Raw genomic sequence first — 56222 nt, forward strand, 5'->3', positions numbered from 1 at the left:
GGTCCGCGGCGAGCGCGAGGCGACCGCCCCGGCGGACGGTTCGGCGCTGCTGCGGCGGATGGCGTTCCACTCGGTGCGCGGCTCGACGCTGGCGCCGATCGCCCGCACCGGCAACCTGCACCGCTTCCTGCCCGGTTCGCCGTACGCGTGGTGCCTGGCACACCGCAGGCCGGTGCTGGTGCCGCGGATGGACGAGGAGGGCATGGCCTGGTTCGCCGACGACCCGGTGCGCACGGCCGCCGCACTGGAGCAGAACGTACGGTCGTTCATGGTGGTCCCGCTGATCGCGCGCGGCACCCCGGTCGGCGTGGCGGGCTTCTACCGCACCGTGGCCGATCGCCCGTACGTGGACGACGACGTGGCGCTGGCCGGGGAGTTGGCGGTGCGGGCGGCCGTCTCGATCGACAACGCGCTGCTGTTCACCCGCGAGCGCGACGCGGCGGCCGCCCGGCAGCGGGCGCTGGACGAGGCCTGGGCGGCCCAGCAGCGACTGTCGCTGCTGAACGAGGCCAGCAACCGGATCGGCACCACGCTCGACCTGTACCGCACCGCCCGGGAGCTGGTGGAGGTGGTGATCCCGCGGTTCGCCGACTTCGTCACCGTGGACCTGCGCGACGCGGTGCTCAGCGGCGAGGAGCCGGGGCCGGTCCCGGCGGAGGGCGCGGTGCTGATGCGGGCGGTGGCGGTCGGCGACTCGGACTCGGAGGGCGGCATGCACGAGGCCTCCGACCAGGTGGGCGAGACCTCGCAGTCGGCCGGCCTGTACGCGCAGAGCCTGCGCACCCGGCGCTCGATCCTGGTCGCCGAGGTGACCGAGAAGGAGCTGCGCCGGATCGTCGCCTCGCCCGACCGGGTGCAGCCGAGCCTGGACGCCGGAGTGCACTCGTACCTGATGGTGCCCCTGGTGGCGCGCGGACAGGTGCTGGGCGGCGCGGAGTTCGTCCGCACCCGCAACCCGGTGCCGTTCGGCCCCGCGGACCGCTCGCTGGCCGAGGAGCTGGCCGCCCGCACCGCGCTGGCGATCGACAACGGCCGGCTCTACCGCCGCGAACGGGACACCGCGCTCACCCTCCAGCGCAGCCTGCTGCCGCAGGAGGTGCACCGCACGCTCGGACTGGACCTCGCCTACCGCTACCTGCCCAGCAGCGTGGTCAGCGAGGTCGGCGGCGACTGGTTCGACGTGGTGCCGCTCTCCGCGGGGCGGGTCGCGCTGATCGTCGGCGACGTGATGGGCCACGGCATCAGGGCCGCCGCGACCATGGGCCAACTCCGCACGGCGGCACGGACGCTGATCACCCTCGACCTGGACCCGGCACGGGTGCTGTACCGGCTGGACGAGGCCACCGCGGCGATCGGCGAGGGCCAGTTCGCGACCTGCGTCTGCGTGGTGTACGACCCGGTGGAGCGCCGCTGCACCGCGGCCTGCGCCGGCCACCTGCCGCCCGTGGTCGCCGACACCGAGGGGCGGGCGCACCTGGTCGAGCTGCCCACCGGCACCCCGCTCGGGGTCGGCGGAGTCGCCTTCGAGAGCGCCGAGTTCACCCTCCCCGAGGAGGGCATCCTGACCCTCTACACGGACGGGCTGGTCGAGCGCAGGGGCCAGGACCTGGACGAGGGGCTCCAGTTGCTCTGCCGCACCGTCGCCGACCGGCGCGGCTCGCTGGAGCAGACCTGCGACGCCGTCCTGAGCCGGCTCACCGAGAGCACCGGCGAGGACGACATCGCCGTCATCATGGCGCAGGTCCGCCCGCGGGGCGCGGACCGGATCGCCATCCTGCCGCTCGGCGGCGACCACGCGATGGTCGCCCACTCCCGCCGCTTCACCCGCGAGACGCTGATCGCCTGGGGCCTCGACGCGCTCGCCGACTGGGCCGAGCTGCTCACCAGCGAGCTGATCACCAACGCCCTGGTGCACGCCGGATCGCCCACCCAACTGCGGCTCTACTGCAACCGGGTGCTCACCGTCGAGGTCGCCGACCGGGACACCGAGGTGCCCCGGATCCGCCGCGCCCACAGCGAGGACGAGGGCGGCCGCGGCATCCACCTGGTCAACGAGCTCGCGCACCGCTGGGGCAGCCGCCGGACCAAGGACGGCAAGGTGGTCTGGTTCGAACTGGAACTGCCCCCGGGAGCCTCACCGACCGCCTGACCAACGGCCGGCGGTCGGCGGCCGTCACGAACAGGCATCGTGACCGAAGGCCTGGACCACAACCGGCAAGGCGCTCGCCGGCCACCGCGGAAGCGACGCGGCCCCCGCGCCGGGATTCCCGGTCCGGCCGGCTAGGCCCCGGTGGCGGCGCCGTCGGCCCAGCCCTGCGGGTCGGTCCAGGCGGCCAGGGTGCGGCGGCTCTCGAAGCGGCGCTCGCGGCCGGTCAGCGGGTCGGTGAACTCGACCGTCGAGGCCAGCAGTTGCAGCGGGCGGCGGAAGTCGTCGGGGGCCGGTTCGGGCAGCACCACCGGGTAGACCGGGTCGCCGAGGATCGGCAGTCCGAGCCCGCACATGTGCAGCCGCAGCTGGTGGGTGCGCCCGCTCAGCGGCCGCAGCCGGTAGCGGGCGAGGCCGTCGCGGCGCTCCAGCAGGTCGACCGTGCTCTCGCTGTTCGGCGGTGCGTCGGTCTCCCGCGCGGCGATCACCCCGCGCTCCTTGACGATGTGGCTGCGCACGGTGCGCGGCAGGCTCAGCTCCGGGTCGTACCCGGCGATCGCCTGGTACTCCTTGCGCACCAGGCGGTCGCGGAACAGCGTCTGGTAGGCGCCGCGCTCCTCGGGGCGGACGACGAACATGGCCAGGCCGGCGGTGAGCCGGTCCAGGCGGTGCGCGGGGCTGAGCGCGGGCAGGCCGAGGGTGTGCCGCAGCCGGGACAGCGCCGTCTCGGTGACGTGCCGGCCGCGCGGGGTGGTGGCCAGGAAGTGCGGCTTGTCGACCACCACCAGGTGCTCGTCGTGGTGCAGCACGACCAGCTCGAAGGGGACGCGCACCTCCTCGGGGAGGTCCCGGTAGAACCACAGGTGCGCGCTGGGGCGAAACGGTTCCGCCGGGGAGATCGGGCCGTGCTCGCCGACGATCTCGCCGTCCCGCAGCGCCGCGTCGATCCGCTCGGCCGGGACGGCTGGCAGCCGGTCCACCAGGTGGTCGCGCACCGTCGGCCAGGGGCCCTCGGGCGGCAGTTTCAGGTGCGCCGGGTCCACGCCGTGGCGCTGCGGGAGGGGGGAGGCCGGGCGGCGACTCTTGCGTCTCATGTCCCGGCCCAGGGTAGTGCGCGCCGGCGTACGGCCCGCGCCGAGGTGCCGACCCGGGGCCGGGCGGGGACAGTGGGTCGGAGGCCCTCGTTCCGCCGGGGGCCTCCGACCGTCCGCCGGGGCTTCCGGCGGACCGGCTTCCGGCCCGCCGACCCACCAGCCCCACCGGCCGGACCGACCGCCGCACCGACCCGCCGAGCTGCCGAGCCGACCCGCCCGGACCACGCTGCCGGCCCCCTGGAGGACGCGTGACCGCCGACGGCCCGGACGGGGTGCCGCCGCTGCACCTGCCGAGGCGGACCCGGCTGCTGCTCTACGGCGCGCTCCTGCTGCTGGTCGCCGCCGTGGTGGCCGCCCTGGCCATCGGCCCGGGGACCACCCTGGCCCCGCTGCTCGCGGTGGCCCCGGTGCTGGCCGGGGCCACCACCCGGCGGGCCCGGGTGCCGCTGCTGGTCGGCGCGGCAGCGTTGCTCTCCGTCGGGCTCCTCGAGTCGGCCAACGCGCAGCTGCCGCTCTCCGTCCGGATCAGCGTGCCGGTCACCGTCCTGACCTCGACCCTGGCCAGCGCCGCCAGCGTCGTCCTGGTCGCGGCCCGCGAGCGGGAGCTGTTCCAGGTCAGGACGGTCGCCGAGGCCGCGCAGCGGGCCCTGCTGCGCCCGCCGCCGGAGCGGATCGGGCCGCTGCGGCTGGCGGTGCGGTACGTGGCGGCGGCCGCCGAGGCCAGGATCGGCGGGGACCTGTACGCCGTGGTGGAGACCCGGTTCGGGGTGCGCATCCTGCTGGGGGACGTCCAGGGGCACGGGCTCCCCGCGGTGGAGACGGCGGCGGACGTCCTCGGGGTGTTCCGGGAGGCCGCCCGGACCGAGCCCGACCCCGGGCGGCTCGCCGAGCGGCTGGACGCGGCGCTCGCCGCCCGGCAGTCCGAGGAGGGGCGGTTCGCCACCGCGCTGCTGCTCGACGTGGCGCCGGACCGGGGGCCGGTGCGGCTGGTGAACTGCGGCCACCCGTCCCCGCTGCTGCGCCGGGCCGGCCGGGTGAGCGAGCTGGAGCCCCCGTTCCCGGCGCCGCCGCTGGGACTGCTCGGGCTCACCGACGACACGTACCCGGCCCGGCGGTTCGACCCGGAGCCGGGCGACCTGCTGCTCCTGCACACCGACGGCGTGTCGGAGGCCAGGGATCCCGGGGGCGGCTTCTACCCGATCGTGGAACGGCTGCCCGGCCTGCACGGCGGCACCCCGGCGGACCTGCTGGACGCCGTGCTGACGGACGTCCGCGGCTGGGTCGGGGACGCCGGGCCGGCCGACGACGCGGCGGTGCTGGCGATCCGCTGGGAGCCCTGACCGGGCCCCCGGCGACGGCCCGGACGGACGGACAGTGTCAGTGGTGTGTGCAAGGCTCGGTTCGCGGTCGGCGGGGAGTCCGCCGCCGGACGGCCGACGATCGACGAGACGAGGGGACAGCGCCATGGGGAGCAGGGCAAGCGGGTCGTTCGAGCTGACGGCGTTCGAGCCGGTGGAGACGGAGGAGCGGGAGGGCGCGGCCTTCGGCCGGGTCCGGATCGCCAAGGTCTTCACGGGCGGGCTGAGCGGGACGGGCGAGGTGCGGATGCTCTCCGTCGCGGGCCCCTCCGACGGTCCGGCCTCCTACGTCGCGGTGGAGCACGTGACGGGTGAACTGGACGGGCACAAGGGCTCGTTCGTGTTCCAGCACACGGCCTGGGACACCACCGGCACGACGATACGCGTGGTGCCGGGCACGGGCGCGGGCGAGCTGGCCGGGATCACCGGGGAGCTCCACCTGACCGTCGACGAGTCCGGCGCCCACACCTACGTCCTGGAGTACGAGCTGGGCTGACGGCCCATCGGCCGGCGCGTCCGGTCTCCTCCACGCCCGGTCGGGTCCGCGTCCGGCCACCTCGGCGTCCGGCCACCCCCACGCCCTCGACCAGCGCGCCGCGGCCGCCGAGCGCTCGGCAACGCTGCCACGATGATGCGATCAGTACACGATCGGCATCGGAGGGTGGCACATGCCCGGCACGGCGGTGGATCGTACGGCGGCAGTGATCGCGCACGCGGAGACCCGCGCGAGGACGACCCCTGCCACGGTCGGGCAGGTGGTCGGCCGGCTGCGGGAGATCGGGGCGGGGCTGCCCCCGGCCGACGGGGTGGCGGTCTTCAACCGGCTCTACCTCACCGTGACGGAGGCGGTCCGCGACCGGCTGGGCCGCCGGTACTTCGCCGACCCGCCGGCGGTGGCCGAGCTGGACGTGGTGTTCGCCGGACGGTACCTGCGGGCGGTGGCCGCGGACGCGGCCGGGCGGCGGCCACCGGTCTGCTGGCGGCCGCTGTTCGCGCTGCGCGCCCACCCGGGGGTGCACCCACTCCAGTTCGCGCTGGCCGGGATGAACGCCCACATCCAGCACGACCTGCCGCTCGCCGTCGTGGCCACCTGCCGGCGCCGGCACTGCGAGCCGGCCGACATCGAGGAGGACTACCACCGGATCAACGGGGTGCTGGCCGAGGTGGAGACGGCCGTCCGGGAACAGCTGATGCCCGGGCCCGACCTGCTGGAGCACGCCGAGCCGCTCACCCACCTGCTCGGCGCCTGGTCGGTCGGGGCCGCCCGCGAGGGTGCCTGGGGCGCCGTCGAGGCGCTGTGGGAGCTGCGGCACCTCCCGGGCGCCGCCCGGGCCTTCGCCACCGCGCTGGACGGCTCGGTCGGGCTGCTCGGCCGCGCCCTGCTGCTCCCGCTCGGCTCCCCGCTCCCGCCCGGGCCGGACGACAAGCACGGCGACCGGCTCGGCGACGGGCATGACACCAGCGGGTACGACGGACGGCGCGACGACGGACGGCGCGACCGGCCGGCCGCCCGGCTCCCCGAAGCGAGGGACCGGACGGCCGACCGGACCGACGGCGCCGCCGCGGCAGCGACAGCGGGCGATCAGGCCCAGCTGGAGTGCAGCGGCTTGCCCTCGGCGTAGCCGGCCGCGCTCTGGACGCCCACGATCGCCTTCTCGTGGAATTCCTCCAGGCTGCCCGCACCCGCGTAGGTGCAGGAGCTGCGGACACCCGCGATGATCGAGTCGACCAGGTCCTCGACGCCCGGGCGGGCCGGGTCGAGGAACATCCGGGAGTGCGAGATGCCCTCCTCGAACAGCGCCTTGCGGGCCCGGTCGTACGAGGAGTCCTGGGCGGTGCGGTTGCTGACCGCACGGGCCGAGGCCATGCCGAAGCTCTCCTTGTACTGGCGGCCGTCGGCCGCGGTCCTGAGGTCGCCCGGGGACTCGTAGGTCCCGGCGAACCAGGAGCCGATCATCACGTTGGAGGCGCCGGCGGCCAGCGCCATCGCGACGTCGCGCGGGTGGCGCACGCCGCCGTCGGCCCAGACGTGCTTGCCGAGCCGGCGCGCCTCGGCGGCGCACTCCAGGACGGCGGAGAACTGCGGCCGGCCGACGCCGGTCATCATCCGGGTGGTGCACATGGCGCCCGGGCCGACCCCGACCTTGAGGATGTCGGCACCGGCCTCGACCAGGTCGCGGACACCGACGGCGGAGACCACGTTGCCGGCCACGATCGGGACCCGCGGGTCCAGCCCGCGCACCGCGCGCAGCGCCTTGATCATGGACTCCTGGTGGCCGTGCGCGGTGTCCACCACCAGCACGTCGGCGCCGGCCTCGATCAGCGCCCCGGCCTTGCCCGCCACGTCGCCGTTGATGCCGACGGTGGCGGCGATCCGCAGCTTGCCGGCCGCGTCCACGGCCGGGGTGTACAGGGTGGCGCGCAGCGCGCCCTTGCGGGTGAGGATGCCGACCAGCCGGCCGTCGCCGTCCACCACCGGGGCGAGCTTGCGGTGCGCCTCGGTGAGCTTCTCGAAGGCGGCCCGCGGGTCGACGTCCTCGTCCAGCACCAGCAGCTCGCGGGACATGACGTCGGCCAGGCTGGTGAAGCGGTCCACGCCCTGGCAGTCGGACTCGGTGACCACGCCGACCGGCCTGCCGTCCTCGACCACCACGAGGGCGCCGTGCGCGCGCTTGGGCAGCAGCGAGAGCGCCTCGGCCACGGTGGCGCCGGGGGCGAGCGTGATCGGGGTGTCGAAGACCAGGTGGCGCTGCTTCACCCAGGAGACGACCTCGGCGATGACCTCGGTGGGGATGTCCTGCGGGATGGCGACCAGGCCGCCGCGGCGGGCGATGGTCTCGGCCATCCGGCGGCCGGCGATGGCGGTCATGTTGGCCACGACCAGCGGGATGGTGGTGCCGGTGCCGTCGTTCGAGGAGAGGTCGACGCCCTGCCGGGAGCCCACGGCGGAACGGCTGGGGACCATGAAGACGTCGTCGTACGTCAAATCGTACGAAGGCTTGAGGTCGTTCAGGAAGCGCATGAAGAAGGGCTCTCTGGCTGGGGGATACACCTCGGGTGCGGTTGCGGCGAAGCCGCCGGGGCGCACTCGGGCGCCCGGCACCCAGCGTTCGATTCTCCGTGAGGTCGGGGGGCAAAAGCCAGTTCGAGGGGCATTGCTGGGGCTGTGCACAAACGGTGATCAATGCTCCGCGCGTAGACATGGAGGATCATCCAAAGACCCCCTCCGACGTCCGGCTTTCGCCTCGGTCCGGACCGCTCCCGTAGCATTCACGCGGTAACGGGCACGGCTTCACGCGGTAACGGGCGTGGCGAACGGGAAAGCGGCAGCAGGCGTGAGCATCGGGCAGACGGACATCCAGCAGGGCCAGGGCGAGGACACCGAGGAGGAGATCGACTACGGTCCCGGCCTCGACCCCGAGCGGCTGAAGCTCTGCCTGGAGGTGATCGCCGAGCTCGACGAGCTGCACGTCGACCACCCGGACGCGATCACCGTCCGCCAGGCCGTCGGCGGCATATTCCGGACCCTCAAGCAGCGCCGCCGCCAGGAGACCCGGGCCCGCAAGACCGCCAACGACCGCGAGGTCACCGCCCGCACCGCCACCGGTGCGCCCACCCGGATCGACGACGAGACGGCCGGGGCCTTCGGCCTGACCACCGTCACCACCACCGAGATCGCCGGCGTCCTGGAGCGTCCGCGCTCCTGCTACACCTGCAAGCAGCGGTACGTCGAGGTCGACGCGTTCTACCACAACCTCTGCCAGAACTGCGCCGTCAAGAACCGCACCCACCGGGACGCCCGCGCCGACCTCACCGGCAAGCGCGCGCTGCTCACCGGCGGCCGGGCCAAGATCGGGATGTACATCGCGCTGATGCTGCTGCGCGACGGCGCCCACACCACCATCACCACCCGTTTCCCCAACGACGCGATCCGCCGCTTCACCGCGATGCCGGACAGCGCCCAGTGGATCCACCGCCTCAAGATCGTCGGCATCGACCTGCGCGACCCGGCCCAGGTGATGGCGCTGGCCGACGAGGTCGCCGCCGACGGCCCGCTGGACATCCTGATCAACAACGCCGCGCAGACCGTGCGCCGCCCGCCGGAGTCCTACCGCGAGCTGGTCAACGCCGAGTCCGCGCCGCTGCCGGCCGGCGAGCTGCCGCAGTCCACCACCATCGGCCGCTTCGGCAGCGGCAGCGTCGACCTGCCCGCCCTCCCCCACCAGTCGGCCGGCGACGAGCAGCGGATCACCGCCGAGGACGTCACCTCGCTCGCCCTGGTCACCGGCTCCGCCACGCCCGCCCGGATCGCGGCCGGCACCGCGATCGACGCCGGCGGCCTGGTGCCCGACCTCGCGGACACCAACAGCTGGGTGCAGACCGTCAGCGAGGTCGGCCCGATGGAGCTGCTGGAGGTCCAGCTCTGCAACTCCACCGCGCCGTTCATCCTGATCAGCCGGCTGCGCCCGGCGATGGCCGCCTCCACGTCCCGCCGCAAGTACGTGGTCAACGTCTCCGCGATGGAGGGCGTGTTCTCGCGCGGCTACAAGGGCGCCGGCCACCCGCACACCAACATGGCCAAGGCCGCGCTCAACATGCTCACCCGCACCAGCGCGCAGGAGATGTTCCAGTCCGACGGCATCCTGATGACCGCCGTCGACACCGGCTGGATCACCGACGAGCGCCCGCACCCGGACAAGATGCGGCTCGCCGACGAGGGCTTCCACGCCCCGCTCGACCTGGTCGACGGCGCGGCCCGGGTGTACGACCCGATCGTGCGCGGCGAGGCGGGCGAGGACCTGTACGGCGTCTTCCTCAAGGACTACGAGCGTTCGAACTGGTAACGGGCTGAAGGAGATGGCGAGTTGAGCACAGCACCGACCGCACCGCTGCTCGGCGCGGGGATCATCGTGCCCACCGGCGACGGCCGGGTCCTGGTCGGCCGCCGGATCACCGCCGGCGAGCCGCCCACCTGGAGCCTGCCCGGCGGCAAGGTCGACCTCGGCGAGTCCTTCGAGCGGACCGCGGCCCGCGAACTCGCCGAGGAGACCGGCATCGTGCTGCCCGCCGAGCTGATGCGGGTGCTCGCCGTCCACCTCGACCACGAGCTCGGCCGGCCCCGGCTGACCGCCGCCGTGCTGGCCCCGCCGAGCCTGGCCGAGGCCGTGGTCACCGAGCCGCACGCCTGCGCCGGCTGGGAGCGCTTCCCGGTGGACGCGCTGCCGGAGCCGATGTTCTACCCGTCCGCGCTGGTGCTCGGCAGCTGGCTGCCGGGGCTGGACGTGCTGCGGACGGACGGGACGCACGGCTACCCCGTCGCCCGCTGACGGCGGACGACGGGGCCGGCTCCCGACGGGCGCTCAGCCGTTGCGGGCCGCCTTCGGCCCGGTGATCCGCCTCAGCAGCGGCAGCGTCGAGACGATGATCCCGAGCGAGGCGGCCGGCCCGAAGGCCGTCCCCGCGCAGGGCGGGGCTCTCGCCGAAGACGGGGCGACGTGGTCGCGCTTGAGAGGGACCTCGGCCCCGCGCGGCACAGGTGGGGGGTGGCCCCACGACCACCCCCCGCCCCGTACCTCGGCCCGGCACCCCCACGGTCGAACCGGGCCACGGCCGCGCCCAGGCACGGGGGCGCCGCCGGTTCCCAGCCTGCCCCCGACGGGCGGTGGCTGCCGAGGGCCGAACGTCCCGGCCGCGGGGCCGAGCGGCCCTGGCGGTCCTCCGACCGCGCACGACTCTTGTGCGGGAGGGGCCGCCGGGTGGACATTGGGGGCGGAACCGCCCTGCGCCTCCGCACCCCTGAGGAGTCCTCACCGTGTCCAGCACACCCCGCCCGGCCCGGCCCGCGTCGCTCCCGCGGCGCACCGGCCGAAGGCTGCGGCGGGCCCTCGGTGCCCGGCACGAACCGCTCGCCCGCCCGGTCGACCGCGCCCGGGCCAGGGCCTGGCTGTCCGCCGTGCTCGGCGCGGTGCTCGCCGTCGCCCTCGCCGCGGGCGGCGCCCTGCTCCTCTACCGCTCCACCGCGCCCCAGGCCGCCACCGACCGGGTACGGCTGCACCGGGTGGACGCGGTGGTCCGCAGCACCCCGGACAGCGCGGCCCTCGCGACCAGCCGCTTCGCCGGCGGCTACAGCACCCGGATCGACGTCGACGCCGCCTGGACCACCCCCGACGGCACCCAGCACCTGGGCACCGTCCAGGCCCCGCGTTCCACCGTCACCGGCAGTCACATCCTCATCTGGGTCGACCCGGACGGTGACGTCTCCGCTCCCCCGGCCGACCGGGCCGCCCTCGCCGTCTCCGCCGCCTGCACCGGCGCCGGCGCCCTCTTCACCGCGCTCGCCCTGCTCGCCCTCGCTCTGCGTCTGCGCCTGCACGCTCTCGACCGCCGCGCCCAGGCCGCCTGGACGGCCGACTGGGCCCGCCTCGAACCCCTCTGGAGCGGCCGCGCCGGCCACCGCCACGAGGACTGAGCCAGGACCTGTCGTCAGACTCCCGGCGACGCTCCCCAGCCTCAGCCGGGGCCCCTGTCTCCGCCTTGCGATGCACCTGCCCCAACGCCCGACACCGCGCCGGCCGCCGCCGCCGCGAGGACTGAGCGGGCCCGGGACACCGGAATCCTGCGGGCACCACGACGGAACCGCGGTGGGGCGCCGCCTCCCGGCCCCGTCAGCGCGGCCGGGTCCAGGCCGGGGCGGGGACGGCGGATCCGGCGGCGCGGTGGGTGAGGGCGGCGACGGCGAGGAGCAGCGCGAGGGTCAGGGCGAGGGCGACGGGGACGTCGGCGTGAAGGACGAGGAGGGCGCCGACGAGGGCTCCGGCGAACATCCAGACCGCGGAGGCGAGGCGACGGGGGCCGGTGCGGTCGGCGGCGAGGGCGGTGATGGTCATGGTGAGCACGGTGGTGGTGAGATCGGGCACCTTCAGCGCCCGGACCACCGCGTTCTGACCGCCCATCGCGAAGCCGAGCAGCCCGATCAGGGTGTAACGGGCCGGGTCGGAGACGTGGCCGGCCACGGCCGCCAGCACGGTGGCCGCCGCGACCAGGGCCGACTGGACGGCGACCGCGGCGGTCAGCAGGTGCCCGCGGTGGCCGGGCAGTCGGCGGGCCAGGTGGCCGCCCGCTAGGGCGCCGAGCAGGAAGGCGGCGAGGGCGGCCAGCGAGGCGGTGGCGGAGAGGTTGGCCGCGCCGGCCAGGGCGAAGCCGAGGAACACCACGTTGCCGGTCATGTTGGCGACGAAGACGTGGCCGAGTTCGAGGTAGCTGACCGCGTCCACCACTCCGGTGACCACGGTCAGCACCAGCAGCATCGGCACCAGCGGCCCGTGCTCGGGATCGGGGGTGGACATCGGCCCTCCAGGCGGCTCGCGGAACGGTTCGGGCGGGGTCTCGGGCGGGGTCTCGGGCGACGGCATCCCGCCGCTCCGCGCCGTCAGGCGAGCGCCGGGCTGCCGCCGTCGTCCTCCGATTCGTCCTCCAGGTGCCAGTGCAGGTCGCGCACGCCCGGCTCCAACGACAGCCTGGTGACGACCTGTTCGAGCGCCGGGGCGACCTGCCCGGTGATCGCGACGGTGGCCCGCAGGCTGGTGGCGTCGCCCTGGTCGGTGCGGCGGGCGCGCAGACCGGTCGGGGCGAGCCCGGAGGCGGCGAGGGCCTGGAGCAGCAGGGCCCGGATGTGGCTCTCGGCCTTGCGGTCGCACTCCAGGTGGACGGTGGCGCGGCTGGTGGAGTCCGGGTCGCTGCCGGACTGCGGGGCCCGGTCGAGCAGCCGGCCGGCCGGGCGCAGCACCAGGTGGACGACGAGCACGGCGAGCGTGCCGAGGACGGCGAACTCCAGCTTGCCGGAGGCGGCCAGCACCCCGACCGCGGCCGAACACCACAGCGTGGCCGCGGTGTTGAGGCCGCGCACCCCGGCGCCGTCGCGCAGGATGACGCCACCGCCGAGGAATCCGATGCCGGAGACGACGTACGAGGCGACCCGGGTGGGGCTGGCCGCGTCGCCGACGGCCTCGCTGTACAGCACGAACAGGGTGGCGCCCGCCGCGACCAGGGCGTTGGTGCGCAGGCCGGCCATCCGGGCCCGCCACTGGCGCTCGACGCCGATCAGCGCGCCGCAGGCCACGCCGGTGGCGAGCCGGACCAGGAAGTCGACGGTGGTCAGGGTGTGCACGACGGCACCTCCTTCACGGGAGGAGGGGTACGGACGGTGACGCGCGGCCGGTGGTCCCACCCGGCCCGGACGACCTCGATGATGGCCACCGCCGTCGCGACCGGCGGGGAGGCGCGCAGGGCGCCGGCCGGCCCGTGCGGCCGCGCGACGACATGACGTGACGCCAGGCGGCCTGGCGGTGCGGGGCCGAGGGTCCGCCCCCGCTCCGCTCCGCGACCCGGCGTGCGCGCGGGGCGCCCACCCGGTTCCGCGAGCCGTCCCGAGCATAGACCGCCCCCGAACGGCCCGGACCGGGTTGGCTCCCTTTCCTCGACAGCTTTGTAGAAGTTTGACCGAACCGGCCACTCCCCCGCCCACCGGCCACTCCCCCGCCCACCGGGAACCATCCCGGCTTGCGTCACGTCCTCCGGCATATATAGTTCACCGACATATGCAGTTGAGCAGCTCACGAGGGGGAAGTGTGTCCCACGCCGATCCGACCCGGCCCGCGCCCGTCCTGCGCCTGGCCAACGTCACCCGGGTGCACGGACGGGGCGCCGCCGAGGTGCACGCCCTGCGCGGCATCGACCTGGCCGTCCACCCGGGCGAGTTCGTCGCCGTCATGGGCCCGTCCGGCTCCGGGAAGTCCACCCTGCTGACCCTGGCCGGCGGACTGGACCAGCCCAGCGACGGCGAGGTCCTGGTGGAGGGCGTCGCACTCGGCGGCCTCGGCCGCGGCAAGCTCGCCGACCTGCGGCGGCGCTCGATCGGGTACGTCTTCCAGGACTACAACCTGATCCCGGCGCTCACCGCCGCCGAGAACATCGCCCTGCCCCGCGAACTCGACGGCGTCCCGGGCCGCCGGGCCCGCCGGGAGGCGGTGGCCGCGCTGGAGGAGCTGGGCATCGGCGAACTCGCCGACCGCTTCCCCGACGACATGTCCGGCGGCCAGCAGCAGCGCGTCGCGATCGCCCGCGCGCTGATCGGCGAGCGCCGGCTGGTGCTCGCCGACGAGCCGACCGGCGCCCTCGACTCGGCCACCGGCGAGGCCGTGCTCGCCGTGCTGCGCGCCCGCTGCGACGCGGGGGCCGCCGCGATGATGGTCACCCACGAGGCGGCGCACGCCAGTTGGGCGGACCGGGTGGTCCACCTGCGGGACGGCGCGGTCGCCTCGGAGAGCCGTGGCCGGCGTTCCTCCGCCTACCCGGCGGGTGCGCAGCTGTCCGGCGTGGCCGGCGAGGTGGCGCAGTGAGGCTCGGAGCCTGGCGGGTCACCCTGCGGATCGCCCGCCGCGACGCACTGCGGGCCAAGGGCCGCAGCGCGCTGATCGCCGCCATGATCGCGCTGCCCGTCCTCGGCGTCACCGGCGCCGACGTGGTCCACCGCAGCGGACAGCTCACCCCGGCCGAACGGGTGGAGCGGGTGGTGGGCGGCGCGGACGCCCTGGTCACCTCGCTCGATCCGGGCCAGCTCGTCGAGCAGGCCCCGATCGCCCAGGACGGCGCCTTCTCCGTCCAGGCCCGCCCGGGCGAGCAGCCGACGGCCGAGCAGCAGAAGGGCGCGAGCACCGACCCGGCCACCCTGATCGGTTCGCTGCTGCCGCCCGGCAGCGTGCTCACCCCCGCCAGGCCCGGCCCGGAGGCCGGCGCGACCTCGCCCGAGGGCCTGGTCCGCACCCTCACCACCGAGGCCGACCTCGGCGACCCGATCTGGCGCGGCCGGCTCGACCTGGTCGAGGGCCGCGCCCCGAGCGCCCCGCACGAAGTGGCCGTCACCCGGGCCTTCCTGGACCGCTCCGGGCTCAGGCCCGGCACCACCACCACCCTCCAGGGCCTGGAACGCACCACCTACACCATCACCGGTGTGGTGGAGCACCCGAGCGAACTCGGCCGGGTCGAACTCGTCGCCAGGCCGGGCGAGTTGCTCGACCCGCTGGCCGCCGCCCTGGCCGCCGGCGGGCCCGCCGCGGAGAAGGGCCCGGCCGGACGGTCCGCCTGGCTGGTCCGGCTGCCGGCCGGGGCCACCCTCGACTGGGCCGCGGTCCAGCGGTTCAACGCCCACGGCTACACCCTCACCGCACGCTCGGTTGCGCTCGCCCCGCCGCCGGAGCAGGCCGTCCCCTACTACCGCGACTCGTACCGATACAGCGACCCGACGGCCGCCAACAACACCAAGATGGTCGTCGCCACCGTCACCGGCATGGCACTGCTGGAGATCGCCCTGCTCGCCGGGCCGGCCTTCGCGGTCGGCGCCCGCCGCTCGCGCCGTCAGCTCGCCCTGCTCGGCGCGGCCGGCGGCAGCCGCACCCACGTCGGTGCGGTGGTGCTCGGCGGCGGCGTGGTCCTCGGCCTGACCGGGGCGTTGGCCGGCGTGGTGCTCGGCACCGCGGTGGTCGTCGCGCTGCGGCCGAGGATCGAGCAGTTCGGCGGCGTGCGCTTCGGGCACCTCGCGATGCCCCCGCTGGAGCTGGCCGCGATCGCCGGGATCGGCGTGTTCACCGCGCTGCTCGCGGCCGCGCTGCCCGCCGTGCAGGCCGCCCGCCGCAGCGTCACCGCCGGGCTCACCGGCCGGGACACCGTCCGCGGGCCCAGCCGCTGGGTCACCGTGGGCGGGGCGGTCCTGGTCGCCGTCGGCGGCGTGCTCGCGATGTACGGAGCGGGCGCGATGCAGCATGACCGGCCCGTCGCCGGCGGCTACGACACCCGGACGCTCACCGTGCTCGGCGGCTCGGTGGTCGCCGAGTTCGGCCTGCTGCTCTGCACCCCGATGCTGATCGCCCTGATCGGCCGGGCCGCCGGCCGGCTGCCGCTCGGGCCCAGGCTCGCGCTGCGCGACTCCGCCCGGCACCGCTCGCGCACCGCTCCCGCGGTGGCCGCGGTGATGGCCGCGGTGGCCGGCGCGGTCGCCATCGGCGTGTACACCACCAGCACCGACGCCGAGAACCGGCGCGACTACCGGCCGCAGGCGCCGTACGGAGCCGTCCAGCTCACCAGCCACGCCGACGGGCCCCGGCTCGCCGAGGAGCGCGCCGAGCTGGAGAAGCAGCTGACCGGGCTCGGCCCGCGCGGCGACCTCGGGCAGGTGATCTACCGCTTCTGCGACAACTGCTCCAGCACCGTCCAGCTCAAGGGCCCGGTGGAGCGGCGCGGCCTCGGCGCCCCGCCGCACCTGGCCTCGGGCGACGCGACCGTGCTGCGCAACCTGTTCGCCATCCACGACCCGGCCGTCGAACAGGCGCTGGCCGCCGGGAAGCTGCTGGTCTTCGACCGGGCCCTGGTGGGGGCCGACGGGAAGGCCGTGATGGTCCTGCGCGGCGGCGGCGGCGCCCCGCTGCAGCCGGGCGAGGTGCCCAAGCCTGACGTCCAGGAGGTCCCGGTCGACGCGGTGCTGGTGGACAACCCGACCGCCGCGGACTTCGCCCAGGGCCTGGTGCTGCCCGCCGCCCTGCCCCGGCTCGGGCTCTCCTCCCAGTCGACCGGCTCGGTCTGGCTGCCCGCCACCCCGCCCGACCGCAAGGCGCAGCAGCGCGCCGCGGCCGCCGCCGTCCAGCTGGACCGCTTCGCCATGCTCGACGTGGAGCGCGGGTACCAGCCGAAGAGCGACGCGCTCACCCTGGCGCTCACCGGCTTCGCCGCGCTGGTGGTGCTCGGCGCGGCCGGGATCGCCACCGGCCTGGCGGCCGCCGACTCCCGGCAGGACCAGGCCACCCTGGCCGCGGTCGGCGCTCCGCCGCGGATCCGGCGGACCATGGCGGGCCTCCAGTGCACGCTGATCGCCCTGCTGGGCGCGCTGCTCGGGGCGGTCAACGGGTTCGTGCCGGCGGTGGGGCTGCTGAAGTCCCGGTCGAGCGGGTTCGGGGCCAAGCCGGCGCTGATCACCGCGCCCTGGGGCGAGCTGCTGCTGATCGTGCTGCTGCTGCCGGTGGTCGCGGGGCTGCTCGCGGCGCTGTTCACCCGGTCCCGCATCCCGCTCGGGCGACGGCTGTCCTGACCGGCGGCGGCCGCCCGCGCCCGGGGCGCCACACGGGCACTCGGAAGGACACCCGTACGAGTGCCCGGTGCCGGCCCCGGACACGGCTTGGACACTCGCCGCCCACCGGATGACACCGCTTGGGCACCACCCGGGCACCATCCGGAACACGCCGGGCGCCCGCCCCCTTCACCCGGGGGCGGGTGCCCGGCGCTCGCCGTACCATGGGCCGCGGTCCGGCGACGAAGGGCGCCGGTGGTCGGTTCGGCGAGGGAGACCAGGGCGGTGCTACGGGGATTCGGCGATCTGGAAGCCGAGATCATGGACCGGTTCTGGGCCTGGGGCCGGCCCGCCACCGTCCGCCAGGTCGTGGACGACCTCCGGCGCGAGCGGGCCGTCGCGTACACCACCGTCACCACGGTCGCCGACATCCTGCACACCAAGGGCTGGCTGCGCCGGGACAAGGTCGGCCGCGCCTGGATGTACGAACCGACCTGCACCCGCGAGGAGTACACCGCACGGCTGATGCACCAGGCACTGGAGACCAGCCAGGACCGGGCGGGCGCGCTGCTCCACTTCGTCGACCGGATCAGCGGGGACGAGGCCTCGGCCCTGCTCGCCGCCCTCGCCCAGCCGAGGTCCACGGAAGCGCGGTGACCCTCACGCCGCTCCCCCGGACACCCCGGCGGGCCCGTCGGCGAACGGTGCCGACGGGCCGACCCTGGAGGGTCCGTGAGATTTGCCGGTACCTTGACCCACGCGGTTGAACCCACGTGGTCGACCCAGGCGGACCCGCGCGACCGGCGTGGCCCCGCTACCGGTGCCGCAGGTACGCCCCCGCCGTCTCGCGCAGGCGGTCGTGCAGCCCGTCGTAGGCGCGGGCCCGGCCGAGCAGGTTCTTCGGCAGCTTGGCGACCATCGTGTAGTTGGTGTCGCAGACGTTCGCCGCCGGGGCCAGCCCGGCCTGGCTGACCAGCTGGTAGGCGTCGAGCTGGTCCAGGCCGAGCAGTTCGCCGGTCCAGCCGACCAGGTCGTGCTGGCTGATCCGGAACGCGTCCTCCAGCGGGCGGGCCGAGCCGGTGCTGATCAGGAAGTCGTCGTTCTCCAGCCGGGGCCAGGCCGGGCCGCCGCCCTTGACCAGGTCGACGATCACGGTGGTGCGCATCGCCGCCTCCACCGCCGTGCCGCACACCTCGCCCTCGCCCTGGCGGGCGTGGCCGTCACCGATGGCGATCAGGCCGCCCTCGACGTTGACCCCGAAGTAGGCGGTGGTGCCCGCCCGCATCTCGGGGGTGTCCAGGTTGCCGCCGTGGGCGCCCGGGGTGATCGAGGCCAGCACCTCGCCGGCCGCCGGGGCGACGCCGACCGTGCCGTGCATCGGGTCGAGCGGCAGGTCCACCGTGAACTCGCTGTTGCGGGCCCGGAACCGGCAGGTGCCGGCCTTGACGTCCAGGTCGTAGAGCCAGACCCGCTCCTCCAGCGGCGCGTGCAGCATCGCGGTGCTGTGGGTCGCGGTCAGCGCGCCGAAGTGCGGGAAGGTGCTGGAGATCCCGTAGTCCCTGGCCGGGGTGATCTCCACGAAGTGCACGGCGACGACGTCCCCCGGCTCGGCGCCCGCCACCGCGATCGGGCCGGTGACCGGGTTGAGGTACGGGAAGACGCACACCTGGCTGGGCAGGTCGCCGGTGCCGCGCACCTTGCCGCCGAAGCAGTCCTCGGTGGTCAGCTCGATGACGGTGCCGGGCTGGACGGTGACCAGCGGGGCGCGGCCGCCGAACGTGTAGGAGTAGTCCTCCGGAGTCGGGGACAGCGTGACGGTCTCGGGCAGGCTCACTTCTTCTCCTGAGCGGTGGTGGTGGCGTTCGTGGCGGCGGCGGTGCCGGTGCCGGTTCCGGTGCCGACGGCGGTGCCGGTGCCGGATTCGGCCCCGATCGCGGACTCGGCCTCGACGACCGCCAGTCGGGGCTTGCGGCCGGTCACCATCAGCCCGGTGAGCACGATCCCGCCGACGAGCAGCCAGACGAAGCCGAGCCGCTGGGCCGCGATGTCGGCGTTGACGACCACGTACCCGAGGATCGCGAAGCCGAGCACCGGGGCGATCAGGTGCCGCCAGTAGTCCTTGCTCCGCTGACGGATCAGGTAGTGGACGACCACCGCGACGTGGAGCACCAGGAAGGTGGTCAGCGCGCCGAAGTTGACCAGGGTGCTGAGCAGCGCGATGCCGTCCTCGCGGGAGGCCATGTAGAGGCCGAGCACCAGCGAGACCCCGGCGACCAGCAGGGTCGCGTTGACCGGCACCCGGCGGGTGGGGTGGATCCGGGCCAGGAAGGAGGGCAGCTGGCGGTCGCGGGCCATCGCGTACAGCAGCCGGGAGGTGGCCGCCTGGGCGACCAGCGAGTTGGCGAACCCCCAGGCCACGGCGGTGGAGGCGGCGGTCAGCGTGGCGAGCCAGGCGCCACCGGCCGTACGGGCCGTGTCGTAGAAGGCGACGCCGTCCGGATCGCCGTCCCTGAGCAGCGCGTCGGGGTCGGCGACCAGCAGCGAGGCGACCCAGGTCTGCACGATGAACAGTGTGCCCGCCAGCAGCAGCGCGGCGACCATGGACCGGCCGATGGCCTTGGTGGAGTCCCGGTTCTCCTCCGAGAGGGTGGAGATGCCGTCGAAACCCAGGAAGCTGAGCACCGCGATCGAGACCGCGCCGAAGGCCAGGCTCCACGAGAAGGTGTCCGGGTTGTACAGCGGCGTGAAGTCGAAGCCGCGGCCCTTGCCGTTGATCAGGGCGACGATGCCGATCGCCACGAACAGGGCCAGCACCACCAGTTCGCCGATCAGCATCGCCTTGTTGACCTTGTTGGTGGTCTCGATGCCGAGGTAGTTGACCACGGTGTTGAGCAGCACGAAGCCGATCAGCCAGAGCCAGACCGGGATGGACGGCACCAGCGAGTGCATCGCGACGCCGGCGATCAGGTAGAGCAGTCCGGGCACCAGCACGTAGTCGAGCAGGATCATCCAGCCGGACAGGAAGCCCACCGGGGGCGCGATGCCGCGGCCCGCGTAGGTGTAGACCGAGCCGGCCATCGGGAAGGCCCTGGACATCTGGGCGTAGGACAGGGCGGTGAACATCATCGCCACCATGCCGAGGACGTAGGCCAGGGCGACCATGCCCCCGGAGCCCTGGAAGACGCCGCCGAAGATGCCGAACGGTGCGATCGGCACCATGAACACCAGCCCGTAGACGAGCAGGTCGGTGAAGCTGAGCGAACGGCGCAGTTCCTGCTGGTAGCCGTAGCTCTCGATGCCCTTGGGCGCGGGTGTGTCGGCCATGGTGCTCTCTCTCCGTGACGACCCTCAGGGGTGTGTGGGGAGACTGTAGAGGCAACTATTTCCAGATGGAAGGGCTTTGTCCCGGCATTCCACCTGGCGAGAAGGCGGTCACGCGGGGTTACCGCGACAGGACGGCGAAGCCGAGGCCCTCGGCCCTGGCCAGGTGGATCGGCGCCCGGACCGCGCCCTCCCGGTGCAGCAGCCGGCCCGCGGCGGCCAGCAGGCCGTCCGGGGCCAGCGACCCGAGGGCCGCCAGGCCGGCGAGCAGGTGGAGGCCCTCGTACAGGCCCACCGCGTAGGCGTCCAGGACCGGCGCCCACGGCCCGCACAGGGCCCGGTGCCGCTCGGCGAGGCTCTGCCGGCGCTCCTCGGCCAGCGTCGCGAAGGAGGGCATCGCGGCGTACAGCGTCCCGGTGTCGTCGCCACCGAGGGCGAGCAGGCCGTTCTCCTCCAGCGCGCCGGAGAGCCGGACCAGCTTCCGGTCCAGTCCGCTGCGCCGCAGCGCCCGGTTGAAGTCCACCAGGTCGCGCCCGATCAGGCTGAGCAGCAGGGCGTCCGCGCGGGCGGCGCGCAGCGCGTCCAGCAGCGGTTCGAGCTCCACCCTGACCGACCCGAACGGGATCCGCCGCTCCAGCACCACCCGGGCACCGGCCCGGGCGGCGAGCCCCTCGGCCGCCCGGTGGACGGAGCGCGGCCAGATGTAGTCGTTGCCGATCAGCGCCCACCGCGCGATCCGATGACGGATCGTCAGATCGCTTATGGAGAAGCCGAGTTGGCGAGCCGGGTCGATGCCGGTGCAGAGCACGCCGGGCAGCCGGGTGCCGCCCTCGTGCGGCGGGGTGTAGACGTACGCGACGCGGCCGGCGGCGACGGTCTCGACCGCCCGGTGGACGTCGCTGGTGTGGCAGCCGGCGAGCGCGTCCAGCGCCCCGGCGTCCAGCAGCCTCCGCACCTCGGCGGCGACCGGGTCGGGAGCGCCGCCGCCGTCCACCAGGACCAGCTCCAGGGGCCGGCCGAGGACACCGCCGCCCGCGTTGACCTCGTGCGCGGCGAGCAGCGCGCCGTCCAGGGCGGACGGGCCGGTGAGCCCGAGCGGGCCGGACTGCGGCACGACGAGGCCCACCCGAAACGCCGCCTGCTCCCGTACGGAGTGCAGCGCATCGAGCGGATCGATCAGCCTGACCTCGACGTTCACAGTGCGAGTATCGTCGTACTGCCGAGATCGGGAAAGGCCGGAAGGGGACGGGTCCGATGATCGCAACTGGTGCCGCACCGGGGGTCGACGGCCGCCCCGGCGAACCCGCCGGCCGGTCCGCCGACGGCCCCACGGGCGTGTCCACGGGCCCGTCCACGGACGACCCGGCGAGCCGCCCCGCCGACCCGGCCGACCGTCACTCCGCCCCGGAGCCGCTGCTGGTCGAGCTGGTCACCCTGGCCCAGCGCAGGCTCTCCGGCAGTCTCGCCGCCGCGCTGGCCGAGGAGGACTGCACCGTCGACCAGTGGCGGCTGCTGCGCGCCCTCGCGGACGGCCGGGGACACGCGATGGGCGAGCTGGCCCAGGCCCTGCTGATCCCGCACGCCAGCCTGAGCCGGCTGGTGGACTCGCTGGCCGACGCCGGCTGGGTCTACCGGCGCCAGGACGACCAGGACCGCCGCCGGATCACCGCCCACCTCTCCCGGCAGGGCCGCATCAGGCTGACCCGCCTCGACGCCCTCGCCGCCGCCCACGACGCCGCCGTCCGCCGGGCCTGCGGCCTCACCGACCCGGCCGGCCTGCTGCGGCGGCTGGCCGCACCCTGACGGGCCCGCACCCCGGCCGGCGCCCCCACGACGACGGTGGCCCGCCCCCGCCGGAGCGGGAACGGGCCACCGTCGAGGCGCGCGCTCAGGCCGGACGGACGGCACCCTTGTAGGGCATCACCGAGATCGGCAGGACCTCGATGTTCTTGCCCGTGCGCGGGGCGTGGATCATCTTGCCGTCGCCGATGTACAGACCGACGTGGTGCAGGTCGTCGTAGAAGAAGACCAGGTCACCGGGCTGGAGGTTGGCACGGTCGATGTGCGGGCCGTCCTTCCACTGCTCCTCGGACGTCCGGGAGATCGTGACGCCGGCCGCGCGGTAGGCCTGGCTGGTGAGGCCGGAGCAGTCGAAGGTGGCCGGGCCGTTCTTGCCCCAGCCGTAGGGCTTGCCGAGCTGGGCCTGGGCGAAGCCGATGATGCTCGCGGCCCGGCCGCTCGCCGGCGGCACCGGGGCGTTCATGTCCGGGCGCTCGGAGGAGCGGGAGGCGCGGTCCTTGGCGGCGGCGGTGGCGGCCTGCTGGGCCTCGGCCTTGGCCTTCTCGGCGCTCTGCTGGGCGTTGATCTTGGCGCGGTCCTCGGCGCTCAGCTTGTTCAGCATCGCCTGGGCCTGGGCCAGCTTGGTCTGGATGTCCTTCTTCTGCTCCGCCAGCTGCGTGCCCACCGAGTCGAGCGCGGCCAGGGTGGCGGTGGCCTCGGCGCGGTCCTGGTCGAGCTTGCGCTGCTCGTCCTGGGCCTGCTTGAGCAGGTTCGCCTGGGAGTCGGAGACCTGGTTCTGCACCGCGGCGCGCTCCAGGTAGGCGGACGGGTCGGAGTCGAGCATCAGCTGGACCGACGCGTCTATGCCGTTGGTGCGGTACTGGTCGGCGGCGACCGCGCCGAGCCGGGTCCGCAGCTCGTTCATCGCCTCCTGGCCGCGGGCGACCTTCTCCTGGATCTGGCTGGCCTCGCCCTGGAGCTTCTGCTGCTTCGCCTGGAAGCCGTTGTGGCGCTCGATCGCCTGCTCGGCATCCTCGTTGAGCTGGTCGACCTGCTCCTTGACGGAGGCGAGGGTCGGGGAGGGCTCGGCGTGGGCGGTACCGGAGGCGAGGACCGCGCCGCCGGCCGCCATGGCCGTGGTGAGCACCGCCATGCGGGCCCGGCTCGGGGGGCTGGGCTTGCGACGCTTTCCCATGGCGGTCGCTCTCCTTACGGGGGGTCTGGGGACGGCTCGAACGGGGCCGGAGACGGCACGGACGGGGCCGGTGGACAGCTCGGACGGGGCCGAGGAACGGCGAAGGCAGGCAGGACGAGCAACGGGGGGTGCTGCCCCGCCCACCTTCTTCGAAGTAACTTAATAGATGAGGGGCAGGGTTCCGCAATCCCCCTGATCATGACGGATCCGGAACATGACGGGACATCGAACGCGGTCCGTGCCATCGGGGTTGACATCGGACGCCGTCCACCGCCGCGGCCGCCCGGAGGAGACCCGCGCCGCCCTTCCGACCACCCGTCACGGCCTCCCCTCCCGCCCCCGGTACCACGCTCCTCGGCACCCCTCCCCGCCTCCTCCCGTCCCTGGTCCCACCTGCCCCGACACCAACTCCCGCCCCAGGTGCCACACGCCTCGGCGCCCGCTGGCACTCCCCGGCCCGAGGAGTGCTCGAAATCCGCCGAACAGAGGGAAAGGTCACACGGGATTCCCCTCCTGCGGCCCTGCGAACGAGCGCTAACCTGCGCACATGAAGGTCCCGCCCGAAAGGCTCCCCCTCGCCGCCGAGTTCCCGGCCGCGCACCGAGAGCAGTGGCAGCAGCTCGTCCAGGGCGTGCTGCGCAAGTCCGGTGCCCAGCCCGAGGACGGCCCCGCCGCCGAGCAGGCGCTCACCACCCGGCTCCAGGACGGGCTGAGCGCACGCCCCCTGTACACCGCCGAGGACACCGCCGCGGCCCCGGGCTACCCGGGCTTCCCACCGTTCGTGCGCGGCGGCCGGCCGCAGGGCTCGGCCGTGGCCGGGTGGGACGTACGCCAGCGGCACGCCGACCCGGACCGCCGGCGCACCAACGAGGCGGTCCTGACCGACCTGGAGCACGGTGTGAGCTCGCTCTGGCTGGAGCTGGGCGAGGCGGGCCTCCCGCTGGACGCGCTGCCCGAGGCGCTGGCCGGGGTGTACCTGGACCTGGCCGCCGTGGCGCTCGACGCCGGACCCGAATTCACCGACGCCGCCGAGCAGTTGTTCAGGCTGTACGAGGAGCGCGAGGTCTCCCCCGGCGCCGCCTCCGGCAACCTCGGCGCCGACCCGCTCGGCCTCCAGGCCCGTACCGGCGAGGCCGCCCGCACCGGGGCGCTGCTCGCCGAGGCCACCGCGCTGGCCGCCCGCTGCGCGGCCGGCTACCCCGGCCTGCGGGCGCTCACGGTGGACACCCTGCCCTACCACGAGGCCGGCGCCTCCCCCGCCCAGGAACTCGGCTGCTCGCTGGCCACCGGCGTCGCCTACCTGCGCGCGCTGACCGCCGCCGGGCTCCCGGTGGACGCCGCGCTCGGCCAGCTGGAGTTCCGCTACGCCGCGGACGCCGACCAGTTCCTCACCATCGCCAAGTTCCGTGCCGCGCGCCGCCTCTGGGCCCGCGTCGCCGAGGTCTCGGGGGCCGGCGCGGACGCCTCCGCGCAGCGCCAGCACGCCGTCACCTCCCGGGTGATGATGACCGCCCGCGACCCGTGGGTGAACATGCTGCGCACCACGGTCGCCTGCCTGGCCGCCGGGGTCGGCGGCGCCGACTCCGTCACCGTCCTGCCCTTCGACAGCGCGCTCGGCCTGCCGGACGCCTTCGCCCGCCGGGTCGCCCGCAACACCCAGACGATCCTGCTGGAGGAGTCCCACCTGGCCCGGGTGATCGACCCGGCCGGCGGCTCCTGGTACGTCGAGCAGCTGAGCGAGGAGCTGGCCCGGGCCGCCTGGGCCTGGTTCCAGGAGATCGAGCGGGCCGGCGGCCAGCACGCCGCGCTCTCCGCGGGGCTGGTCGAGGAGCGGATCGCCGCGACCTGGGCCGAGCGCTCCGTGCGGCTCGCCAAGCGGCGCGAACCGGTCACCGGCGTCAGCGAGTTCCCGCACCTGGACGAGCAGCCGCTGGTCCGCGAGCCGGCCCCGGCGGCCCCGGGCGGCGGCCTGCCGCAGGTGCGCCGCGCCGAGGCCTACGAGGCGCTGCGGGACCGCTCGGACGCCCATGCCGCCCTGCACGGCGCCCGTCCGACCCTCTTCCTCGCCTCGATCGGCTCCGCGTCCGCCCACACCGCGCGCACCACCTTCGCCGCCAACCTGTTCCAGGCGGGCGGCATCGCGACGGTCTCCGCCGAGTCCGTCGACCCGGCGGCCTTCGCCGAGGCGTTCACCGCCTCCGGCGCGACCGTCGCCTGCCTCTGCTCCAGCGACGCGCTGTACGCCGAGCACGCCTCGTCCGTCGCCGAGACCCTGAAGGCGGCCGGCGCCGGCACCGTGCTGCTGGCCGGACGCCTCGGCGAACTCCCGTCCGGAGTGGACGAGTTCATCTTCGCGGGGGGCGACGCCGTCGCCGTCCTCACCTCCCTGCTGGACCAGATCGGAGCCGCTCGATGATCCCCGACTTCACCGGAATCGGGCTGGACGGCGGCGGCGCCGACGTCACGGACGACCAGTGGCGGGCCGCCTGGCGCCAGTCCACCGGCAAGGACGTCGACGAGCTGCTCTGGGACACCCCCGAGGGCATCGGCGTCAAGCCGCTGTACACCGGCGACGACCTGGCCGGGCTCGACTTCCTGGAGACCTACCCGGGCATCGCCCCGTACCTGCGCGGGCCGTACCCGACCATGTACGTCAACCAGCCCTGGACGGTCCGCCAGTACGCGGGCTTCTCCACCGCCGAGGAGTCCAACGCCTTCTACCGCCGCAACCTGGCGGCCGGCCAGAAGGGCCTCTCGGTCGCCTTCGACCTGCCGACCCACCGCGGCTACGACAGCGACCACCCGCGCGTCACCGGCGACGTCGGCATGGCGGGTGTCGCCATCGACTCGATCTACGACATGCGCCAGCTGTTCGACGGCATCCCGCTGGACAAGATGTCCGTGTCGATGACCATGAACGGCGCCGTGCTGCCGATCCTCGCCCTGTACATCGTCGCGGCCGAGGAGCAGGGCGTGCCGCCCGAGAAGCTCGCGGGGACCATCCAGAACGACATCCTCAAGGAGTTCATGGTCCGCAACACCTACATCTACCCGCCGCAGCCGTCGATGCGGATCATCTCGGACATCTTCGCGTACACCTCGCAGAAGATGCCCCGGTACAACTCGATCTCCATCTCCGGCTACCACATCCAGGAGGCCGGTGCGACGGCCGACCTGGAGCTCGCCTACACCCTCGCCGACGGGGTGGAGTACCTGCGCGCGGGTCTGGACGTGGGGCTGGACGTGGACGCCTTCGCGCCGCGGCTGTCGTTCTTCTGGGCGATCGGCATGAACTTCTTCATGGAGGTCGCCAAGCTGCGCGCGGCCCGGCTGCTGTGGGCCAGACTGGTCAGGCAGTTCGACCCGAAGAACCCCAAGTCCCTCTCGCTGCGCACCCATTCGCAGACCTCGGGCTGGTCGCTCACCGCCCAGGACGTGTTCAACAACGTGACGCGCACCTGCGTCGAGGCGATGGCGGCGACCCAGGGCCACACCCAGTCGCTGCACACCAACGCCCTCGACGAGGCGCTCGCCCTGCCCACCGACTTCTCCGCCCGCATCGCCCGCAACACCCAGCTGCTGCTCCAGCAGGAGTCGGGCACCTGCCGGTCGATCGACCCGTGGGGCGGCTCCGCGTACGTCGAGAAGCTGACGCACGACCTGGCCGCCAGGGCCTGGGAGCACATCCAGGAGGTCGAGGCGGCCGGCGGCATGGCCAAGGCCATCGACGCCGGCATCCCCAAGCTGCGCGTCGAGGAGGCCGCCGCCCGCACCCAGGCGCGGATCGACTCCGGCCGCCAGCCGGTGATCGGCGTCAACAAGTTCCGGGTGGAGAGCGACGAGCAGATCGAGGTGCTCAAGGTCGACAACTCCTCGGTGCGCGCCCGCCAGATCGAGAAGCTTCGCCGGCTGCGCGAGGAGCGCGACGAGACCGTCGTCCAGGACGCCCTGAACGCGCTGACCCGGGCCGCCGAGGCCGGTCCGCAGCGCGGCGGTTCGCTGGACGGCAACCTGCTGCACCTGGCCGTCGGCGCGGCCCGGGCCAAGGCCACCGTCGGCGAGATCTCGGACGCCCTGGAGAAGGTGTACGGCCGCCACTCCGGCCAGATCCGTACCATCTCGGGTGTGTACCGAGACGAAGCGGGGCCGTCGGCCTCCCTCCAGCGCACCCGCGACCTGGTCGAGCGGTTCGAGCGGGCCGAGGGCCGCCGTCCGCGCATCCTGGTCGCCAAGATGGGCCAGGACGGCCACGACCGCGGCCAGAAGGTGATCGCCACCGCCTTCGCCGACCTCGGCTTCACCGTGGACGTCGGCCCGCTGTTCCAGACCCCGGCCGAGGTCGCCCGCCAGGCCGTCGAGGCGGACGTCCACATCGTCGGCGTCTCCTCGCTGGCCGCCGGGCACCTGACCCTGGTGCCGGCGCTGCGCGCCGAACTCGCCGAGGCGGGGCGGGAGGACATCACCATCGTGGTCGGCGGGGTCATCCCGCCGCAGGACTTCGACGCCCTGTACGAGGCGGGCGCGGCGGCGGTCTTCCCGCCCGGCACGGTCATCCCGGACGCGGCGTACGACCTGTTGAAGTCACTGGCGGCCGACCTCGGCCACGAGCTGTGATCGCCTGATCGGATGCCTCCGCGGACGATCGACCTCGACAGCTACGTGACGGGTGTACTGGACGGCTCGCGCGCCTGGATCGCGCGCGCCGTCACGCTCGTCGAGTCCTCCCGGCCCGACCACCGCGCGCTGGCCCAGCAGTTGCTCCGGCGGCTGCTGCCGCACGCGGGCGGCGCGGTCCGGGTGGGCATCACGGGGGTGCCCGGTGTCGGCAAGTCGACCTTCATCGACTCCTTCGGCACCATGCTGACCGACCAGGGCCACCGTGTCGCCGTCCTCGCCGTCGACCCGACGTCGAGCCGGACGGGCGGCTCCATCCTGGGCGACAAGACCCGGATGGAGCGGCTGGCGGTGGATCCCGCCGCCTTCGTCCGGCCCTCCCCCACCTCGGGGACACTGGGCGGGGTCGCCAAGGCCACCCGGGAGTCCATGGTGGTGATGGAGGCGGCCGGGTACGACGTGGTGCTCATCGAGACGGTGGGCGTGGGCCAGTCGGAGACGGCCGTCGCCGGGATGGTGGACACCTTCCTGCTGCTCAGCCTGGCACGGACCGGCGACCAGTTGCAGGGCATCAAGAAGGGCGTCCTGGAGCTCGCGGACGTCATCGCCGTCAACAAGGCGGACGGCCCGCACGAGCGGGACGCCAAGGCCGCGGCACGTGAACTCGCGGGCGCGCTGCGGCTGTTGCAGGCGCCCGATGCCGCGTGGACGCCGCCGGTGCTGACCTGCAGCGGCCTCGACGGCGCGGGACTGGACGTGCTGTGGGAGCGGTTGCAGCAGCACCGCAAGGTGCTGGACGCGACGGGCGCCCTGGCCGCCAAGCGGCGGGACCAGCAGGTCGAGTGGACCTGGGCGATGGTGCACGACCAGCTGTACGCGCGGTTGCACGAGAACCCGGAAGTACGGCGGCTGGCACCCGAGTTGGAGACCCAGGTCCGGGCCGGCACCCTCCCGGCCGGGCTGGCCGCCCAGCAGATCCTGGACGCCTTCTTCGGCTGACCGAGAGCCTGCGGTTCGAGCGCCGTGCCCCACACGAGTAGGGGGCACGGCGCTTCGCATACCCCGGGGCGGCAATCGCCCGAACGGATGACGCCAAGTCGATACGGGTACACCAGAGCGGAGAACCGAGGAAGCTGGTCGAGCCGCCGCACCGGTCGAACAGGGGACGGGATCACGATGACCCACCGGCCACGTACACCGAACACCGCGCTCGCCACGCTCATGCGGCAGGCGGGAACGGGCAACAGTCAGCTCGCCCGGGCCGTGAACCGGGTCGGCGCCGAGGCCGGGCTCCGGCTCGCCTATGACGCGTCGGCGATCTCCCACTGGCTGACCGGGACACGCCCCCGGGCCGAGGTGCGGGAGGTCGTTCGGGAGGTGCTCTCCCGCCGGCTCGGGCGGCCGGTGACACCTGAGGAGACCGGGTTCGGGCCACATGCCGGGCAGGCGGCCGGCCGAGGCGTCCTGCCCGATCTGATGACGATCGGCAGGTCCGACACGGATCCCTCACGTCGTGGTGTGCTGGCCGCCGGTCTCTACTCGCTGGCCCTCACGCTGCCGGAGTTCGACGAGAGCCCGGAGCGGATCGCCCGTGCCGCCGCGGGCCGGACCGTGCGTGTCGGCAGGGGCGAGGTCCAGACCGTCCGGACGATGACCGACCGGATCGCCGGAATCCTCGACGAGCTGGGGGCCGCCCATGCCCGTCCGATGGCGGCGGCGTTCCTGGTGAACTCGGTGGGGCCGTGGCTCCAGGCATCCGGCACGACCGAGGTGAAGGCCGAACTGCTGTCGGCCGCCGCCGATCTCACCTATCTCACCGGCTGGATGGCGATGTACGAGACCGCCCACGGACTCGGCCAGAGCTATTACGTCCAGGCCCTCAAGCTCGCCCGGGAGGCCCAGGACCACGTGACGTACTGCCGCACGCTGCGCGGCATGGCGCTCCAGGCGTCCAACCTCGGCTACGGCCCGAAGGCCCTCGAACTCGCCGACTCGGCCGCCGAGGCCGCTCCCGTCGCCGGCCCCAGGCTGCGGGCCTTCCTCTCGGGCCAACAGGCACACGGCGCCGCCATGGTGAAGGACCGACGCCAGGCCTTCGCACGTCTTACCGAGACCGAGACGGCGCTGGCCCGGGCCGACGGGCGCAACGACTCCATCGGCGGCTACGACCAGGCCGCGTACCACTTCCACGTCTCACACGTGCTGTACGAACTCGGCGACCTCCCGGGCTCCATCAAGGAACTCCGGCTCTCCGACCGGGCCCGCCCCGCCAACGAGAAGCAGGGCCGCGTCCACGGCAACGGCCTGCTCGCCCGCCGCCAGATGGAACTCGGGCACATCGAGGCCGCCTGCGCGACCTGGGACACCTTCCTGGACGACTACGTCACGCTCAGCTCCGTCCGGGGCGACGAGCACTTCCGAGCGCTGAACGCGACCCTCCCGGCACATGCCACCAACGGCACGGTGCACCGACTCCGGGAGCGCACCCGCGAGGTCGCACGGCAGAAGGCCGCGTGAGGCACCACTCACGGCGGGCGGGGCAGGTCCGTGCCATGCGCCGTGCCCGGCCGGGCACGGGGCGCGGCCGGGCACGGCTGGGCCGGGTTCAGCCCAGCGGGAGGGACTTGAAGGCCCGGGCCTGCTCGGTGATGGCGCGTTCGGTGGGCAGCCGCTCCATCGAGGAAGCGCCGAAGAACCCGGCGATCCCCGTGGTGTGCTCCAGCACGTAGCGGGCATCCTCGGGTTCGGCGATCGGACCGCCGTGGCAGAGCACGATGATCTCCGGGTTGACCCGCTTCGCGGCGTCGTGCATCTCCTGCACGGCCGCCGCCGCCTGGTCGAGGGTGAGCGCGGTGGCCGCGCCGATGGAGCCCTTGGTGGTGAGCCCGACGTGCGGGACGAGCACGTCCGCGCCGGCCCGGGCCATGTCGGCAGCCTGCCCCGGGTCGAACACGTAGGGGGCGGTGAGCAGTTCGCGCTCGTGGGCCTGGCGGATCATGTCGACCTCCAGCCCGAAGCCCATCCCGGTCTCCTCCAGGTTCGCCCGGAACGTGCCGTCGATCAGTCCGACCGTGGGGAAGTTCTGCACCCCGGTGAAGCCGACGGCCTTCAGCTGGTCCAGGAAGTTGCCCATGATCCGGAACGGGTCGGTGCCGCACACCCCTGCGAGCACCGGCACCTCGCGGACCACCGGCAGCACCTCCCCCGCCATCTCCAGCACGATGGCGTTGGCGTCGCCGTACGGCATCAGGCCCGCCAGCGAGCCCCGGCCGGCCATCCGGTAGCGGCCCGAGTTGTAGATGATCAGCAGGTCGACGCCGCCGGCCTCCGCGCACTTGGCGGACAGGCCGGTGCCGGCGCCGGCTCCGATGACCGGCCGGCCGGCGGTGATCTGCGCGGTCAGGCGGGCCAGGGCTTCGGTGCGGTTCACGGGTGGACTCCTCTTGCGGTGGGGCGGTGCGGTGGTGACGCGTCGTCAGTTGTTCGCCGACGGGCGGTCCTGCGCGGTGATCAGCTGGTGCAGCCGGTCGGCGGCCGCGACGGCGAAGGCCGGGTCGTTCAGATGGGCGTCCAACTCGCGCAGCTCGACCCGGCCGCCCGCCAGCGCCGAGCGCAGCGCCGCCAGGCCGGCCCGGTCGGCGGCCGGGTCGTGGAAGGGCCCGCCGGGCGCGTCCACGGCGGACACGCCGCCGAGCGGCCAGAGCACCGTCACCGGGCCGCGCGACGCGTTGAGCTTCCGGCCGAGGTCGGCGCCGACGGCGGCCAGTTCCTCGGCGGTGGTGCGCATCAGGGTGACGGTGGGGTTGTGGACCAGCAGCCGGCGCTCGGCGAAGCGCTCCGGAACCGTCTCCCGGGGGCCGAAGTTGACCATGTCCAGCGCGCCCGGCGCGACCACCTGCGGGAGGCCGGCCCGACCGGCCGCGGTCAGCCGGTCCGGCCCGGCGCTGAGCACACCGCCGACCAGTTCGTCGGCGAGTTCGGTGGTGGTCAGGTCCAGGACGCCTGCCAGGAAGCCGCCCGCGGCCAGCTTCTCCAGGGCCCGGCCGCCGGCCCCGGTGGCGTGGAACACCAGGACCTCGTAGCCGAGTTCGTCCAGGCGTTCGCGGGCGGCGTCGACCGCGGGCGTGGTCACGCCGAACATGCTGGCGCCGACCAGCGGGCGGCCCGGCGGGCGCGGGGCGGCGAGCAGCCGCTCGTACCGGACGGCCATGCCCCCGACGGCGGCCACCGCGTTGCCGAGGATCAGGGAGGACACCGAGTTGATGCCCGCGACGTCCACCACGCTGTACATCAGGGTGACGTCGCTGCTGCCCACGTACGGTGCCACGTCCCCGCCCGCCATGGTGGACACCAGCAGCTTGGGCACCCCGACGGGCAGCGCCCGCATCGCGCGGGCCGCGATGGACGACCCGCCGCTGCCCGCCACCGCCAGGACGGCGTGCAGCCGGCCCGACCGGTACAGCTCACCGACCAGCCGCTCGGTACCCTGGGCCATCGCCGTCACCGCGGCCCCGCGGTCGCCCGCGGAGCGCAGCGCCGCCAGGTCGTGGCCGGCGGCGCGGGCGACCTCCTCCGGGCCGATGTCGGCGGCCGGGGTGCCGGCCGGCGCCGGCAGCACGCCCGCGTCGACCACGACCACCTCGCAGCCGTCCGCCCGCAGCCGCTCGGCGAGCCACGCGTACTCCGCGCCCTTGGTGTCCAGTGTCCCGACCAGCACGACGGTCGCCATGTCCCTGCTCCTTCGAACGGACGATTCCCCGATCATCCGGCGGGGCCGGGCCGGCGGCAAAGACCACTTGCGGGCAAGTGGCCTGCCGTGCGTCCGACCGGGCCCACGGCACCGCCCCGCCGTCCCGTCGCACCACCGGTCGCCCGCGCCGGCCGCACCGCCGCACTCCACCGCCCTGCCGGGCCCGCACCCCCGCCGGGGCATCATGGACGGCATGGACCGGATCCCCGCCACCCGCCTGTCACGCCTGCTCACCGGCTGGGCCGCCGACGGTCCGGGCCCGCTGCCGCAGCTGCTCGCGGACGCGCTGCGCGAGCTGGCCGAGCGCGGGGACGTGGCGCCGGGCAGCACCCTGCCCTCCCAGCGGGAGCTCGCCGCGTCCCTCGGTGTCAGCCGCTCCACCGTCACCTCCGCGTACGGGCTCCTGGAGGCGCAGGGGCGTCTGGAGAGCCGGCACGGCAGCGGCTCGCGGCTGCGTGCCTCGGGACCGGTCGGCGGACCCGTCGGCGAGGGGCGGCTGGCCAGCTTCGGCACCCGGGAGGGCGTCGTCGACCTCTCCAGCGGCGCTCTGGAGGGCCTGCCCACCGTCGCGGACGCCCTCGACTCGCTGTCCGGCCGGGACCTCGCCGCCGCGCTCGACGGCGACGGCTACCTGCCGTACGGGCTGCCGCAGCTGCGCGAGTTGCTGGCGGAGCAGTACCGCGCGGCCGGCCTGCCGACGTCGCCGGACCAGATCCTGGTGACGGCCGGCTCCCAGCAGGCGCTCTGGCTCGTCACCCAGGGCCTGGTGGAGCCGGGCGACACGGTGGTCGTCGAGGACCCGACCTACCGGGGCGCGCTGGAGGCACTGCGCGCCCGGGGTGCGCGGCTGCTGCCGCTCCCCCCGTACGGCCCGGGCGCCGGCACGGGCGACGGCCACGGACCCGCCGCCCTGGCCCGGCTGGCCGGCCGGCTCCGACCGCGCCTGGTGTACCTCCAGCCGACCGTGCACAACCCGACCGGGCGCGCCATGAGCGGGCGCACCCGGCAGGACTGGGCCGCCGTCCTCGCCGAGCACGGCCTGTACACCGTCGAGGACGACGCGTACGCGGAGCTGCTCCTGCCCGGGGCCGTCGCGCCGCCCCCGCTGGCCGCGCAGCTGCCGGACAGCCGGACCGCGACCATCGGCACCCTCTCCAAGCTGTACTGGGGCGGCCTGCGGCTGGGCTGGATCCGCGCCTCCCGCACGGTGATCCACCGGCTGGCCGAGCTGCGCAAGTCCGTCGACCTGTCCTGTCCGGTGGTGGAGCAACTGCTCGCGGTGCGGCTGCTCCGGTCGCTGCCCGAGGCCCGGGCCCGGCGCCGCGCGCAGCTGCGCGAGCGCCTCGCCGCGGCCGAGCGGCTGCTCACCGAGCAGGCTCCGCACTGGCGTTGGGAACGGCCGGCCGGCGGCTCCGCGCTCTGGGTCGAACTGCCCGGCACCGATGCCGGGGCGACCGCCCAACTGGCCCGCCGGGCCGGCGTCCTGGTCGTCCCGGGGCCCGCCTTCTCCGCCGTCGACGGGTTCCGCAGCCACCTGCGGCTGCCGTTCGCCGACCGGCACGACCGCCTGGCCACCGCCCTGCCCGTCCTGCTGCGCAGCGCGGAACGCGCCGGCCCGGCCCGCTGAGCCGCCGTACCCGCCGAACGGTCCGACCCGCGGGTACGGCGGCTCAGCGGCGGATGGCCTGGCGGGTGCGGCGGGCGAGGCGGTGGGCGCGCTGGACGGCGACGAAGCCGCTCATCGAACCGGCCAGGGTGAGGCGGTACTTGAGGCGGAGCTGGGGGTTCAGGGTGGCCACGTGCTCGGGGCCGATGGCCCGGAGGAGGCGGCTGACGTGCTGCTGGTAGGCGGCGCGGTAGGCGTGGTCGCCGTCGGGGACGGTCCAGAAGAACATCGGGATCTCCTCGACCAGGCAGTTGCGGTCGTAGGCGCGCAGGTGTTCGGCGAAGACGGGCTCGGGGCGGGCGAGCAGCCACTCGCGGACGAGTTCCATCGAGCGGACCCGGTCGACCAGGCCGCGCGGGTCGGTCTTCTTCTGGGTGATGGACAGGTTGCCGTCCTCGCGGACGCGCCAGTGGTAGACCGGCTCGGCGAGCACGTCGACCCGGTCGGCGAGGAAGTGGTGGGGCACGCTGACCGGGGCGTCCTCGTACAGGATGCCCTCGGGGTACAGCACGCCGGCCGTGTCGAAGAAGGAGCGCCGGTAGACCTTGTTCCAGGCGGTCCGGTCGGTGACGAGGGCGGGCAGTTCGCTGACGTGGGTGCGCAGCCTGGTCTCGCGGAACGGGCGGCGGTGGGCGTGCGAGGGACTGAGGCCGGTGGTGCGCAGGCGCAGGGCGTTGCCGGCGGCGAAGTCGGAGCCGGTCTCGTCCAGGGTGTCGATCATCAGCTGGTAGGCGTGCGGCGGCAGGGTGTCGTCACTGTCGACGAAGGCCAGGTACTCGGTGCCGGGGGTGAGGTGGCGCCAGCCGGTGTTGCGGGCGGCGCCCAGGCCCTGGTTCTCCTGGCGGACCAGCCGGAAGCGCGGGTCCCGCCCGGCGTACGCCTCGGCGACGGCCGGGCCGTCGTCGGTCGAGCCGTCGTCGACCATGACGCACTCGAAGTCCCCGAAGGTCTGCGCCGCGATCGAGTCCAGACACTCCCCGAGGTAGCGCTCGACGTTGTAGACCGGGACGACGAGGGAGAGACGCGGGGCCATCGGGCGCCCTTTCGCTCAGCGGCGGCAGCAGCGGATCGGGCCGGGAGGCCGTTGCCGGCCGATCACCGGCAGTGGTCCGAGCGAGCGTAGGGAGCGCACGCGACCGGCAGGCGAACGGCGGATGGCGTCCGGCCTGCGGCGGAGTGTAGCAGCCGCCTCCACTGTCAACTCCCGTTACAGGAACACCCGTTAGGGGCGGGCCCCGGACCGCTCGACCGGTCCGGGGCCCGCCGTCACCCGATGCGGGTCAGGCGCCCTTGACGGCCGCGAAGCGGGCCGACACGTCCTGCCAGTTGACGACGTCCCACAGGCGGGTGACGTAGTCCGGGCGGACGTTGCGGTACTGGAGGTAGTAGGCGTGCTCCCAGGCGTCGAAGGCCAGCAGCGGGGTGGCGTTCTGGCCGACGTTGCCGTGGTGGTCGTAGACCTGCTCGACGATCAGGCGCTGACCGAGCGGCTCCCAGGACAGGATGCCCCAGCCGGAGCCCTGCACGCCGGTGGTGGCGGTGGTGAGCTGCTTCTTGAAGGCCTCGAAGCTGCCGAAGTGCTCGGTGATGGCGTCGGCCAGCTCGCCCTCGGGGCGGTCGCCGCCCTCGGGCGAGAGGTTCTGCCAGAACAGCGAGTGCAGCACGTGACCCGACAGGTGGAACGCGTAGGTCTTCTGCAGGCCGACCAGGCCGCCGAACTGCTCCTTGTCGCGCGCCTCGGCGAGCTGGTCCAGGGTGTCGTTGGCGCCCTTGACGTACGCGGCGTGGTGCTTCGAGTGGTGCAGCTCCAGGATCTCGGCCGACATCGCCCGCTCCAGCGCGGAGTAGTCGTACGGCAGGTCGGGAAGCGTGTAGGTGCCCATCAGGACACGGCCCCTTTCGGCGGGTTGAACGGTGGTGATCGTGCCGGGTCAACACTATTGCGTATCAGTTGCAGGAACGAAGCATGGGCTCCTGCTTATTCCTCACGTCTCGTCGTGCACAATGGTCACCGTTCCGTGTAATGAGTGACAAGGGTGAGTGACTGTGACAGGGTCGCCGGTGGTACTGGGCATCGAGTCCTCCTGCGACGAGACCGGCGCAGGCCTGGTGCGCGACGGCGTGCTGCTCGGGCAGGCGGTGGCCTCCTCGATGGACGAGCACGCCCGGTTCGGCGGGGTGGTACCCGAGATCGCCGCCCGGGCGCACCTGCACGCGATGGCGCCGGTGGTCCAGGAGGCCCTGGACCGGGCCGGGCTGACCCTCGGCGACATCGGCGCGGTCGCGGTGACCACGGGCCCGGGGCTGGCCGGGGCGCTCCAGGTCGGCGTGGCCGCGGCCAAGGGCTACGCCTTCTCACTCGGCGTCCCGCTGTACGGCGTGCACCACCTCGCCGGGCACGTCGCCGCCGCCACCCTGGACGGCGGGCCGCTGCCGGACCCGTGCGTGGTGCTGATCGTCTCCGGCGGCCACACCTCACTGCTGCTGGTCCGTGACCTGGCCCGCGACCCGGTCGTCCACCTCGGCGACACCCTGGACGACGCGGCCGGCGAGTGCTTCGACAAGGTCGCCCGGATCCTGGGGCTCCCCTACCCGGGCGGCCCGGCGATCGACCGCGCCGCGCGCGAGGGCGACCCGACGGCCGTCCGGCTGCCGCGCCCGCTGACCGGGCCGCGGGACGACCCCTACGCGTTCTCCTTCTCCGGCCTGAAGACCGCCGCCGCCCGCTGGGTCGAGGCCCAGCGCGAGCCCCATGTGCCGGACGCGGCGGCCGCGTTGCAGGAGGCGATCGCCGACGTGCTGACCCGCAAGGCGGTGCGGGCCTGCCGGGACCACGGGATCGGCACCCTGGTGGTGGTCGGCGGGGTCGCGGCCAACTCCCGGGTGCGCGCGCTGGCCGAGCAGCGCTGCGCGGCGGCCCGGATCGCGCTGCGGGTGCCGCCGCTGCGGCTGTGCACCGACAACGGCGCGATGGTGGCGGCGGTCGGCGACCTGCTGGTCCGCTCGGGCGCGCGGCCGGCCCCGGCGGACCTGTCGGTGGACCCGTCGGCGCCGCTGGAGTTCGCGGCGCTCACTCCCCGTCCGCTCGTGCGGACCTGACAACGTTTCGGTCTCGCCGACCGGCAATCCGTTCCCGGGGCTTCCCTCCGCGTTCTCCGTTGTGCCATTTTACATGTCACACAGCAAGGCCCGTGCGCCCCACGCAGCGCGGCCACCCCCACCCTCAACGGCCCCGGAGGCCCCCACAGATGCGTCCCTCCTCGATAGCGAAGGACAGCGCGCGCAGACTCCCTGCGCTCGGCACCGCCCTCCTCCTCTCGCTCGGCCTGTTCGCGCCGGCGGCACAGGCCGCCGGCGCCACCACCACCGCACCGGCCGGGCAGCCGGCCGCCTCGGCCGGAAAGGCCGCGCCGCGCACCATCCCGGTGCCCAAGTCCCCCGACACCCCCGAGGACGCCCGCCCGCTCGCCTCGGACCCGCAGGCCAAGGCCACCGCCCCGACGGCGGGCAGCACCGTCGGCGCCGCCCCGGCAGCGCGGCAGCTCGCGGCCGCCTGCGACGTCTCCGCGTTCACCGGCAAGTCCGGTGCCGCGCTGGTCCAGCAGGTCAAGTCCGCCGGGCTCGACTGCGTCAACACGCTCTTCAAGCTCACCGGCAACGACGCCAAGGGCGCCTTCAACGAGGCCCAGATGGTCACCGTCGCCAACGCCCTGCGCGACGTCTCCGCCACCTACCCGGGCGACAACTCCACCTCAGCCGGGCAGCTGGTGCTCTTCCTGCGCGCCGGCTACTACGTGCAGTGGTACAACGCGGACGCCGTGGGTCCGTACGGCGACAGCCTGAAGGCCGCCATCCGCGGCGCGCTGGACGCCTTCTACGCCGCCCCGCACAGCAAGGACGCCACCGACGCCAACGGCGCCACCCTCTCCGAGGCCGTCACCCTGATCGACAGCGCCGCGGAGAACGCCCGCTACACCGGCGTCGTCAAGCGGCTGCTGAACGACTACACCGGCAGCTGGCCCGCCGCGATGACCAGCGCCGTCGCCAACACCGAGACCGTCATCGAGCGCGGCTTCGACCTGCCGGAGTTCGTCTCCGCCCTCCAGGCCGACCCGTCCTTCGCCACCACCGTGTCGTCCTTCGTCACCCGCAACAGCGGCCTGATCGACGGCGGCGACGTGGTCACCAAGATCGGCATCCAGCTGGGCAACTTCGTCGCGAACGACGCGCTGCGCGCCCAGGGCCGGCCGATCCTCAAGGACCTGATCAACCGCTACCCGCTGGTCGGCAACACCGGTCCGCTCACCATGAACCTGCTCTGGTTCACGGAGAAGAAGGACGCCGGCAACTGCTCCTACTACGGCACCTGTGACGTGCCCGCCAAGCTCGTCCCGCAGGTGCTCACCGTCGACCACACCTGCAACCCCAACCTGCGCATCCGCGCGCAGGAGATGACCGCGCAGCAGCTCGCCGACACCTGCACCAGCCTGGTCAACCAGGACGCCTACTTCCACAAGATCGTCAAGGACGGCGGCCCGGTCCCGAACGACAACAACACCAACCTCGAGGTCGTCGCCTTCGACGACTACTACAACTACAGCCTGTACGCCTGGGAGATGTACAAGATCGAGGTCGACAACGGCGGCATGTACGAGGAGGGCAACCCGGCCACGGTCGGCAACCAGGCCCGCTTCATCGCCCACGAGGCCTCCTGGCTGCGCCCCGAGTTCCAGATCTGGAACCTCAACCACGAGTACACCCACTACCTCGACGGCCGCTACGACATGTACGGCGACTTCGAGGCCGGCATGACCACCCCGACCATCTGGTGGGTCGAGGGCCTCGCCGAGTACGTCTCCTACGGCTACCGCAAGGAGCACTACGACGCCGCGGTCGCCCAGGCCGCCAAGGGCACCTACAGCCTGAGCACCCTGTTCGACACCACGTACGACAACGCGGACTCCACCCGCGTCTACAACTGGGGCTACCTGGCCGTCCGCTACATGCTCCAGTCGCATCCCCAGGACGTCGACGCGCTGCTCGCCAAGTACCGCGCCGGTGACTGGAACGGCGCCCGCACCCTGCTGAAGACCACCATCGGCACCAAGTACGACGCCGACTTCGCCGCCTGGCTCAAGGAGTGCGGCGCCGACAACTGCGGCTCACTGCCCACCGAGCAGCCCAAGGCCCCGCTGTGCACCGCCGCCGACGCCCGGCAGTTCGACAAGGACTGCCGCCGCGACAACGTCGCCGCCACCACCGGGAACTACAGCTACAGCTACCTGAACCTGCCGGCCGGTGTGAAGCAGCTGACCATCACCACCAGCGGGGGCACCGGCAACGCCGACCTCTACTACAACGCCGGCTCCTGGGCCACCACCGGCTCCTACACGGCCAAGTCCACCACCGGCGGCAACGGTGAGACCCTGACCATCACCAACCCGCCGGCCGGTTACGTCTTCTTCAGTCTCCACGCCCAGCAGGGCTTCGGCGGCGTGACCGTCACCACGACCTACAACTGACCGACCGTGCGGTTCGCGCCGCACGCACGGCGCGCACCGCACGCACCGCACGCACCGAAGGGCCCCGCGGCTTCGCGGGGCTCTTCCGCGTTCCCCGCCAGGGCCCCGGCGGGACTCCGCCGGGACATTCCACGGTTATAACGATTCGACCACCGAATAGACCGTTAACATCGCGCAGAGATCGCATACTTTTCTGCCGAAGGGGTGTCCGGGCGGCGAAGTTTCGATTAGTGTCCATGAACAGATCAACCCGTTCGGCTTCCGGCGACGGAATGCCGAATACCTCTGACGGCTCGGGTGCGGCGGTGCCGCCACATCCGCGATCCCAGGAATGGAGATTAATCATGAAGATGATCAAGTCGCTCGTCAGGAAGTTCAAGAAGGACGAGGACCTCGCGAACCACGCGTGGGTGCTGCACGTCATCTGACGTGGTCAGCCGTCGGCGGGGGCCCGGGTCGGCCGGCACCCCCGCCGGCGCCGCGGCACGTTCGGAATCACTCCGCGGGCCGCTCCGGATTCGCTCCCGGGCCGCTCCGGAACGCCTGTCCCGGCCATTTCGAAATGGAGGCTCGATTACCGTGGAAGAAATGGCGACGGCGACCACCCGAAGCCGTTCCGTCGTGTACGCCCCGAGAATTCGGGAACTGCTGGACAGAGACGAGAAGGTGTTCCGGATCGACCCGTCCAAGGTCGGTGTCTCGGACTCCCGGCTGATGGCCGAAGTCGTCGCGGCACGCCCCGTTCTTTCCACCGAACGCTCGGTCTACAAACCCGCCGCCGGCGCCGACATCCCCCACGACAGCGCGACCAGGACCATCCGCGCCCTGGGACAGGACGCCATGGCGGGCGTCCGGAAGCCCCCGCCCCCGGCACGCGGGCTGTCCGGCCCCTGGCCCTACGCGGGCACCTCCTACCTGCGCCGCTGGCTGTTCGCCGCCGACCCGCTGCCGGTCTCCCTGCTGTCGAAGCGCGGCATCACCCGCTCCGACACCCTCTCCCGTCTCGTCGACCGCACCGTCACCGTCTGGCCCGGCTCCGCCGGCCACGAGGGCCGCACCGAACTGGCCACACTGATCCGCGGCGCCGACGACCCGCTGGAGCGCCGGCAGGCCGTCGCGATGTACCGGCGGGCGACGGCCACCCTCTGCGACGGAGTGGCCGCGCTGACCGGCAACGCCCTGTGGCTGCTGGGCCCCGGGCGGGCCCGGCCGGAGGACCGCGCGAACCTCACCACCGTCCTCTGGGAGACCCTGCGGCTGCTCCCGCCCGCCTGGATGCTGTACCGCAACGGCGGCGAGGCGTACACCGGCCTGCATCCCGAGATCCGGCCCGGGGACGACGTCGCGCTCTTCCCGCTGCTGATGCACCGCCACCCCGACTACTGGCCGGACCCGCTGGACTTCCGCCCCGAGCGCTGGGACGGCGTCGCGGACCCGGAGAAGACGCCCGCGTTCATGCCCTTCGGCTTCGACGGCGCCCGCTGCTGGGCCAAGCACCTCATCGTGCCGCTGGCCGAGCGCCTGCTGGCCGTCGCCCTGGACAACCGCCTGACCGTCCACAGCCCGCAGCAGCAGGCCCACGTGCCGCTGCGCTCCCTGCTCTCCGTACGGTTCGAGGCGCTGGTCGGAGCCTGACCCGCCGGGCGCCGTCCGCCGAGCACCGAGCACCCCGGAACACCCCTGACACCACGGGACACACCATGGAATCGCCCACGCTCGCCGCCTGGGTCGGCGACGTCGAGAGCTTCACCGGCCGCCGGTGGCAACGCGAACCCGCGCTCTACACCCCGGAGGCGCTCGCCCCGCCCTTCGACCTCGACGAGCTGGACGCCGCCTTCGACAGCGGACTGCTGCGCACCCCGTACCTGGAGATGGTCCGCTCCGACAAGGTCACCATCCCGTCCGAGGCCTTCACCGCCTCCCGCGTGGTCAACGGCACGGCGCACCACGGCTTCGCCGACCGCGCGAAGGTGCTCGCCCTGCTGCGCCGCGGGTCGACGCTGCTGCTGCGCTGCGTCGACCAGTGGCACCGCCCGACCGGCGAGCTGGTGGCCCGGCTCTCCGAGGAGCTCGACCGGCGGATCGAGGCGTTCTTCTTCGTCACCCCCGCCGGCGGCCAGGGCCTGGCGGTGCACCGCGACGACGCCGACGTGTTCGTCCTCCAGGCCGCCGGACGGAAGACCTGGTACGTCCACGACGCGCCGGCGACGGCGGACTGGCGGCTCGGCGAGCTCCCGGACGACGAGCGCTCCCCGCTGCGTCTGCGCGGCGTCCTCGAACCCGGCGGCGTGCTCTACGTCCCGCGCGGCTTCGCGCACCGCGCGGTCGGCGCCGGGGGCCTGTCCGCCCACCTGTCGCTGACCGTCCGCGACCTCTCCGTCCAGGACCTGCGCACCGCCCTGGAACGCGGGCTGGCCGACGGCCTCGACCTCCCGGCACGCCCGCTCGGCGAGGCCGCGATCGCCGACGCCGGCGCCGCACTGCTCGACCACGCCAGGGCCCGGCTCGACGCCCTCGGCCCCGCCGGCCTCCTGTACGCCGCCCGGGTCCGCCCACCGGTCGCCCCGGCGCCCGCGGAGAGCCTCGCCGAGGCGGCCCGGACCTGGGAGTCCGGTGCGCCCGCCGCCGGGCGCACCGGACTGGCCTCCGTCAGCCGTACCTGGCGCAAGCTGCGCGGCTCCGCCGCCGCCAGGGGCTGACCGCTCAGCCGGCCTCCCGTACGCCCCGGCCGGGGGTGGCGGCCCGGTCCCGGGGTGTGCTCCTCCCCTTGCTCCGGACGACCGTGAGAACGGTGAGCGTCACGGCGCAGAGCACGAGACCGGTCAGCACCGGGTTGACGTACGAGGGGACGATCACGGGGACCGTGCGGCCGTCGGAGCCGACATCGGCCACCCACCCGCGGCGTTCGCTTCCGGAAGCGGCCGGCGGCAGACTACGTGACATGCGATCAGATGATCAGAGGGACGCCTTGCCCGAACCCGGGGTTCCGAACCTCGCCGAGGCCCGCGCGGTCGGTCCCGAGGCGGCGGTGGAGGCCCGCTGGGAGATCCTCGCCCAGAGGTGGGAGGAGGTCCGGCGGGAGGTCGGACACGGCCCGGACAGCGAGAACGCCGGTCTGGTACGGCTGCTGCGGGCCGCCCGCGCCGAGCCCCGGCTGGCCCGGTTCTTCCCCTTCACCAGCCACTACAACCTGTGGTTCAGCCTGGCGACCTCGCCCCCGTACGTGGACGCGGGCATGCCGTACGCCGAACCGCTGTACCCCGGCGGCTACCGCGTCCGCCGCCCGAACGGCGGGGAGGTCGTCGGCACGCCCGCCACCGCGGAGGAGGCGGTCGCCCTGCTGGTCGAGCACCTGCCGCCGGACCTCGGGCCGGTCTTCAACCACCCCGAGGACGGGCCGCGCTGAGCGGCACCGGGGTGGCAGCGGCCGGCGCCGAGGGTCACGATGGAAGCCCGGCCACCGCCGGCCCCGGCCCGATCGGAGCGCCATGAGCGACCAGCACAACGTCGTCCTGCTGACCTTCCCCGACGCCGGTGCCTGGCGCCCGGCGTTCGACGAGGCGCAGCGCCTGCCGGGCCTGCGGATGGTGGCGGCGATGGAGCGCAGCGCCGACGGCCTGCTGGAGGTCAAGGACACCTTCACCCGGGGCGCGGGCATGGCCACCGTCGGATCGGGCGTGCTGGGCGGCCTGATCGGGCTGCTCGGCGGGCCGGTCGGCGTGCTGCTGGGCTTCGCGGCGGGCGCGGCGCTCGGCAGCGCGGCCGAGGAGCACCAGGCGGCGGAGGGCGGCGCCGGGCTGATCGTGCTCTCGCCCCGGGTGCCGGACGGCGGCGCGCTGCTCGCCCTGGAGATCAGGGAGTCCGCGCCGGGCCCGGCCGACGAGCTGGCCGCCCGGCACGGGGCCGCGGTCGAGCGGATCGACGCGCACGACTTCACCGAGCGGATCCGGGCGGCCGAGAAGCGGGCGGAGGAGGAGACGGCGGAGCAGTCCGCGGGGGAGACCTCGGACGGGGGCCCGTCCGTCCAGGGTTCCTGAGCCCACCCGGAGGGCGGGCGGGTAGCGCACGGCGGGAGCCCGGCGGCGACCGCGGAACGGCGGGAGCCCGGGGGTCGACGCCCCAGGGCTCCCGCCGTCAGCCGCCCGGGATCAGGCGAGGTCGAAGCGGTCCGCGTTCATGACCTTGACCCAGGCCGCGACGAAGTCCTCGACGAACTTCTCCTTGGCGTCGTCGCCCGCGTACACCTCGGCGACGGCCCGCAGTTCGGCGTTCGAACCGAAGACCAGGTCGGCACGGGTGCCGGTCCACCGGACCCGGCCCGAGCCGTCCCGGCCCTCGAAGGTGTGCGCGTCCTCCGAGGTGGCCTTCCAACTGGTGTCCAGGTCCAGCAGGTTGACGAAGTAGTCGTTCGTCAGCACGCCCGGGGTCCCGGTGAGCACGCCGTGCTTCGACTGGCCGTGGTTGGCGCCCAGCACCCGCAGGCCGCCGACCAGCACGGTCAGTTCGGGCGCGCTGACACCCAGCAGGTTGGCCTTGTCGAGCAGCAGGTACTCGGCCGGCAGCCGGTTGCCCTTGCCGACCCAGTTGCGGAAGCCGTCCGCCTTGGGCTCCATGGCGGCGAAGGACTCGGTGTCGGTCAGCTCCTGCGACGCGTCCACCCGGCCGGGCGCGAACGGCACCTCGACGGCCAGGCCGGCCGCCTTGGCGGCCTGCTCGACGCCGACGCCGCCGGCCAGCACCACCAGGTCGGCGAGCGAGACCTGCTTGCCGCCGCCCTGCGCGTTGAACTCCTGCTGCACGCCCTCCAGCGCGCGCAGCACCGAGGCCAGCCGGTCGGGCTCGTTGACCTCCCAGCCGATCTGCGGCTGGAGCCGGATGCGGCCGCCGTTGGCGCCGCCGCGCTTGTCGCTGGAGCGGAACGAGGAGGCCGCCGCCCAGGCGGTGGAGACCAGGTCGGACACCGGGAGGCCGGTGGCGGTGATCCGCCGCTTGAGGTCGGCGACGTCGGCCGCGCCGATCTGCTGGTACGTGGCCTCCGGCAGCGGGTCCTGCCAGAGCAGGTGCTCGCCGGGGACCTCCGGGCCGAGGTAGCGGACGACCGGGCCCATGTCGCGGTGGGTCAGCTTGTACCAGGCGCGGGCGAAGGCGTCGGCGAACTCCTCCGGGTTCTCCAGGAAGCGCCGGGAGATCGGCTCGTAGACCGGGTCGAGGCGCAGCGACAGGTCGGTGGTGAGCATGATCGGCACGTGCCGCTTGGCCGGGTCGTGGGCGTCCGGGACGGTGCCCTCGCCGCCGCCGTCCTTGGGCTTCCACTGGTGCGCGCCGGCCGGGCTCTTGGTGAGCTCCCACTCGTAGCCGAACAGCGTCTCGAAGAAGCTGTTGTCCCAGGTGATCGGGGTGGGTGTCCAGGTGCCCTCCAGACCGCTGGTGATGGCGTCGCCGCCGACACCGGTGCCGAAGGCGCTCTTCCAGCCGAGGCCCTGCTGCTCGATCGGGGCGTCCTCGGGGGCCGGGCCGACGTTGTCGGCGGGGCCGGCGCCGTGGGTCTTGCCGAAGGTGTGGCCGCCGGCGATCAGCGCGACGGTCTCCTCGTCGTTCATCGCCATCCGGTAGAAGGTCTCGCGGATGTCGCGGGCGGCGGCGACCGGGTCCGGGTTGCCGTTCGGGCCCTCGGGGTTGACGTAGATCAGGCCCATCTGGACGGCGGCCAGCGGGCTCTCCAGCTCGCGGTCGCCGGTGTAGCGCTCGTCGCCGAGCCAGGTGGTCTCCGGGCCCCAGTAGACGTCCTCGTCCGGCTCCCACTCGTCGACCCGGCCGCCGCCGAAGCCGAAGGTCCGGAAGCCCATGCCCTCCAGGGCCACGTTCCCGGACAGGACGATCAGGTCGGCCCAGGACAGGGCGCGGCCGTACTTCTTCTTCACCGGCCACAGCAGGCGGCGGGCCTTGTCCAGGCTGGCGTTGTCGGGCCAGCTGTTCAGCGGGGCGAAGCGCTGCTGGCCGCCGCCGGCGCCGCCGCGGCCGTCGCTGACCCGGTAGGTGCCGGCGCTGTGCCAGGCCATCCGGATGATGAAGGGGCCGTAGTAGCCGAAGTCGGCCGGCCACCAGTCCTTCGAGGTGGACAGGGCCTGCTGGATGTCCCGCTTGACGGCCGGGAGGTCCAGGGTCCGGAAGGCCTCGGCGTAGTCGAAGTCCGCACCGAGCGGATTGGCCACGGCGGGGTTCTTCGCGAGGATCTTCAGATTGAGCCGTTCCGGCCACCACTGGCGGTTCCCGCCGCCCTGGGTGGGGTGCGGCGCCCGCCCGTGGTTCACCGGGCAACCTTCCGCGCTCGCCTCTACGCCGGTTGCATCGTGGATGTCAGACATGGGAATCCTTCCCTCACAAGGCGGATCACGGTGTCTTCACTGCTACCTACGGCACCTACTGCTGCTGTCTGGTCCTGGCGCGCCACGTGTTGCCACGCTTGCCGCCGCGTACGGCGGTGACGGGGGTCACGTGCTGCTGCCACCCAGGCTAGCGCCGGAGCCGATCCTACGATGGACGGAATCCAAGTCAAGAAAGACACCAAAGCCATATCCGATCGGGATTCGGAAGGCACCGGATGTGCATTGGTAAACTCCGGTCCACTACTTGACCTGAATAGGTGAACCGATATGAGTGACCTGCTGGAGCGGCTGCGCGGGCGTGGCTGGCGCCTCACCTCCCAGCGGCGTGTCGTGGCCGAGGTCCTGGACGGCGAGCACGTGCACCTGACCGCCGACGAGGTGCACGCCCGGGCGGCCGAGCGCCTGCCGGAGATCTCCCGGGCGACGGTCTACAACACGCTCGGTGAACTGGTCACCCTGGGTGAGGTCATCGAGGTGTCCACCGACGGGCGCGCCAAGCGGTACGACCCGAACGCGCACCGCCCGCACCAGCACCTGATCTGCACCGGTTGCGGCGCGATCCGCGACGTCCACCCGCTCGGCAATCCGCTGGCCGACCTGCCGGACGAGCAGCGCTTCGGGTTCGCGGTGGCCCAGGCGGAGGTCACCTACCGGGGGCTCTGCCCGGACTGCGCGGGCTGATCACGGGCGCCCCGCGCGGCGTGCCCGGCGGGCGCGGCGTGCCCGACGGCTGCACCGATCGGGGGCGGGCATCCCGTAGGGTCGGCCAATGGCGAAGTACTTCGACGTGCATCCGGAATCCCCCCAGCCCCGCACCATCGGCACCGTGGTCGCCGGCCTGCGCGCGGGGGACCTCATCGCGTACCCGACCGACTCCTGTTTCGCCCTGGGCTGTCAGCTGGACAACCGCGACGCCCTCGACCGGATCCGGTCGATCCGGCGTCTCGACGAACGCCACCACTTCACCCTGATGTGCATGGACTTCGCCCAGCTGGGCCAGTTCGTCCACATCGACAACAACGTCTTCCGCGCCGTCAAGGCGGCGACGCCGGGCAGCTACACCTTCGTCCTCCCCGCCACCAAGGAGGTCCCCCGCCGCCTGCTGCACCCCAAGAAGAAGACGGTGGGGGTCCGGATCCCCGACCACGCCGTCACCAGGGCCCTGCTCGCCGAGCTCGGCGAGCCCCTGGTCTCCAGCACGCTGCTCCTCCCCGGTGAGGACGAACCACTGACCCAGGGGTGGGAGATCAAGGAGCGGCTCGACCACGTGCTGGACACCGTGGTGGACTCGGGCGAGTGCGGCACGGTCCCGACGACGGTCGTCGACTTCTCCAGCGGCGAGGCGGAGATCGTCCGTCGCGGGGCCGGCGACCCCGCACGCTTCGAGTGACGGACCGGGTACTGCCGGGCGGCCGCCTCAACCCCACTGGCCTGGAAGCGACTTGAGCCCGTTCCGGAGGTCCGGGACCAGGCGCTGAGGCGGCCGGCCCGGCACCGGCGCGAGGCCAGGCCGGGCAGCTCGGCGACGACGCGCCGGATCAGGGCTGACATCTGGATCCTGGCCAGCTGCGCGCCCATGCAGAAGTGCGGGCCGAAGCCGAAGCTGACGTGGTCGTTCGGCGTACGGGTGATGTCCAGGCGGTCCGGGTCGGAGAAGACCGACTCGTCGCGATTGGCGGAGGCGTGGTACACGACCACCTTGTCCCCGCGGCGAATCGGCTGCCCGCCCAGGGCGACGTCTCGTGTGGCCGTGCGCCGGAACTCCAGTACCGGCGGCCAGAACCGCAGCAGCTCGTCCACCGCCGAGGCGGCCAGGTCCGGCCGTCGGCTCAGCAGGCGGTACTGGTCGGCGTGGGTGAGGAGGGAATACAGTCCGCCGGGCACGCCGTTGCGCAGGGTCTCGTTGCCGGCGACCCCGAAGAGGAAGAACATCGTCTCGAACTCGGCCGCGCTCAGCCCGGCCTCCCGCATCCGGGCCACGATGCTGCCGGGCGGCGGCTGCTCGGCGAGGGCGTGCGCGTAGGCGAACATGTCCGCCAGCGCGGCGCGCGAACGCGGATTGACGGGACGGCCGTCGGGGGTCGTGAGGGCCTGGGGGCGTCGGGCCACCGCCGCCCGTCCCGGCTCGGTGAGCCCCGCCGGGTCCGCGGTGCCGGACCCGGCCGGCCAGCCGCCGACGGCAGGCTCCTCGACCCGGCAGACGGGGGCGGATTCGCGGAGTTTTCGAAAGAGTTCGTACGGAACGCCGCGGGCGTAGGTGTCCGGAAGGAAGATCTGGTTCACGTACGCCTGATCGAGGGCCACGTGGATGGACGGTACGCCAGGGGCGCCGCGATGTCATGGACGGTGAAGAGTTGTTCGAGTTCGGTGGAATGGTCGGTCCGGTCGATTGCCGCCTCGACGGCGAGCCGGAGGGCTGGGCCGGGCAGTCGGCCGGCGAAGGCGTGCCGGGCCGGGCCCTGCCGGGCCAGGACGGCGTTGCGCGGGTGCGGCCCTGCTCCGGGGAGGAGGACGACGTCGTGCGGGCGCTCGGCGGCCGCCGGAATCGCGAGGCGTGCCCGTACTGCTAGGAAATGCGGGCGCGCGGGCGCCGTGGAAGTGGGTAATCTGCACGCGTTCGAAACCTTCGAACGCGTGCTTCTTGTGATGACTTGTGGGGGGAACTCGGTGCGCAATCGCCGACTTGTGGTTCTGGCTGCCCTGGTGGCGGCCGGTGTGGGTGTCACGCCTGGGATCGCCCAGGCTTCGGGGCCCGGTGCGAAGCCTGCCGCGCCCGCGGCCCAAGGCGCGGCCGCGAACGGGACGGACGCGGTGCGCCAGCTCCCGGGCCGGACGTACAGCAGCCCGGCCGAGCGGACGGTGGCCACGGCGAAGCCCGGTGTCCGGGCCGGCCTGGCCGCACCCGCGCAGGGCGCCCAGGGTTCGCAGAGCTCCCAGCACTTCTGGACCAGCCTGGACGCCATGACCTGGGGCGCGCACGAGGTGGACCTCAGGACCTACGTCTCGGTCTACGAGGCGACCACGGTCGACGTCACGATCGCCTGGGGCGACGGCACCACGGACACGTTCTCCGCCGGCTCGTCCGCCTCCACCTCCGTCTCCGACAGCCGCGTGACCAAGCACAACTACGCCGCGGTCGGCTCCTACCAGATCAAGGTCACGGTGAAGGACCCGGCGAGCGGCGGCGAGGCCGTGAACCAGGTCGACTTCGTCACCGGCGGCTCCGAGTTCACCCCGCACGCGCCGACCCGGCTGCTGGACACCCGTTCGGGCCTCGGCGCCGCCCAGGCCAAGGTGCCCGGGCGCGGCACGGTGGCGCTGAAGGTCGCGGGCACCGCCCGGATCCCGGCGAACGTGGCCACCGTGGTCCTCAACGTCACCGCCACCGGCTCCACCGGCTCCGGCCACGTCTCGGTGGCGTCCCAGAAGGACCTCGCCGAGGGCACCGAGACCTCGAACCTGAACTACGCCGCCGGCCAGACCGTGCCGAACCTGGTGACCTCGTACGTCGGCAAGGACGGGTACGTCTACCTGTACAACGCCGGTTGGGAGCCGGTGGACCTGCTCGCGGACGTGACCGGCTACTTCTCGCCCCAGACCGCCAGCGGCTACGGCTCGGTGCCGCAGACCCGCGTCGTGGACACCCGCGAGAGCCTCGGCACGGCCAAGGGCCAGGTCGCCGGGCAGAGCAGCTTCGACGTGGCGGTTGCCGGCCGCAACGGCGTACCCGGCAACGCCACCGCCGTCGCGCTCAACCTGACGGTCACCGGCCCTCAGGAAGCCGGACACCTGATCGCCTACCCGAGCGGTCAGGCGGCGCCGACCACCTCCAGCGTCAACTTCACCGCTGGCCAGACGGTCGCCAACGCGGTGATCGTCCCGGTCGGCCCGGACGGCAAGATCTCCATCCGCAACGGCAGCTGGCGGCCGACCGACGTCGTGATCGACGTCGTCGGCTACTACACCCCGGACAGCCGCTCGGCCTTCGTGTCCGGCTCGGTGTCGCTGCGCCTGGTCGACAGCCGCACGAACCGCTGGGGCCGTCCGGCCGGCCCGCTGCACGGCCGCGACTTCTACGCGATGCGGAACGAGAGCGACACCACCACCCCCAGGGTCGACGGCTGGGTGCTGAACACCACCGTCACCAACACCACCGGCCCGGGCTTCCTGTCGGTCACTCCCGACCCGAACTTCTGGTCCGACTACCAGAACGGCACCCCGGCCGTACCGCAGCGCCCGGTCTCCTCGACGCTCAACTGGACGGCCGGCGCCACCGTCGCGAACATCGCGCAGACCCCCGGTGGCAAGGGCGGCATCGTCGACATCTGGAACCAGGGCTGGCAGGACATCGACTTCATGGTCGACCTGTTCGGCTACTACCAGACGATCTGATCCTTCCCAGGCCCTGAACACGGGGGGCGGCGCTCCGCGACGGAGCGCCGCCCCCCGTGGCCTTTCCCGGCCGTCAGCCGGTCGCCGCCCAGGAGAGCAGCAGCCGCAGCCCGTCCTCCGAGGGCGAGCCGGGGTCCGCGGTGTAGGTCACCAGTGCCTGCCCGGTGTCGTCGGCGGGCCGGAGGGTGTCGTAGGCGAGGTCGAGGGTGCCGGTCAGGGGGTGCCGGAAGGACTTGCGGCCCGAGGTCTTGTCGGCGACCGGGTGTTCGGCCCACATCTGGTGGAACTCCGGGCTGCCCAGGCAGAGCCGGCCGACGAGCTCGGCGAGCAGCGGGTCGTCAGGGCGGCGGCCCGCCTCCAGGTGCAGGAAGGCGACGTTCTCGCGGGCGCAGGTGGCCCAGTCGGCGTAGAGCTCGCGCGAGGCCGGGTCGAGGAAGGTGATCCGGGCGATGTTGCGGTCCTCGGCCGGCAGGGCGCCGTAGTCGCCGAACAGCGCGACGGCGGCGCGGTTCCAGGCCAGGATGTCCATCCGGTGGCCCATCACCACGGCCGGGGTGTGGTCGAGCTGCTCCAGCAGGTGCAGCAGGGAGGGGCGCGGCTGCTGGCGGGCGGCCGGGCGGCGGGGGCGGGCCGAGGGGCGGGCGAGGCGGTGGAGGTGGCCGGACTCGTCGGGGGCCAGGCGCAGGGCGCGGGCCACGGCGTCGAGGACGGCGTCGGACGGGTTGCCGACCCGGCCCTGTTCCAGGCGGGTGTAGTAGTCGACGCTGACCCCGGCGAGGTGGGCGAGCTCCTCGCGGCGCAGCCCGGCGACCCGGCGGCGGCCGCCGTAGTCGGGGAGGTCGACGTCCTCGGGCCGCAGGCGGGCGCGGCGGGTGCGGAGGAATTCGCTCAGGGCGCTGCTCGGGTTCACGTCCTGGATTGTCACCCGAACGCGCGCCCCGTGCCTGGTCCTGTCAGGACCAGGCACGGGCGGGAGGGCGCTCAGCCGGTCAGGGACGGGAAGGCGGGGACGAGGCCGCCGTCGATCACGATGTCCTGCCCGGTGATGTACGAGGAGCGGTCGGAGAGCAGGAAGGCCACCGTCTCCGCGACGTCCTCGGCCGTGCCCAGCCGCCCGAGCGGGACGTGGCCGCGGATCGGCTCGTGGTCGGCCGGGTCAGGGACGGCCGCGTGGAACATCTCGGTGACGATGTAGCCGGGGCTGACCGAGTTGACCCGGATGCCGCGTCCGGCGAGTTCGCTGCCGAGGGTGCGGGCGAGGCTGAGGACGGCGGCCTTGGTGGCGGCGTAGACGGCGGCGCCGGGCAGGCCGCGGTGCGGGGTCCAGGAGGCGTTGAGGACGACCGAGCCGCCGCCGGCCGCGTCCAGCAGCGGCAGGGCGTGCTGCACGGTGAAGAACACACCCTTGAGGTTGGTGGCGACGACCCGGTCGAACTCGGCCTCCGTCACCTCCTCCACCGGCTGGAACCCGGCCACGCCCGCGTTGGCGAAGACGCCGTCGAGCCGGCCGTACCGCTCCCGCACGGTGTCGGCCAGCCGGGCGAGGTCCGCAGGCACGGAGGCGTCGGCGCGGACGGTGAGCAGCCGGTCGCCGGCGTCGAGCCGCGCCGCGGCGCGGGCGAGTCTGGCGTCGTCGCGGCCGGTGACGACGACCCGGGCGCCGGCGGCGAGGAGCCGGTGGGCGGTGGCGAGGCCCATGCCGCTGGTACCGCCGGTGACCAGGACGGTGGATTCGGTGGGAGTTCCGGTGGGAGTGCGGTTCATGGCGTCCACCCTCGCGACGGCGCGGGGCCGGTGCCAGGCCCGCCCCGACCCCGGGTCCGGGAGGGCCACCCTGCGGACCGGGACGGCCGTCCCGCCGATCGTGGGATCCACCCGGCGGTTCGCGAAATCCACCCCGCCGGCCGGGAATCGGGACGATCACCGGGTGGTTGGGCCAAGGCGACGGTCCATTACGGCACTCGCGAAGAGGGGCTTCCCATGAAGATCGGCATCATCGGCGCGGGCAACATCGGCGGGAACCTGACGCGGCGGCTGTCCGCGCTCGGGCACGAGGTGGCGGTGGCCAACTCCCGTGGCCCGGAGACGCTCAAGGCGCTGGTCGAGGAGACCGGGGCGAAGGCCGTGACGGTCTCCGAGGCGGCCGCGGGGGCGCAGGTCGTGGTGGTGACGGTGCCGCTGAAGAGCGTGCCCGACCTGCCCGCCGGGCTGCTGGACGGCGCCGCCGAGGGCGTCGCGGTGATCGACACCGGCAACTACTACCCGAAGGAGCGCGACGGCCGGATCGACGCGATCGAGGACGGCGGGCTCACCGAGAGCCGCTGGACGGAGCAGCACATCGGGCACCGGGTGGTGAAGGTGTTCAACGGCACCTACGCCCAGGACCTGCTGGAGCGCCCGCTCCCGGCGGGCGACCCTGAGCGGCTCGCCGTACCGGTGGCCTCGGACGACGAGGCGGCCAAGCGGGTGGTCCGGGCGCTGGTCGACGAGCTGGGTTTCGACACCGTGGACGCGGGCGGGATCGACGAGTCCTGGCGCCAGCAGCCGGCCACCCCGGTGTACGGGCTGCGCGCCGGGGTCGAGGCCGTGACCCGGGCGCTCGCGGAGGCGTCCCCGGAGCGCCCGGAGGCCCACAGGGCGTAGGCAGCCCTAGCTCACCGGAGCCGGCGCGCACCCTCCCCCGGGACGGCGGTGAGGGTGCGCGGCTCGGCGTACCCGGCCGCGCGGAACGCGGTGGTGACCTCGGCGGCGACACGCTCGGCCGCGTCCTGGTCCACCAGGGCGATGACCGAGCCGCCGAAGCCGCCGCCGGTCATCCGCGCGCCGTGGGCGCCCGCGGCGACGGCCGTCTCGACGGCGAGGTCGGTCTCCGGGCAGGAGACCCGGTAGTCGTCGCGCAGCGAGGCGTGCCCGGCGGTGAGGATCGGGCCGAGGGCCGCGAGGTCGCCGGCGTCCAGGAGGGCGACGGCGGCCTCCACCCGGGCGTTCTCGGTGACCACGTGGCGCACCAGCGGCACCAGTTCCGAAGGGAGTCGGGCGAGGGCGTCCGCCAGCCCGGACGGCTGGAGCGAGCGCAGCGCGGGCAGCCCGAGCAGGGCGGCGGCCCGCTCGCAGCCGGCCCGCAGCGCGGCGTAGGCGCCGTCGCCGAGGTCGTGCTTCACCCGGGTGTCCAGGACCAGCAGCGCGAGGCCCGCGCCCGCGAGGTCGACGGGCACCTGCCGCATCGCCAGGTCCCGGCTGTCCAGGAACAGCGCGGCCCCCGGGCGGCAGCACATCGAGGCCATCTGGTCCATGATCCCGCAGGGCACGCCGACGAAGGCGTTCTCGGCCCGCTGCGCCAGCACCGCCAGCTCCGCGGCCGGCAGCCCCAGCCCGTACAGGTCGTTGTACGCGGCGGCGAGCACGCACTCCAGCGCGGCGGAGGAGGAGAGCCCGGCGCCGCTGGGCACGTCGCTGTCCAGCCGGAGGTCCGCCCCGCCGACCTCGTGTCCGGCGTCGCGCAGCGCCCACACCACGCCGGCCGGGTAGCCGGCCCAGCCGGGCACCGAGCCGGGGGCGAGGTCGTCGACCCGCAGCGTGACGAGCTCACGGCCCTGGGCGGACCAGATCCGCAGCAGCCCGTCCTCCCGGCGGGCCGCCTCGGCGCGGACGGTCTGCGGCAGGGCGATCGGCAGGACGAACCCGAGGTTGTAGTCGGTGTGTTCGCCGATCAGGTTCACCCGGCCGGGGGCGGCCCACTCCCCCTCGGCGGGACGGCCGTACAGCTGATCGAAGGTGTTCATGCGCCCACCTCGCTGCGCTCGGCGGGTGCTTCACACAACCCGCACCTCTTGATGACGAACTCGCTTCGCTCGTTCATGTGGCGACCTCCCGCAGCCGGAGGGCCGCGTCCTCGGGGGTGACGTCGTTGACGAAGGCGTCCATGCCGGACTCCACGCCGGCCAGGTACTTCAGCTTGTCGGCGGCGCGGCGGATGGTGAACAGCTCCAGGTGCAGGGCGAGTTCGTCCCGCTGTCCGACGGGGGCCTGGTGCCAGGCGGAGATGTACGGGGTGCGGCCACCGCCGAAGAGCCGGTCGAAGCGGCGCAGCAACTCCAGGTAGAGCACCGGGAACTCGTCCCGCTGCCCGGCGTCCAGGGCGGTCAGGTCGGGCACCCTGCGGTGCGGGTAGAGGTGCACCTCGTACGGCCAGCGGGCGGCGAAGGGGACGAAGGCGGTCCAGTGCGTCCCGGCGAGGACAACGCGGTCGCCGTGGGCGCGTTCGGCGGCGAGCAGGTCGTCGAAGAGGTTGCGGCCGGTGGCGGCGCGGTGCTCGGCGGCGCGGGCGGCCGTCCTGGCGGTGCGCGGGGTGGTGAACGGGAAGGCGTAGATCTGGCCGTGCGGGTGGGCCAGGGTGACGCCGATCTCGGCGCCCCGGTTCTCGAAGCAGTAGACCTGCCGCACGCCGGGCAGCGCGGAGAGTTCGGCGGTGCGGTCGGTCCAGGCGTCCAGGACCAGCCGGGCGCGTTCGGGGGTGAGGTCGGCGAAGGAGGCCTCGTGGTCGGCGGTGAAGCAGACCACCTCGCAGCGTCCGGCGCCGGGGCCGCCGATCCACGGGCCGTCGGCCGCCGGGGCGGGCTCCGCGGGCGGGCCGGCCAGCGAGGGGAAGCGGTTCTCGAAGACGGCCACCTGGTAGTCATCGGCCGGGATCTCGCTGAGCCGTCCGTCCCTGGACGGGCAGAGCGGGCACTCCTCGGCCGGCGGCCGGTAGGTGCGCGCCTGGCGGTGGGCCGCGATGGTGACCCAGTCGCCGGTGACCGGGTCCAGCCGGACCTCGGAACCGGGGACCTGCGGGTCCAGCGGCCGTCCGTCCACGGCGCCCCGGGGGGCGGCGGCGCCGCTGTCGTAGTAGATCAGCTGCCGACCGTCCGCGAGGGTGGTCACGGTCCTGACGGTGGGCTGGGTCAGGGACGTACCGGGCATGGCCCTTCTTCCTCTGAGTGAAGCCATTGGAATCAACAGAAAGCTACAATCTCAAACATTATCCACCATGGCCACTCCCCTGAGGCGGCCGAAGGAGGCTTCCCGATGGCTGACAGCGCCCAACCGCTCGCCGGACAGCGCCGCGTGCTGATCCTGGAGCAGATCCGCGCGCGCGGCGGGGTCCGGGTCACCGAACTGGTCCGCGACCTCGGGGTCTCCGACATGACGGTGCGCCGCGACCTGGACGCGCTGGCCCGCCGCGGCCTGGTGCACAAGGTGCACGGCGGCGCGGTGCGGGTCGAGGCGCCGGCCACCGGCGAGCCCGGGTTCGAGACCAAGGCGCACTGGGAGCTGCCCGCCAAGGAGGCGATCGCCCGGGCCGCCGCCGCACTCGTGCCGCCGGGCTCGGCGGTCGGGCTGGCCGGCGGGACGACCACCTTCGCCGTCGCCCGGCACCTGCGCGCCGTCGAGGACCTCACCGTGGTGACCAACTCGCTGCGGATCGCCGAACTGCTGGAGCAACCCGCCGAGGACGGCACGCCCGCCACCGCCACGGTGATCCGCACCGGCGGCGTGCGGACCCCTTCGGACGCCCTGGTCGGGCCGGTGGCCGACCAGGCGATCCGCTCGCTGCACGTCAACCTGCTGGTCCTGGGCTGCCACGGCCTCTCCGCCGAGGCCGGGCTGACCACCCCGAACCTGGCCGAGGCGGAGACCAACCGCGCCTTCCTCCGGTCGGCCCGCCGGGTGGTCGTGGTGGCCGACCACACCAAGTGGAACGCGGTCGGCCTGGCCTCCTTCGCCGGCCTGGACCAGCTGGACGTCCTGGTCACGGACGACGCCCTGCCCGCCGAGCAGCGGGCCGCCGCGGCCCGGCTGGTCGGCGAGCTGATCGTCGCGCCGACGACGGACCACGCGAACC

Annotated in this window: 47 protein-coding genes and 1 pseudogene (2 of these 48 cut by a window edge); 29 read left to right on the forward strand and 19 right to left on the reverse strand. The window is 73.9% G+C overall.

The window, feature by feature from the left end:
* Positions 1-2149: the 3' portion of a SpoIIE family protein phosphatase gene (locus tag ACZ7C5_RS06910; protein ID WP_470322165.1), read on the forward strand. 1535 nt of this gene lie to the left of the window's left edge; only the last 2149 of its 3684 coding nucleotides appear in the window; its start codon lies beyond the left edge, outside the window; it ends in the stop codon at positions 2147-2149.
* A gap of 131 nt (positions 2150-2280) precedes the next feature.
* Here the strand turns inward: ACZ7C5_RS06910 and ACZ7C5_RS06915 are convergent, their stop codons facing one another.
* Entirely contained in the window at positions 2281-3240 is a 960-nt protein-coding gene (locus tag ACZ7C5_RS06915; protein ID WP_401092012.1) for a pseudouridine synthase, read from the reverse strand.
* Positions 3241-3488: 248 nt separating this feature from the next.
* Here ACZ7C5_RS06915 and ACZ7C5_RS06920 point away from each other — a divergent pair, with 248 nt between their 5' ends.
* The 3 genes from ACZ7C5_RS06920 to ACZ7C5_RS06930 all read left to right on the forward strand — a co-directional run bounded on the left by ACZ7C5_RS06920 (position 3489) and on the right by ACZ7C5_RS06930 (position 6220).
* Positions 3489-4580, forward strand: coding sequence for a PP2C family protein-serine/threonine phosphatase (locus tag ACZ7C5_RS06920; protein ID WP_470322166.1), 1092 nt, complete (start codon positions 3489-3491; stop codon positions 4578-4580).
* Positions 4581-4704: 124 nt separating this feature from the next.
* Positions 4705-5094 carry a DUF3224 domain-containing protein gene (locus tag ACZ7C5_RS06925; protein WP_470322167.1) on the forward strand — a complete coding sequence of 130 codons (390 nt, stop codon included), beginning with the start codon at positions 4705-4707 and terminating at the stop codon, positions 5092-5094.
* 172 nt (positions 5095-5266) lie between these two features.
* A complete protein-coding gene (locus tag ACZ7C5_RS06930) occupies positions 5267-6220 on the forward strand; it encodes a DUF5995 family protein (RefSeq protein ID WP_470322168.1) in 954 nt (317 codons plus the stop codon).
* On the opposite strand, the gene ACZ7C5_RS06935 is transcribed toward ACZ7C5_RS06930, so the two are convergent.
* A complete protein-coding gene (locus tag ACZ7C5_RS06935; protein WP_401092016.1) occupies positions 6181-7620 on the reverse strand; it encodes a GuaB1 family IMP dehydrogenase-related protein in 1440 nt (479 codons plus the stop codon). The genes ACZ7C5_RS06930 and ACZ7C5_RS06935 overlap by 40 nt on opposite strands.
* Positions 7621-7939: 319 nt before the next feature.
* Between ACZ7C5_RS06935 and ACZ7C5_RS06940 the strand changes: the two genes are divergently transcribed.
* From ACZ7C5_RS06940 to ACZ7C5_RS06950, 3 genes are all read left to right on the forward strand, one after another.
* Positions 7940-9442, forward strand: a complete 1503-nt coding sequence (locus ACZ7C5_RS06940; RefSeq protein ID WP_401092064.1) for an SDR family NAD(P)-dependent oxidoreductase — start codon at positions 7940-7942, stop codon at positions 9440-9442.
* Positions 9443-9463: 21 nt separating this feature from the next.
* Positions 9464-9925 carry a nucleotide triphosphate diphosphatase NUDT15 gene (locus ACZ7C5_RS06945; RefSeq protein ID WP_401092017.1) on the forward strand — a complete coding sequence of 154 codons (462 nt, stop codon included), beginning with the start codon at positions 9464-9466 and terminating at the stop codon, positions 9923-9925.
* Between the two features lie 485 nt (positions 9926-10410).
* The gene (locus tag ACZ7C5_RS06950; protein WP_401092018.1) at positions 10411-11067 is read left to right on the forward strand and encodes an Rv1733c family protein; all 657 of its coding nucleotides are present in this window, start codon (positions 10411-10413) and stop codon (positions 11065-11067) included.
* 196 nt (positions 11068-11263) lie between these two features.
* On the opposite strand, the gene ACZ7C5_RS06955 is transcribed toward ACZ7C5_RS06950, so the two are convergent.
* Together ACZ7C5_RS06955 and ACZ7C5_RS06960 are read right to left on the reverse strand one after the other, a co-directional pair.
* Complete coding sequence (locus ACZ7C5_RS06955) at positions 11264-11944, reverse strand: YoaK family protein (protein ID WP_401092065.1); 681 nt, start codon at positions 11942-11944, stop codon at positions 11264-11266.
* An 83-nt stretch (positions 11945-12027) separates the two neighbouring features.
* Positions 12028-12765: an MgtC/SapB family protein gene (locus tag ACZ7C5_RS06960; RefSeq protein ID WP_401092019.1), complete on the reverse strand. Its 738-nt coding sequence runs from the start codon at positions 12763-12765 to the stop codon at positions 12028-12030.
* Between the two features lie 430 nt (positions 12766-13195).
* Between ACZ7C5_RS06960 and ACZ7C5_RS06965 the strand changes: the two genes are divergently transcribed.
* The 3 genes from ACZ7C5_RS06965 to ACZ7C5_RS06975 all read left to right on the forward strand — a co-directional run bounded on the left by ACZ7C5_RS06965 (position 13196) and on the right by ACZ7C5_RS06975 (position 17370).
* Entirely contained in the window at positions 13196-13996 is an 801-nt protein-coding gene (locus ACZ7C5_RS06965; RefSeq protein ID WP_401092020.1) for an ABC transporter ATP-binding protein, read from the forward strand.
* Positions 13993-16734, forward strand: coding sequence for an FtsX-like permease family protein (locus ACZ7C5_RS06970; RefSeq protein WP_470322169.1), 2742 nt, complete (start codon positions 13993-13995; stop codon positions 16732-16734). The genes ACZ7C5_RS06965 and ACZ7C5_RS06970 overlap by 4 nt, the downstream gene beginning before the upstream one ends.
* A gap of 264 nt (positions 16735-16998) precedes the next feature.
* On the forward strand, positions 16999-17370 hold the full coding sequence (locus tag ACZ7C5_RS06975; RefSeq protein ID WP_401092022.1) for a BlaI/MecI/CopY family transcriptional regulator: 372 nt from the start codon (positions 16999-17001) through the stop codon (positions 17368-17370).
* A gap of 157 nt (positions 17371-17527) precedes the next feature.
* Here ACZ7C5_RS06975 and ACZ7C5_RS06980 read toward each other — a convergent pair whose 3' ends face one another.
* The 3 genes from ACZ7C5_RS06980 to ACZ7C5_RS06990 form a co-directional block, all read right to left on the reverse strand.
* Positions 17528-18547, reverse strand: a complete 1020-nt coding sequence (locus ACZ7C5_RS06980; protein ID WP_401092023.1) for an acetamidase/formamidase family protein — start codon at positions 18545-18547, stop codon at positions 17528-17530.
* Positions 18544-20037: an APC family permease gene (locus ACZ7C5_RS06985; protein WP_470322170.1), complete on the reverse strand. Its 1494-nt coding sequence runs from the start codon at positions 20035-20037 to the stop codon at positions 18544-18546. Before ACZ7C5_RS06985 ends, ACZ7C5_RS06980 begins: the two co-directional genes overlap by 4 nt.
* A 118-nt stretch (positions 20038-20155) precedes the next feature.
* Positions 20156-21232 (reverse strand): ABC transporter substrate-binding protein, encoded by a 1077-nt coding sequence (locus ACZ7C5_RS06990; RefSeq protein ID WP_401092025.1) that lies wholly within the window; start codon positions 21230-21232, stop codon positions 20156-20158.
* Positions 21233-21288: 56 nt separating this feature from the next.
* Between ACZ7C5_RS06990 and ACZ7C5_RS06995 the strand changes: the two genes are divergently transcribed.
* Positions 21289-21837 carry a MarR family winged helix-turn-helix transcriptional regulator gene (locus ACZ7C5_RS06995; protein WP_401092026.1) on the forward strand — a complete coding sequence of 183 codons (549 nt, stop codon included), beginning with the start codon at positions 21289-21291 and terminating at the stop codon, positions 21835-21837.
* Between the two features lie 85 nt (positions 21838-21922).
* Here ACZ7C5_RS06995 and ACZ7C5_RS07000 read toward each other — a convergent pair whose 3' ends face one another.
* Positions 21923-23008, reverse strand: coding sequence for a C40 family peptidase (locus ACZ7C5_RS07000; protein ID WP_401092027.1), 1086 nt, complete (start codon positions 23006-23008; stop codon positions 21923-21925).
* A 547-nt stretch (positions 23009-23555) separates the two neighbouring features.
* Here ACZ7C5_RS07000 and ACZ7C5_RS07005 point away from each other — a divergent pair.
* The 4 genes from ACZ7C5_RS07005 to ACZ7C5_RS07020 all read left to right on the forward strand — a co-directional run bounded on the left by ACZ7C5_RS07005 (position 23556) and on the right by ACZ7C5_RS07020 (position 30139).
* On the forward strand, positions 23556-25424 hold the full coding sequence (locus tag ACZ7C5_RS07005; protein ID WP_470322171.1) for a methylmalonyl-CoA mutase family protein: 1869 nt from the start codon (positions 23556-23558) through the stop codon (positions 25422-25424).
* The gene (scpA, locus tag ACZ7C5_RS07010; RefSeq protein WP_470322172.1) at positions 25421-27622 is read left to right on the forward strand and encodes a methylmalonyl-CoA mutase; all 2202 of its coding nucleotides are present in this window, start codon (positions 25421-25423) and stop codon (positions 27620-27622) included. Before ACZ7C5_RS07005 ends, scpA begins: the two co-directional genes overlap by 4 nt.
* Before the next feature lie 12 nt (positions 27623-27634).
* Entirely contained in the window at positions 27635-28621 is a 987-nt protein-coding gene (meaB, locus tag ACZ7C5_RS07015; RefSeq protein WP_401092030.1) for a methylmalonyl Co-A mutase-associated GTPase MeaB, read from the forward strand.
* Positions 28622-28798: 177 nt separating this feature from the next.
* Positions 28799-30139, forward strand: a complete 1341-nt coding sequence (locus ACZ7C5_RS07020) for a hypothetical protein (protein WP_470322173.1) — start codon at positions 28799-28801, stop codon at positions 30137-30139.
* 88 nt (positions 30140-30227) lie between these two features.
* Here ACZ7C5_RS07020 and ACZ7C5_RS07025 read toward each other — a convergent pair whose 3' ends face one another.
* On the reverse strand, positions 30228-31052 hold the full coding sequence (locus tag ACZ7C5_RS07025) for a phosphoenolpyruvate hydrolase family protein (RefSeq protein ID WP_401092032.1): 825 nt from the start codon (positions 31050-31052) through the stop codon (positions 30228-30230).
* Positions 31053-31097: 45 nt separating this feature from the next.
* A complete protein-coding gene (locus ACZ7C5_RS07030) occupies positions 31098-32351 on the reverse strand; it encodes a Tm-1-like ATP-binding domain-containing protein (protein ID WP_401092033.1) in 1254 nt (417 codons plus the stop codon).
* A gap of 214 nt (positions 32352-32565) precedes the next feature.
* On the opposite strand from ACZ7C5_RS07030, the gene ACZ7C5_RS07035 reads away from it, so the two are divergent.
* Entirely contained in the window at positions 32566-33999 is a 1434-nt protein-coding gene (locus ACZ7C5_RS07035) for an aminotransferase-like domain-containing protein (protein WP_470322174.1), read from the forward strand.
* A gap of 43 nt (positions 34000-34042) precedes the next feature.
* On the opposite strand, the gene ACZ7C5_RS07040 is transcribed toward ACZ7C5_RS07035, so the two are convergent.
* Both ACZ7C5_RS07040 and ACZ7C5_RS07045 read right to left on the reverse strand, forming a co-directional pair.
* On the reverse strand, positions 34043-35071 hold the full coding sequence (locus ACZ7C5_RS07040) for a glycosyltransferase family 2 protein (RefSeq protein ID WP_401092035.1): 1029 nt from the start codon (positions 35069-35071) through the stop codon (positions 34043-34045).
* A gap of 247 nt (positions 35072-35318) precedes the next feature.
* Positions 35319-35921, reverse strand: coding sequence for a superoxide dismutase (locus ACZ7C5_RS07045; protein ID WP_401092036.1), 603 nt, complete (start codon positions 35919-35921; stop codon positions 35319-35321).
* A 178-nt stretch (positions 35922-36099) separates the two neighbouring features.
* On the opposite strand from ACZ7C5_RS07045, the gene tsaD reads away from it, so the two are divergent.
* The 5 genes from tsaD (at position 36100) to ACZ7C5_RS07070 (ending at position 42259) form a co-directional block, all read left to right on the forward strand.
* Positions 36100-37137, forward strand: coding sequence for a tRNA (adenosine(37)-N6)-threonylcarbamoyltransferase complex transferase subunit TsaD (gene tsaD / locus ACZ7C5_RS07050; protein WP_470322316.1), 1038 nt, complete (start codon positions 36100-36102; stop codon positions 37135-37137).
* A 149-nt stretch (positions 37138-37286) separates the two neighbouring features.
* Positions 37287-39560, forward strand: coding sequence for a M9 family metallopeptidase (locus ACZ7C5_RS07055; RefSeq protein WP_401092037.1), 2274 nt, complete (start codon positions 37287-37289; stop codon positions 39558-39560).
* A gap of 236 nt (positions 39561-39796) precedes the next feature.
* On the forward strand, positions 39797-39988 hold the full coding sequence (locus ACZ7C5_RS07060) for a hypothetical protein (protein WP_401092038.1): 192 nt from the start codon (positions 39797-39799) through the stop codon (positions 39986-39988).
* Positions 39989-40148: 160 nt separating this feature from the next.
* Entirely contained in the window at positions 40149-41195 is a 1047-nt protein-coding gene (locus ACZ7C5_RS07065) for a cytochrome P450 (RefSeq protein ID WP_470322175.1), read from the forward strand.
* Positions 41196-41260: 65 nt separating this feature from the next.
* Positions 41261-42259 carry a JmjC domain-containing protein gene (locus ACZ7C5_RS07070; protein WP_470322176.1) on the forward strand — a complete coding sequence of 333 codons (999 nt, stop codon included), beginning with the start codon at positions 41261-41263 and terminating at the stop codon, positions 42257-42259.
* Between the two features lie 4 nt (positions 42260-42263).
* Here the strand turns inward: ACZ7C5_RS07070 and ACZ7C5_RS07075 are convergent, their stop codons facing one another.
* Positions 42264-42503, reverse strand: coding sequence for a hypothetical protein (locus tag ACZ7C5_RS07075; protein WP_401092041.1), 240 nt, complete (start codon positions 42501-42503; stop codon positions 42264-42266).
* Between ACZ7C5_RS07075 and ACZ7C5_RS07080 the strand changes: the two genes are divergently transcribed.
* Positions 42502-42966, forward strand: a complete 465-nt coding sequence (locus ACZ7C5_RS07080; protein WP_401092042.1) for a DUF6193 family natural product biosynthesis protein — start codon at positions 42502-42504, stop codon at positions 42964-42966. The two genes, ACZ7C5_RS07075 and ACZ7C5_RS07080, sit on opposite strands and share 2 nt — an antisense overlap.
* 82 nt (positions 42967-43048) lie before the next feature.
* A complete protein-coding gene (locus tag ACZ7C5_RS07085) occupies positions 43049-43597 on the forward strand; it encodes a histidine kinase (protein ID WP_470322177.1) in 549 nt (182 codons plus the stop codon).
* A 111-nt stretch (positions 43598-43708) separates the two neighbouring features.
* On the opposite strand, the gene katG is transcribed toward ACZ7C5_RS07085, so the two are convergent.
* On the reverse strand, positions 43709-45925 hold the full coding sequence (gene katG, locus ACZ7C5_RS07090; RefSeq protein WP_470322178.1) for a catalase/peroxidase HPI: 2217 nt from the start codon (positions 45923-45925) through the stop codon (positions 43709-43711).
* Between the two features lie 288 nt (positions 45926-46213).
* Here katG and ACZ7C5_RS07095 point away from each other — a divergent pair, with 288 nt between their 5' ends.
* On the forward strand, positions 46214-46627 hold the full coding sequence (locus ACZ7C5_RS07095) for a Fur family transcriptional regulator (protein ID WP_401092045.1): 414 nt from the start codon (positions 46214-46216) through the stop codon (positions 46625-46627).
* A gap of 88 nt (positions 46628-46715) precedes the next feature.
* Positions 46716-47336 (forward strand): L-threonylcarbamoyladenylate synthase, encoded by a 621-nt coding sequence (locus ACZ7C5_RS07100; protein ID WP_401092046.1) that lies wholly within the window; start codon positions 46716-46718, stop codon positions 47334-47336.
* 194 nt (positions 47337-47530) lie between these two features.
* Here the strand turns inward: ACZ7C5_RS07100 and ACZ7C5_RS07105 are convergent.
* A pseudogene (locus ACZ7C5_RS07105) lies at positions 47531-47977 on the reverse strand (cytochrome P450); the annotation flags it as partial.
* Between the two features lie 308 nt (positions 47978-48285).
* On the opposite strand from ACZ7C5_RS07105, the gene ACZ7C5_RS07110 reads away from it, so the two are divergent.
* Positions 48286-48516, forward strand: a complete 231-nt coding sequence (locus tag ACZ7C5_RS07110; protein ID WP_401092047.1) for a hypothetical protein — start codon at positions 48286-48288, stop codon at positions 48514-48516.
* 241 nt (positions 48517-48757) lie between these two features.
* Positions 48758-50338, forward strand: a complete 1581-nt coding sequence (locus ACZ7C5_RS07115; RefSeq protein ID WP_401092048.1) for a PKD domain-containing protein — start codon at positions 48758-48760, stop codon at positions 50336-50338.
* A gap of 73 nt (positions 50339-50411) precedes the next feature.
* On the opposite strand, the gene ACZ7C5_RS07120 is transcribed toward ACZ7C5_RS07115, so the two are convergent.
* Together ACZ7C5_RS07120 and ACZ7C5_RS07125 are read right to left on the reverse strand one after the other, a co-directional pair.
* Positions 50412-51248, reverse strand: coding sequence for a helix-turn-helix domain-containing protein (locus ACZ7C5_RS07120; RefSeq protein ID WP_401092454.1), 837 nt, complete (start codon positions 51246-51248; stop codon positions 50412-50414).
* A 71-nt stretch (positions 51249-51319) separates the two neighbouring features.
* A complete protein-coding gene (locus ACZ7C5_RS07125; RefSeq protein WP_470322179.1) occupies positions 51320-52102 on the reverse strand; it encodes an SDR family NAD(P)-dependent oxidoreductase in 783 nt (260 codons plus the stop codon).
* A 30-nt stretch (positions 52103-52132) separates the two neighbouring features.
* On the opposite strand from ACZ7C5_RS07125, the gene ACZ7C5_RS07130 reads away from it, so the two are divergent.
* Positions 52133-52981, forward strand: a complete 849-nt coding sequence (locus ACZ7C5_RS07130; RefSeq protein ID WP_470322180.1) for an NADPH-dependent F420 reductase — start codon at positions 52133-52135, stop codon at positions 52979-52981.
* An 11-nt stretch (positions 52982-52992) separates the two neighbouring features.
* Here ACZ7C5_RS07130 and galK read toward each other — a convergent pair whose 3' ends face one another.
* Positions 52993-54120 carry a galactokinase gene (gene galK / locus ACZ7C5_RS07135; RefSeq protein WP_401092451.1) on the reverse strand — a complete coding sequence of 376 codons (1128 nt, stop codon included), beginning with the start codon at positions 54118-54120 and terminating at the stop codon, positions 52993-52995.
* Between the two features lie 73 nt (positions 54121-54193).
* Positions 54194-55300 carry a galactose-1-phosphate uridylyltransferase gene (gene galT, locus ACZ7C5_RS07140; protein ID WP_401092450.1) on the reverse strand — a complete coding sequence of 369 codons (1107 nt, stop codon included), beginning with the start codon at positions 55298-55300 and terminating at the stop codon, positions 54194-54196.
* 105 nt (positions 55301-55405) lie between these two features.
* On the opposite strand from galT, the gene ACZ7C5_RS07145 reads away from it, so the two are divergent.
* Positions 55406-56222, forward strand: the 5' portion of a protein-coding gene (locus ACZ7C5_RS07145; RefSeq protein ID WP_401092449.1) for a DeoR/GlpR family DNA-binding transcription regulator. It continues 11 nt past the right edge of the window; only the first 817 of its 828 coding nucleotides appear in the window; it begins with the start codon at positions 55406-55408; its stop codon lies beyond the right edge, outside the window.

This window comes from Kitasatospora sp. NPDC036993 (assembly GCF_055607525.1).

Bases quoted from the DNA above. Each gene is read 5' to 3' on its own strand.
- ACZ7C5_RS06915 (WP_401092012.1), bottom strand. From the start codon at position 3,240: ATGAGACGCAAGAGTCGCCGCCCGGCCTCCCCCCTCCCGCAGCGCCAC.
- ACZ7C5_RS06925 (WP_470322167.1), top strand. From the start codon at position 4,705: ATGGGGAGCAGGGCAAGCGGGTCGTTCGAGCTGACGGCGTTCGAGCCG.
- ACZ7C5_RS06930 (WP_470322168.1), top strand. From the start codon at position 5,267: ATGCCCGGCACGGCGGTGGATCGTACGGCGGCAGTGATCGCGCACGCG.
- ACZ7C5_RS06935 (WP_401092016.1), bottom strand. From the start codon at position 7,620: ATGCGCTTCCTGAACGACCTCAAGCCTTCGTACGATTTGACGTACGAC.
- ACZ7C5_RS06955 (WP_401092065.1), bottom strand. From the start codon at position 11,944: ATGTCCACCCCCGATCCCGAGCACGGGCCGCTGGTGCCGATGCTGCTG.
- ACZ7C5_RS06965 (WP_401092020.1), top strand. From the start codon at position 13,196: ATGCAGTTGAGCAGCTCACGAGGGGGAAGTGTGTCCCACGCCGATCCG.
- ACZ7C5_RS06985 (WP_470322170.1), bottom strand. From the start codon at position 20,037: ATGGCCGACACACCCGCGCCCAAGGGCATCGAGAGCTACGGCTACCAG.
- ACZ7C5_RS06995 (WP_401092026.1), top strand. From the start codon at position 21,289: ATGATCGCAACTGGTGCCGCACCGGGGGTCGACGGCCGCCCCGGCGAA.
- ACZ7C5_RS07000 (WP_401092027.1), bottom strand. From the start codon at position 23,008: ATGGGAAAGCGTCGCAAGCCCAGCCCCCCGAGCCGGGCCCGCATGGCG.
- ACZ7C5_RS07005 (WP_470322171.1), top strand. From the start codon at position 23,556: ATGAAGGTCCCGCCCGAAAGGCTCCCCCTCGCCGCCGAGTTCCCGGCC.
- scpA (WP_470322172.1), top strand. From the start codon at position 25,421: ATGATCCCCGACTTCACCGGAATCGGGCTGGACGGCGGCGGCGCCGAC.
- meaB (WP_401092030.1), top strand. From the start codon at position 27,635: ATGCCTCCGCGGACGATCGACCTCGACAGCTACGTGACGGGTGTACTG.
- ACZ7C5_RS07020 (WP_470322173.1), top strand. From the start codon at position 28,799: ATGACCCACCGGCCACGTACACCGAACACCGCGCTCGCCACGCTCATG.
- ACZ7C5_RS07030 (WP_401092033.1), bottom strand. From the start codon at position 32,351: ATGGCGACCGTCGTGCTGGTCGGGACACTGGACACCAAGGGCGCGGAG.
- ACZ7C5_RS07035 (WP_470322174.1), top strand. From the start codon at position 32,566: ATGGACCGGATCCCCGCCACCCGCCTGTCACGCCTGCTCACCGGCTGG.
- ACZ7C5_RS07040 (WP_401092035.1), bottom strand. From the start codon at position 35,071: ATGGCCCCGCGTCTCTCCCTCGTCGTCCCGGTCTACAACGTCGAGCGC.
- ACZ7C5_RS07045 (WP_401092036.1), bottom strand. From the start codon at position 35,921: ATGGGCACCTACACGCTTCCCGACCTGCCGTACGACTACTCCGCGCTG.
- ACZ7C5_RS07055 (WP_401092037.1), top strand. From the start codon at position 37,287: ATGCGTCCCTCCTCGATAGCGAAGGACAGCGCGCGCAGACTCCCTGCG.
- ACZ7C5_RS07060 (WP_401092038.1), top strand. From the start codon at position 39,797: ATGAACAGATCAACCCGTTCGGCTTCCGGCGACGGAATGCCGAATACC.
- ACZ7C5_RS07065 (WP_470322175.1), top strand. From the start codon at position 40,149: ATGGCGACGGCGACCACCCGAAGCCGTTCCGTCGTGTACGCCCCGAGA.
- ACZ7C5_RS07070 (WP_470322176.1), top strand. From the start codon at position 41,261: ATGGAATCGCCCACGCTCGCCGCCTGGGTCGGCGACGTCGAGAGCTTC.
- ACZ7C5_RS07080 (WP_401092042.1), top strand. From the start codon at position 42,502: ATGCGATCAGATGATCAGAGGGACGCCTTGCCCGAACCCGGGGTTCCG.
- ACZ7C5_RS07075 (WP_401092041.1), bottom strand. From the start codon at position 42,503: ATGTCACGTAGTCTGCCGCCGGCCGCTTCCGGAAGCGAACGCCGCGGG.
- ACZ7C5_RS07085 (WP_470322177.1), top strand. From the start codon at position 43,049: ATGAGCGACCAGCACAACGTCGTCCTGCTGACCTTCCCCGACGCCGGT.
- katG (WP_470322178.1), bottom strand. From the start codon at position 45,925: ATGTCTGACATCCACGATGCAACCGGCGTAGAGGCGAGCGCGGAAGGT.
- ACZ7C5_RS07095 (WP_401092045.1), top strand. From the start codon at position 46,214: ATGAGTGACCTGCTGGAGCGGCTGCGCGGGCGTGGCTGGCGCCTCACC.
- ACZ7C5_RS07100 (WP_401092046.1), top strand. From the start codon at position 46,716: ATGGCGAAGTACTTCGACGTGCATCCGGAATCCCCCCAGCCCCGCACC.
- ACZ7C5_RS07110 (WP_401092047.1), top strand. From the start codon at position 48,286: ATGGACGGTGAAGAGTTGTTCGAGTTCGGTGGAATGGTCGGTCCGGTC.
- ACZ7C5_RS07125 (WP_470322179.1), bottom strand. From the start codon at position 52,102: ATGAACCGCACTCCCACCGGAACTCCCACCGAATCCACCGTCCTGGTC.
- galK (WP_401092451.1), bottom strand. From the start codon at position 54,120: ATGAACACCTTCGATCAGCTGTACGGCCGTCCCGCCGAGGGGGAGTGG.
- galT (WP_401092450.1), bottom strand. From the start codon at position 55,300: ATGCCCGGTACGTCCCTGACCCAGCCCACCGTCAGGACCGTGACCACC.